This is a genomic window from Micromonospora sp. NPDC047467 (assembly GCF_040643095.1).
Lineage (GTDB): Bacteria > Actinomycetota > Actinomycetes > Mycobacteriales > Micromonosporaceae > Micromonospora.
The window spans coordinates 1-57527 of sequence record NZ_JBEYTO010000016.1 but is presented as its reverse complement, the minus strand read 5'-3'; the positions used below and the strand labels follow the sequence as shown (position 1 = coordinate 57527).

The following is a 57527-nucleotide window of genomic DNA, read 5'->3' as shown; positions in this document are numbered from 1 at the left end:
AAGGTGGCCAAGGCCGAGGCCTACCAGTACGAGGCCTACCGGGTGGTCGCGTCCACGGTCAAGCCGTCGGTGCCGGCCGACCGGGCCACGTCCGCCCGGCACAGCGAGGACGCCGGAGTCAACGGCGTCAGCGACCGCACCCAGGAACTCACCCGGTTGCCCCGATGAGCGCGGCGAGGGGTCGTAGCGACCGTTCGATCTCCTCAGCGCAGCGTCGGAAGTCGGTGGCGGTGCCGCCGATCGGGTCCCGCAGGTCGTCGGCATCCGGGGCGGCGGGTTGCAGCCGTCCCCGGGCGTTGGCGGCGGCGACAATCGCGGCCCGCAGCGGGTCGCCGGCTGGCTCGGCGGGGGTCTCGGCCGCCGCCGCCAACCGGCCGAACTGCCGCAGGGTGAACGTGCGGTGCAGCGCGCCGGGCGCCAGCGCGGTGCAGACGGAGCGTTGCCGGCGGGTCGCGGTCAGCACGAGCGTCGCGTCGGCCAGGTGCTCTGGGCGCAGCGTCCGACTGGCGAACACCGTCGGGTCGGCGCCGTTCTCGGCGGCGATCTCCAGGGCGTACGGATGCATGGCCATGCCGTCCATCGCGTCGGTGCCAGCGCTGGACACCAGCACCGAGCGGTCGGCCAGCAGCCGCCGCGCCAGGTACTCCGCCATCGGTGAACGGCACAGGTTGGCGTGGCAGACGAACAGCACGTGGTCGACCATCGGTGGCCCTCTCGTCGGTGCGGACGCGGGCCGCCGCACCGCGGGGGCGGTGCGTCGACGCCGGTGGCCGCGCGGGGAGGGGTTGTTGGCATCGTACGCGGGCCGGGTGCCCGCCCGGCGCGGTGCCGCGCCGAGCGACGCCGTTGCGCGGCCGACGGCGGTGGCACGGTGAGGGTCGGCATCCTGTCCTACCACTTCCCGCCCGAGCCGGCCTTCATCCCGGGCAGCCTCGCCGAGGAGTTGGCCGCGCGGGGTCACGAGGTCCGGGTGCTCACCGGCTTCCCGGACTACCCCGGCGGCCACGTCTATCCGGGCTGGCGGCAGCGCTGGCACCACGAGACGCACAGTCAACGGTTGTCCGTCCGGCGGGTGCCCCGATACTCCGCCGGCGCCGGCTCCACCGGCGCGCGGATGGCCAGCTATCTCTCCTTCGCCGGCAGCGCCTCGCTGGCCGCGCGCCGGTTCCTGGGCGACGTGGACGTGCTCTACGTCTTCCAGTTACCGGCCACCACGTTCGCCACCGCCGCCGTGCTGCGGCTGCTGCCGAAGGTGCCGGCGGTGCTGCACGTGCAGGACGTCTGGGCGCGCGACGGCGCCGACGAGGCGAACGACCGCCGCTGGTCGGCGCGGATGGGCACCGCGATGACCCGGATCTACCGGACCGCCGCGCGGGTCGCGGTGACCGCGCCCTCGATGCGGGATCTGGTCGTCGCCGCTGGCGCCGACCCGGCCCGGGTCCGACTGGTGCTGAACTGGACCGACGAGCGGATCTTCCACCCGGCGACGCCCGGAGCGGCGGCCCGCCAACTGGTCCGCCGCGACGACCGCTGCGTGGTCATGCATGCCGGAACCATCGGCGCCCGTCAGGGGCTGGAGACGGCGGTACGGGCCGCTGCGGCGCTGGACCGCACGATGGACCTGGTCCTGGTCGGTTCGGGCGCGGACGAGCGGCGGGTGCGGGGGCTCGCCGCCGAGTTGAGCGCGGAGAACGTCCGCTTCCTGGAGCGACGGTCCCCGGTCGACATGCCCGAGTTGTACGCCGCCGCCGACTACCAGTTGGTCATGCTGCGCGACCTGCCGGAGCTTCGCGGCATGGTGCCCGCCAAGCTGCAGGCCGCGCTCTCCTGCGCCGTGCCGGTGGTGGCCTCGGCCGGTGGTGACACCGCCGAGCTGGTCGAACGTGCGCGAGCGGGGCTGTCCTGCCCGCCGGAGGACTGGGCCGCGCTGGCCGACCGGTTCTGGTTGGCCGCCACCATCCCGCCGCCGACGCGCGTCGACATGGGTCGCCGGGGCCGGGAGGCGTACCTGCGGGAGATGTCCCTGCCGGCCGGGGTGGATCGGATCGAGCGGTTGCTGCACGAGGCGGCCGGCCGGGTTCCGCAGCCCGCCGAGGAGCCGCGAGGAAACCTCGCGTAATAGGCCATAAATGCCATAACGGTACGAGATTCCCCTCAGCATGTTAAGAACGTCAGGGAATCAGGCCTACTGTCCGATTCCGCGAAACGGAGTGTGCTTGTGACGGAGAGCGAACGGCCGGGTCGACGGCGAAGCCGATCCCGGCGGCGCCGACGGGCGCGCCTGCGCCGGGCTCTGCTCGGTGCGCTGGTGGTCGGCTCGCTGCTGCTGGCGAGCGGCGGATGGGTCGGCTTCCGTGGCTGGCAGGCGCGTACCCACCTGCTCAACGCCGCCGGCCTGGCGCGGGAGTTGAGCGCGCAGGTGGTGGGCGGGGACACCGACCGCGCCCTGCGCACCCTGGCCGCCCTGCAGGAGCAGGCCGGCGCCGCTCGCGCCGCCACGGCCGACCCGAGCTGGCACGTCGGACGTCGTACCCCGTTCGCCGGCGACGACCTCGACGCGGTCCGGCGGATCGCGGTCGCCATCGACGAGCTGGCCCGGCAGGCGTTCCCCACCCTGCTGCGCGCCGACCTGACCAGCCTGGTGCCCTCCGGAAACCGGTTGGACCTGGCGAAGCTCACCGCGGTCTCCGCCGAGCTGTCCCGGGCGGACGCCGCCGTGCAGACCACACGCCGTGACCTGGCCGCCGTGCCCGCCGACCGCCTGGTCAGCCAGATCCGGCAGGCGTTGACCGACCTGCGTGGCGAGATCGACCGCCTGGCCAGCCTCACCGCCGCCGCCGACCAGGGCGCCCGCCTGCTGCCGCCGCTGCTCGGCGCCAACGGCCCGCGGCGATACCTGCTGGTCTCGCAGAACCTGGCCGAGCTGCGCGCCACCGGCGGCATGTTCGGCGCGTACGCGATGATCGAGGCCGACAAGGGTTCGGTCCGGATGGGTCGGCAGGGCAGCAGTTCCTCGCTCGAGAGGTTCGTGCCGCCGCTGAAGTTGTCCGCCGAAATCCGGGCCCTCTGGACCGATCTGCCCGGCATGTACCCCGCCGACGTCAACCTGACCCCGCACTTCCCGACCGCTGCGGCCCTGTACCGGGAGATGTTCCGGCGCAGGACCGGCACCACGGTCGACGGCGTGCTCGCCGTGGACCCGGTGGTGCTGTCGTACCTGCTCAAGGCGACCGGCCCGGTCACGGTGCCCGGCGGAGTGTCACTGGCCAGCGAAAAGGTCGTGCAGACCCTGCTCAACGAGAGCTACCAGCGGCTGGACGTGAAGCAGCAGGACGAGTTCTTCGCCGCGTCCGCCGCTGCGGTGTTCGACGCCTTCTTTACGAAGAATGTCAACCCACGGGTGTTGTTGTCCGCATTCGACCGTGCTATCACCGAACGCCGGATATTGTTCTGGAGTGCCCGACCGGAAGAACAACGGACGTTCGGCGACAGCCGGATGGCCGGGACGCTCCCGGAACAGGACACCGTGCCGACGGTCGGCGTCTTCCTCAACGACGGCAGCGGCGCGAAGCTCGGCTACTACCTGCGGCCGACGGCGAACCTGACAGTCGGCGAATGCCGGCCCGACGGCCGCCGCGAGCTCCGGCTGCGGGTCACCCTGCGCTCCACGGCGCCGAAGTCAGGACTCAGCAAGTCCGTCCTCGGCCTCGGCATGGCTGGTGATCCGTACACCGCTCGCACGTTGGTGTCGGTCTTCAGCCCGGCAGGGGGCGCAGTGCTCGACGCCCGGCTCGACGGGTCGGACACCGCGCTCGGAAGCGGCACCGAACGACGCCGCCAGGTCGCCACGGCCAACCTCGAGGTCGGCCCAGGCGCCGAGCGGACGTTGGAGATGACGGTCCTGACCGCCAAAACCAGCGTCGGGCAGGCCGAGCTGTGGCTGACGCCGACAGCCAGCCCATGGACCACCCAAGTTCATTCCGCACCACGATGTGACCAGTAGGAGGGAACCAATCATGCGGCTATCCCGCATCATCATGGCGCTCACGGTCGGTCTGGCCGTGGTGGCCGTGCCGACCGCAGCGGGGGCGGCAGCGCCGCAGCCGACGCCGTCCGCGACCACGGACCCACCCCAGCCGCCGCCGTACACGCCGCAGCTCACCTCGCTGACGGTCAACCGGCCGACGATCTACCTCGGCGAGACGGTCGTGCTCACCGGCACCGGCTTCCGCGGGAACGAGACCGTCACGATCTCGGTTACCGTCACGCCGCTGGCGGCCCCGGCCCGCGGCCAGGCACCGGCCCGCCGCAGCGACGGCAGCACCGTGGCCATGGCCCCGGTCGCCTACCAGGCGAGCGCCCCGCTGACCTTCACGGCGCGCACCAACGGCGAGGGTCGCTTCACCAAGAGCTACCGGCCGTCGGTGACGGGTCTGCTGACCTTCACCGCCAGCGGCCGGGACCGGTCCGCCAGCGCCGAGCTGCAGGTGCTGGACAAGAAGCAGCCGCTGCCCGTCACCGGTGACAGCATCGGTACTCCCATGAAGCTCGGCGGCGGCCTCGTCGGCGCCGGCGCGATCATGCTGCTGCTGACCCTGGCCTGGCGTCGCCGCCAGCGCCTCGGTGGAGTCGCGCACTGATCCGCACCCCCAACCGGGCAGTGCCCGGATCGCACCTCAGGCTGGCGCCCGTCGGAGTGTTCCGACGGGCGCCAGCCTCGTCCGTACCCGTCGACCCAGTCGTGTGGCGTCGTCACGGTGCAGTTTGAAGACGACGTCGACGGATCCGACCCCGCACGGCGACCCTCTGACCATCACCCGGCAGCGGCTCCGTACGCGAGATCGTCACCGGCGTCGACCGGCTGTTGCGGTTCGTCGTGCGCGTGCGCGTGGGCGTTGACAGGGCCAGGGCGTGGGCGTGTCCGGGCTCTGCCCTCGTGGGCGGGGCGTGGGCGTGTCCGGGCTCCGCCCTCGTGGGCGGGACGTGGCAGGGGCCCACCGTGTCCGGCTCTGGGCCGGTCAGGCGTGACCGTGTCCTGGCACGGGCCGACCCGTGCGGTGGCTTGGGGTGTTCGGGCGGCTCGGGTTGGGTTGGGGTGTGGGCCGCCCGGGTGGGATGTGTGGACGGCGCGGGCTTGGGGTGTTTGGGCGGGTATCTGGAGATCGCGGGCGTAAATGTCCCCCGTCCGCGCACCGCGCCCAGCGCTCAGCGCCCAGCGGTGGCAAGGCGGGTTGATCGACTCGGCATCGCCGATATCGGGGTATCCCGGTGCCGTTGATACACCGATATCGCCGATGTGGAGTGGATCATCTCCGAGCGGCCGGTCTGGCCGGGCCGAGCCATGCCTGCCTGGGTGATATGTCGCTCGTGGGTGGTTTCTGGGTGTGACCGGCGGCATCCTGGGGCCGGAATGGTGGCGGCCCCGGACGGGTTACATACCCTGACGATCGCAGTACCACCGGCCGTTGGCCGGCCCCGTACCGGGGTTTGGAATGCCAGGCCGCGCCCGGTCGTTGTATTCCCCACGACCGACCGCATGGGTTTCGCCCGTGCCAGCGGATGGGCCGCCTCCGGGAATGACCCCCGGCCCCCGGTCGTTGTATCCCCCACGACCGACCGCACCGGTTCGACGGGCCACCCCGGAATGACCCCCGGCCTGCCGGTCGTTACACCCTCCACGACCGGCCGCACCGGTTCGATGTGTGGATGGGCCGCCCCCCGGAATGAGCCTGGCCTGTCGGTCGTTATATCTGGACCCGGCGCCACGAGCCCCCCGCTCGTAGGCAGCCGACGTTAAGACTTTCCCCCGTTTGTGCAGCGCCGGACGAGGTGCTCACACCCGCGCCACCGTCCCCCTGGTGGGTGGGTGTTCTTACCCCCGAAGGAGCTAACCCTCATGAACACGATCATTCGTAAGAGTGTGTTGTCTGTTGCTGGTCTCGCGTTCGCCGGTGGCGTCTTCGCCGGTCCGATCGCCGCCCACGCCGCCGCGCCGGCTGTGGATGCCAAGCCTGTCGCCGTGGCCGTGCAGTCGGTCAAGCCGCAGGGCGAGCAGTCGCATATCTCCCTCAACGACGAGCAGACCGCGAACGTGAAGGCGATCATCGCCGCGACGAAGAAGGCTGGTCTGCCGGAGCGGGCTGCGGTGATCTCGATCGCGACGAGTCTGCAGGAGTCGAAGCTGGAGAACCTGGGTCACCTGGGTGACCGTAACGACCACGACTCGCTGGGCCTGTTCCAGCAGCGCCCGTCCAGTGGTTGGGGTTCGCCGGAGCAGATCACCGACCCCGACTACTCCACCACCGCGTTCCTGAAGGGTTTGAAGCAGGTTGATGGTTGGCAGGACATGCCGCTGACCGTCGCCGCGCAGACCGTGCAGGTCTCGGCCTACCCGGACGCCTACGCCCAGTGGGAGCAGCAGGCCGCCGACCTCGTCGGCCAGTACTGGAACAGCTGACCCCGCCCGTATGACACCGACCGCTGGCCGGCACCCCGAACACGGGGGGCCGGCCAGCGGCATGTCCAGACCCAGGCGCGCCAGCGCCATGACGGGTTCGACGCTGGCCCGGGCAGCCGGTGGCTCCGGGCAGCCGCCGGGACTGGGGTAACGGCAGGCGCGGGGTAACGGCAGGCCCGGGCTAATGGCGGGACCGGGGCAACGCCGGGACCGGGGCAACGGCGCGACCGGGCTGGCGGCGGGAGCGGGCTAATGGCGGGACCGGGGCAGCGGCGGGACCGGGGCAGCGGCGGGACCGGGCTGGCGGCGGGACCGGGGCTGGCGGCGTACCCCTGAGGTTTTCAGGTTTTGGTGTGGTTGCGGCTGCGGAAGATGTCGATCAGCGCGGCGACGAGCGCCAGCGCGATGATTCCGGTGGCGAGCAGGAGGGACATCTCGAAGGCGGTGGCCCAGTTGCCGTGGTTGTCGGCCAGCGAGGAGAAGAACATCGATCCGACGGCGGCGATGCCGGCAGCCGCGCCGATGCGTTGACCGGTCTGGAGCATGCCGGCGCCGCTGCCGGCCTGGGGTACGGGCACCTGGGCGAGGGTGAGGGTCTGGTTGGGGGCGATGACCAGGCCGCTGCCGATGCCGGCGATGAGGAGCGGCCCGGCGGTGACCCACGGTGCGGGGGCGTGCGGCCAGAAGCGTAGCGCCAGCACTGTCGCGGCCAGCCCGAGCACCACGCCGAGCAGGCCGATGGCGACCAGGGGCCGGCCGAAGCGGTTGACGATGCGTCCGCCCAGCGCGGACGCGGCGGCCGACCCGAGGGCGAACGGGGTGATGGCCAGGCCGGCGATGAGCGCGCTGTAGCCGAGGCCGTTCTGCAGGAACAGCGTGAAGATGAAGAAGATCGCGGTGAAGCCACCGAAGTAGACCAGCGCGATGATCGATCCCAGTGTGTACGACTGGAAGGTGAACAGCCGCAGGTCGAAAAGGGGTTCGCGGTGTCGCTCGTACCACCGCTCCCAGAGTCCGAAGGCGACCAGCACCGCCAGGCCGGCGGGGATGAGTGCCCACTTCCAGGGGGTCCGCCACTGCTGCTCCTGCACGAGGGGCAGCAGGACCAGGACCACTCCGACGCCGAGCAGCAGCACCCCGATCGGGTCGAGCCGCCGCCGGCCAGCCCGTCCCGCGGCGCGTTCGGGCAGCAGGCGCCAGCCGAGGATCATCGCGACGATGCCGACGGGTACGTTGACGAAGAAGACCCACCGCCATCCGTGTGCCTCGCCGCCGATGGCGATGAGCAGCCCGCCGAGCAGCGGCCCGATGGCGGTGGAGATGCCGATGGTCGCGCCGAGCAGCCCGAACGGGCGGGCCCTCTCCGGCCCCCGGAACAGTTCCTGGATCAACCCGGTCACCTGCGGGTTGACCACACCGGCGGCGGCGCCCTGGAGTAGCCGGGCGGCGACCAGCCAGGTGGGGGAGGTGGCCAGGCCGGCGAGGGCGCTGGTCGCGGTGAACAGCGCGATGCCCAACACGAACGCGTTGCGCCGGCCCCGGGCGTCACCGAATCGGCCGGCGGGCACGAGGACCAGGCCAAAGGTCAGCGCGTACCCGGACAGGACCCACTGCAGGTCGCTCGGGGAGGCGTGCAGCGCGCGATCGATGGACGGTACCGCGACGTTGACGATGCTCACGTCGAGCAGCGTCATGAACGCGGCGACGAGTCCGACGCCGACGGCCTGCCAGCGCCTGCGGTTCTCCGCCGCGTCGACCGGCTGGGGCGGTTGTGCCGTGCTCATCGTGCCCCCCGCTGACGGTCGATCACGCATTCCTGACCGCTAGCCGGGCCAGCGGGGGGCGAATCGTCGCGGGTGGAGCGACGGGTCACGCCATCTGGCGGGCGCAGAACCGGGGGCCGAAGTCGAGGCCGGCCATCGGCGAGTCCTCGCGGTGCAGCAGGCCCTTCTCGGTGAGCATGTGCAGCGGTTCGTGCACCTGTTCCTCGGTGAGCCCGGACCCTTCGGCGATCAGATCCGGGTAGGGCACCTGGCCGCGTGCTTCGAGGGTGGTGACGGCCTGGTATACCCGTTGCTCGATCTCCGACAGCGGCACCTGCTGCATGATCGCCTCCTTCTCGACCCGTCCGCCTCAGCGCGGACGGTTGCGCCGCGTCGATTACCCCCTGGGTAGCCGAAGATGCCCACCCGATCGGGCGGTCGGCGGCCCGCCGTGCCCGGGTCGGGGGGGCCGGATGGTGCCCTAGGCTGCATCCGTGATCGTCTGGGATCTCGTCGTCGTCGGCGCCGGCCCCGCCGGGCTCTCCGCGGCACACGCCGCCGCCCGTGCCGGCGTCCGCACCCTGGTTGTCGAGCGGGCCGAGCACCCGCGCTACAAGACCTGCGGCGGTGGCCTGATCGGCACCTCGCTGGCGGCCGTGCGGGACCGGATCGAGGTGCCCGCGAACGACCGGGTGGACCGGGTGACGTTCACCCGCGACGGCCGTCGGGAGTTCACCCGTGGCAACGGCAGTCCGGTGCTGACCATGGTGCGCCGCGAGGAGTTCGACGACCGGCTGCGCGCGGCGGCGGTCGCCGCCGGCGCGCAGATGCGGGAGCGGGTCGCGGTCCGCGCGATCGAGCAGGACCCTGAGGGGGTACGCCTGCGGCTGGCCGACGGTACGACCCTCACCGCCCGTGCGGTGATCGGCGCGGACGGCTCCTCAGGGGTGACCGCCCGGCACGTGGGCGTGCGGTACCGGCAGGTGGATCTGGGGCTGGAGTTGGAGGTGCCCGTGCCGCCCGCCGAGCAGGAGCGCTGGCGGGGGCGGCTCCTGTTGGACTGGGGCGCGATGCCCGGCTCCTACGCCTGGGTGTTCCCGAAGGGCGACCGGTTGACCGTCGGCGTGATCGCGGGCCGGGGCGCGGGGGAGGGGACCCGCGCGTACCTGCGGCAGTTCGTGGACCGGTTGGGGCTGACCGGGTTGCCGGCGGAGCACGACTCGGGTCACCTGACCCGGTGCCGCGAGGAGGATTCGCCGTTGCGGAACGGCCGGGTGCTCGTGGTGGGGGACGCGGCCGGGCTGTTGGAGCCGTGGAGCCGCGAGGGCATCAGCTTCGCGCTGCGCTCCGGTGAGTTGGCCGGCGCGGCCGTCGCCGACGGGGAGCTGGCCGGCTACGAGCGGGCGGTCGCCGAGCGACTGGTGCCGTCGATGCGGGCGGGGTTCCGGCTGCTTGACCTGTTCACCCGTCGCCCGGCGGTGTTCCACGCCCTGTTGGCGACCCCGCCGGGGTGGCGGATGTTCGTCCGGTTCTGCCAGGGCCGGGCGAGCTTCGACGAGATGCTGGAACGCCGGCCGATCCGGGCGGCGCTCGCGGTGCTGGAGCGGCTGCCCGAACCTCGCCGGCCGTCGCTCGCCGACGCCCACAGCTGATCCGCCGTATCCCAACGAGCGCTCGCCACCTGGGCCGCGGCGCCCACCAGGAAATCGACGACCGCAAGCAGGCCGGTCTCTGCGACTCCCTGACCGGGGCGACGCGCCTGATCGACCAGCCTTCATCAATCACCCAGGATCCTAGGACGCATTACGCGGGGTGTGCGGCCGCACCCGAACGGCACGCGCAAACCACAGCAACGTGACAGGTGGCACCGGACCGCTCGGCGGCCGGACAATGACGGGGAGCAGGGGAGGCGCCGATGGCCGAGCAGCCGTTCACCGACGACGAGTACGCGTTCCTGCGCCACATCCGGTTCGGATAGTTGCCGCCCGCCGTCCGTCCGGACGAGCGGGTCGCGCTGACCGAAACCGATCCCGGGCGTGACTGCCCGGAGAAGGCCGAGGACCCGGTGCGCTGGAACGTGCAGGGCTGAGAAACACGCGACGGGCCGCGGGTGTCGCCACCCACGGCCCGCCTGTCGTACCGCGGTCAGAAGACCGGCACGCCTTCGCGTACCAGCCACCAGTTGGGCTGGAAGAAGTCGTCCGGGTTGATCGTCCCGTGCTCCTGCGCCCAGTCGATGAGCAACTGGCGGATCTCCTGCTGCGCGTTGTAGACCTGGCTCTTCACGATGCCCGGGAAGTTGCCGCCGCCACTGCGCCGGTAGTTATTCACCGCCACCACGAACTGCGCGTTGTCCGCGACCGGGGTGTCCGTTCCCGGCAGGATCAGCCGGGTGATCCGCTGACCCACCGGCTTGGAGATGTCGATGTCGTAGTCCAGGCCGGAGAAGACGTCGTAGTTGTAGTCCGGTACCGCCGGGTCGCTGATCTGCTCCGGGTCCACCGGGGCGCCCGGGGCGAGGGTGCGGAAGTACTTCGCCGAGTACTCCAGGTACGCGCGCACCTCGGCGCCGCTGAGCACGACCGCTTCGAGGGTGTTGTCGTACACGTACAGCCCGGCCACGTCGCGGATCTTGACGTCGCCAGCGGGGAAAACCGCGGTACGACTGAACGGCGCCGCGATCGACAGCACCGGCAGATCGGCGTACGCGGTGCCGGCCAGCGCCGCCCCCACCACCTCGGTCTGCACGTGGTTGATGAAGTCCAGGATCGGCGTGTCCTTGTACCGCGACTCGGCCGCCGACAACTCCACCGTGGACTGGGCGACCACCTGGTTGACGTACGCCACGGTCTTCTGGTGTTGGGCCCGCACCGCGGCGAGGACCTTCGGGTCCTCGACCACCGTGTTGGAGTTGAGCATGCTGGCGGCCTTCTTGGTGATCGTCCACCGGCCACGCTCACGGGCGAGGGTGAAGTCCATCCGGGTGAGCCGCTGGCCCCACTTCGACGGCTCGGAGAGCAGCACCTGCGCGCCGGTCCGCTCGTTGGTGACGAACCGCTCCACCACCTCGTTGTGGGCGTGACCGAAGAGGATCGCGTCGATCCCCGGCACCTGCTGGGCGATCAGCGCCACCGGGTTCTCGTTCGGCAGCTCCGGGCCGTAGCTGGAGGTGCCGCTGTCGCCGCCGTGCGCGGAGATCAGCACGAGGTCCGCGCCGCGTGCACGCATGACCGGTACCCACTTCGCCGCGGTGGCGATCATGTCGTCGAAGCGCAGCCTGCCCTCGACGTTGCCTCGGTCCCAGATGGCCACGCCGGGGTTGGTGAGGCCGAGAATGCCCACCCGCAGGGTCGGCGCGGCGAAGCCGAGGGAGACCTTCTTGATGACGTACGGCAGGAAGGCCGGCTTGCCGGTCTTCGCGTTGACCGCGTTGGCGGCGAGCGCCGGGAAGCCGAGCTGGCGGATCCACAGGTCCAGCAGCGGCAGGCCGTAGTTGAACTCGTGGTTGCCCAGCGTCACGGCGTCGTAGTCGATGATGTTCATCGCCCGCGCCATCGGATGCTTCACACCGGTCTCGGTGATCGGCTCCTGCTTGGCGTAGTACGTCGCCAGGGGAGTGCCCTGGATGGTGTCGCCGGCGTCGAGCACCAGCGTCGCCTTGCCGCGGCGCTCCCGACGGATCTGGTTGATGAGGGTCGCCAGCTTCGCCACGCCGATGTCGTTCTGCCTGCTGTCGTCGTACTCGGCGTCGCGGTAGTAGTCCCAGTTGTAGACGTTGCCGTGAGTGTCCGACGTGCCCAGCAGGGTGAGGTCCCAGGTGCGGGGCCGGGCCGGGCCGGCCGCCTGCGCGGGGGCGGCGGCGATCAGCGGCGCGCTCGCCGCCGCGGCCGCGGCGGCGAGCACCCGGCGACGCGACGGGCCGGAGGGAGAGGTCATGTCGTGCCCTTCCATGGGGGTCGATGCGCCTCGTGAGCGCCTCGCGCACCATAACCAGCGCCGCTCGCTGCCGCCATGCTCGCCCCGCCGACCCTACGGTTTCCGCAGGCCACCGCAGGGTAGGGCAGTCAGGGACCGAGTCGCGCCGCAGAAGGAGATGTCGGTGAGCACGGACCAGCACACCCAACAGGACCCGACCAACCAGTACGGCCAGCAGTCCGGCCAGCCCGGCCAGCAGCAGACGCCGCCCGGCTCGACTGGCGAGATGACGCCCAAGCCCGACCACGGCGAGGAGTCGTACCGGGGCAGCGGAAAGCTTGACGGCAAGCGGGCGCTGATCACCGGCGGTGACTCGGGGATCGGCCGGGCCGTCGCCATCGCCTTCGCACGCGAGGGCGCGGACGTCCTCATCTCGTACCTGGGCGAGGAGGAGGACGCCGACGCCCGGGAGACCATCCGACTCGTCGAGGACGCCGGGCGGCGGGGCATCGCGGTACGCGGCGACATCACCGACGAGGCACACTGCCAGGACCTGATCGACCGGACCGTACGTGACCTGGGCGGCATCGACATCCTGGTCAACAACGCGGCCTACCAGATGTCGCAGGACAAGGGCATCCTCGGCATCAGCACCGAACAGTTCGACCGGGTGCTCAAAACCAACCTGTACGCGATGTTCTGGCTCTGCAAGGCCGCCGTCCCACACCTGCCCGAGGGGTCGGCGATCATCAACACGGCGTCGATCCAGGCGTTCGACCCGTCGCCGCAGTTGCTGGACTACGCCACCACCAAGGCGGGGATCGCGAACTTCACCAAGGCCCTCGCCGCCGACCTGGCCGAGCAGGGCATCCGGGTCAACGCGGTGGCGCCCGGTCCGATCTGGACGCCCCTGATCCCGGCCACCATGCCGAAGGAGAAGGTCGAGCAGTTCGGCACCGACACCCCGCAGGGCCGGCCTGGTCAGCCGGCGGAACTCGCCCCGGCGTACGTCTTCTTCGCATCCCAGGAGTCCAGCTACGTCACCGGCGAGATCCTTGGGGTCACCGGCGGTCGACCGACCAAGTGATCCGCCGCCGGGTGGGCGTTCCCCGGGTCGTCCGCCCGGCGGCGCGGTGCCCTTTGGTCCGGCGTTGCGGCGTGCGGGTGGCGTAGCGCGTTCCGTTGGTTGGTTAGTCCGCTTCCGCGTCAGTCTCGGTCTCGGGCCTCAGCCGGAGTCGACGTCAGCGTGGCCAGGCGGCGAAGCGCCGCCGGACCTGGGCGACGTCGGCTGCGCCCAGCCCGTAGCGGCCGAAGCGCTGCTCGGACAGTCGGTCCAGGTAACGGCCAGCGGCCCGCACGTCCGCCGGATCCAGGGCCGGGTCGACCTGCCGGGCCAGCACCAGCAACTCCGTCACGTCGTAGTGCTCCAGGGCGGCTGCCACGTCGATGAAGTCACGGACCTCCCGCCTGTTGACCAACGCCGCGATCTTGTTGGCGACCAGGTCGCGGACGTCCATCACCGGGCCGAGGTCCATCACCACCGGGCTCTGCTGCCGGTCGAGCCGGGCCAGGCTGAGCCGGATCTGCCGCCCGTCACGGCTCACCACGAAATCCTTCATGTCCTGGTCGTACCCGTCGAACAGTTCGTCCAGCTCACTGTCCGGGTCGGCGTCGGTGACGGTGAACCCGGCGCGCTCGAGCGCCACGCGTACTCCGTTGGAGGCGGCCGCGGCGGCACCCTCCACGTCGGCGAAGAGGTCCACGTCTTCCGTCGGGCGGGCGACCAACCCGTGCGCGGCCCAGGCCACCCCGCCACCCAACACGAACCGGTGCGGCCCGGCGGCGGTCAGCGCGACTCGGGCCACCTCCCGGTAGAACTCGTGCAGGTGTGGCGCGATCACGCCGCGCGCAGGCCGCGGTGCCGGCTCTCCCACGCCAGGCGTACGCCTCGCGGCAGGTTGAGCAGCCGCCACACCCGGCGCAATGTCCGCCCGTTGATCAGGACGCGCAGGTCCTCAGCGCGGGTGGTCTCCCGGAGCACGTTTTCGTACATCCAGAGCAGTTGGTCCGGGTCGCCCAGGTCGAAGGTGCGCTCGGCGTTCCACATCAACCGCACCGGCAGCTCCACCACGCCCCGGGTGGGACCGGCAAGCTCGGAGAGCGTCCGCGCCACCACGGCAGGGCGACCCGGACGGGCCAGGAAGGCCACGCCGGTCGCGGTGGGGGAAACGGCCTGCATGGTGTCAGGGTAACGCCCGCCCGAGCCGGTGTCGCTCACCGCGCACCTACCGCCTCGGATCGGCTCCTCGTCGTGCCCGAGTTGCCGGGGCGGCATGTGGCTGATACCGCCCGGGCGGTGCGTGGTTGTCGCTGAGGTTGGCGGGCTGTGGCGGGTTTGTCGTGAATGGGGCCGGCTTCGCCGTGTCCGTCTCTGGACCGGTCACGCGTGTTGTGCGGCCCTGGGTCGTTCGTCGGACGATTGCTGCCGACCCGTGTCGGACGATGCTGCCGACCGTGTCGGGACGATGCCGCCGACCGTGCGCTGGGCACAGGCCGACCCGCGCGCTGGGTCGGGTGTTCGGGCGGCCCGGGTTGGGGTGTGTTTGGGCGGCGTGGTCTGGGGCGTTTGGGTGATTTTCTGCAGATCGCGGGCGTAAATGTCCCCCGTCCGCGCACCGCGCCCAGCGCCCAGCGGCGGCAAGGCGGGTTGATCGACTCGACATCGCCGATATCGGGGTATCCCGGTGCCGTTGATACACCGATATCGGCGATGTCGAGTCGATCATCCCCGAGCGGCCGGTCTGGTCGGTCGAGCCATGCCAGCCTGGGTGAAATGTCGCTCGTGGGTGGTTGCTGGGTGTGACCGGTGGCATCCTGAGGCTGGAATCGTGGCGGCCCCGGACGGGTTACATACCCTGACGATCGCAGTACCACCGGCCGCCGGCCCGCCCCGCACCGGCCCCGCACCCGGGTTGGAATGCCAGGCCCGGCCCGGTCGTTACAACCCCCACGACCGACCGCACCGGCTCGACGGGCCGCCGGAATGACTCCGGCCCTCGGGTCGTTACAACCCCCACGATCGAGGTTCGACGTGTGGATGGGCCGCCCCCGGAATGACCCCGGCCCCCCGGGTCGTTACATCTGGACCCGGCGCCACGAGGCCCCGCCCGTAGGCCGCCGAACCCCAAGACTTTCCCCGTTTGTGCAGCGCCGGACGAGGTGCTCACACCCGCGCCACCGTCCCCCCTTGGTGGTCGGGTGTCCTTACCCCCGAAGGAGCTAACCCATGAACACGATTATTCGTAAGAGTGTGCTGTCTGTTGCTGGTCTCGCGTTCGCCGGTGGCGTCTTCGCCGGCCCGATCGCCCACGCCGCCACCCCGGTGGATGCCAAGCCGGCAGCGGTCGCCGTGCAGGCTGACAAGCCCGACACCGCCAAGCTGATCCCGCACGGCGTGCAGGGCGCCCAGTCGCACATCTCCCTCAACGACGAGCAGACCGCGAACGTGAAGGCGATCATCGCCGCGACGAAGAAGGCTGGCCTGCCGGAGCGGGCCGCGGTGATCTCGATCGCGACGAGTCTGCAGGAGTCGAAGCTGGAGAACCTGGGTCACCTCGGTGACCGTAACGACCACGACTCGCAGGGCCTGTTCCAGCAGCGCCCGTCCAGTGGTTGGGGTACGCCGGAGCAGATCACCGACCCCGACTACTCCACCACCGCCTTCCTCAAGGGTCTGAAGCAGGTTGACGGTTGGCAGGACATGCCGCTGACCGACGCCGCGCAGACCGTGCAGGTCTCGGCGTACCCGGACGCCTACGCCCAGTGGGAGCAGCAGGCCGCCGATCTGGTCGGCCAGTACTGGAACAGCTGACCCCCGCACCACGAGAGAACCGCTGGCCGGCACCCCCACCACGGGGCGCCGGCCAGCGGCATATCCAGACCCAGACGCGCGCCATGACGGGGTTCGACGCACTGGTGTGGGTCGGGTTGGCGCGTGACGCGTTGTTGGTTGGTGCGGTAGGTGGATGGCCTGCCGCACCTGACGTTGGTCGCAGATCTTGGACAGTTTCCGTTAACCGGGCCCGCGCCCCGCTAACGGAAACTGTCCAAGATCTCGTGGCGACGCGGGGCTTGGGCGATGAGGGGCCGCAATGCGGTGCGGTCGGCGGGGTGGGGGAACAAGGTGGGGCGCTTGGTGGTTGTGGACGAGTGTCGGTGTGACTCAGTGTCCCCGGGCCTCACCTAATATCGCCGTCGCGGAATACCGTCAGGCTGGAGCCGCGTCGCGCCACTCGCCGAGAGGCGACCTGCACACCGACACCAGCGCCGCCCCCGACCCACCCGGTCGAGGGCGGCGCTGTCTGTGCCCAGCTGCTGAAACCCTGGTTCGCGAAGATGGCTCGTCTGACTTATGTTCATGAGGTCGCTCGCGTGGGAGGGGGTGTCGGAGATGGGTCTGCGGACGTTCATCGAGGGTTGGCCGGTTTATCGGCAGCTCACCGGCACCGATCCGCTCGGCCGGGGTGCCGCGGCGCAGTCCGCCCGTTCGGCGGGGCTGACCGCCCGCACCGAGACCGCCGACAGTGTCGCGCGGTCCGTGTGCCCGTACTGCGCGGTGGGTTGTGGTCAGCGGGTGTTCGTCAAGGACGGGCAGGTCACGCAGATCGAGGGCGATCCGGACAGCCCGATCTCGCGGGGTCGGCTCTGTCCGAAGGGCTCGGCGAGTAAGAGCCTGGTGACCAGTCCACTGCGGCAGACGAAGGTCCGCTACCGCCGGCCGTACTCGACGCAGTGGGAAGACCTGGAGCTCGACACCGCGCTCGACATGATCGCCGACCGGGTGCTCGCCGCACGCGAGCAGACCTGGGAGGACGTCGACACGCAGGGCCGGCCGCTCAACCGGACGCTGGGGATCTCCAGCCTGGGTGGGGCGACGCTGGACAACGAGGAGAACTACCTCATCAAGAAGTTGTTCACCGCGATGGGGGCACTCCAGATCGAGAACCAGGCCCGTATTTGACACTCCGCCACCGTCCCCGGTCTGGGGGCCAGCTTCGGTCGTGGCGGTGCGACGGATTTCCAGCAGGACATCGCCAACGCTGACGTCATCGTCATTCAGGGTTCGAACATGGCCGAGGCGCATCCGGTGGGTTTCCAGTGGGTGATGGAGGCCAAGCGTCGTGGTGCGAAGGTGTTCCATGTCGACCCGCGGTTAACTCGGACGAGTGCGGTGGCTGATGCGTACCTGCCGATCCGGGCGGGCACGGACATCGCGCTGCTCGGCGGGGTGGTGCGCTACATCCTGGACAACGAGTTGGACTTCCGGGAGTACGTGCTGTCGTACACGAACGCGGCCACGATCGTCAGTGACCAGTTCAGCGACACCGAGGACGGCGACGGGTTTTTCTCCGGCTTCGACCCGGAGACCGGAAGCTACGTGCAGGACAGCTGGCAGTACGCGGGGAGCGAGGATTCCTCGGGCAGCGGCCACACGGCCAAGGAGCGCGACACCGCGGCCGGGTTGGAGCACGAGTCGCACGGCGCGCCGGTGGGCGGGCAGACCCAGCGCGACGAGACGTTGCAGCACCCGCGCTGCGTCTACCAGATCCTCAAGCGGCACTTCGCCCGCTACACCCCGGAGATGGTGGAGCGGGTCTGCGGCATCCCCCAGGACCAGTTCCTGGAGCTGGCCCAGGCGTGGACGCGGAACTCCGGCCGGGACCGCACCGGCATGCTGATCTACTCGGTCGGCTGGACGCAGCACAGCGTGGGCGTGCAGTACATCCGGACCGGCGCGATCATCCAGCTCCTGCTGGGCAACATGGGCCGCCCCGGCGGTGGGGTCATGGCGCTGCGCGGGCACGCCAGCATCCAGGGCTCCACCGACATCCCGACGCTGTTCAACCTGCTGCCGGGCTATCTCCCGATGCCGCACCACGCCGACCACCCCACCTTCGACGAATGGGTGGACAGCATCCGCCACCCCGGCCAGAAGGGCTTCTGGGGCAACGCCGGGTCGTTCGCCGCCAGCCTGCTCAAGGCGTACTGGGGCGACGCGGCGACACCGGAGAACGACTTCTGCTACGGCTACCTGCCTCGCCTGACCGGCGATCACGGCACGTACCAGCAGGTGTTGAGCATGATCGACGGGAAGATCAAGGGGTACTTCCTGCTCGGCCAGAACCCGGCGGTCGGCTCGGCGCACGGGCGGGCACAGCGGCTCGGGATGGCCAACCTGGACTGGTTGGTGGTCCGGGACCTGTTCATGATCGAGAGCGCGACGTTCTGGCAGAACGGCCCCGAGGTGGCCACCGGGGAAATCGTTCCGGAGGAGTGCCGCACAGAGGTGTTCCTCCTGCCCGCCGCCTCACACGTGGAGAAGGAGGGCACGTTCACCCAGACCCAACGCTTGTTGCAGTGGCGGGAGAAGGCTGTCGAACCGCCGGGCGACGCCCGCTCCGAGCTGTGGTTCTTCTACCACCTCGGCCGCAAGCTACGGGAGAAGCTGGCCGACTCGCGGTTGCCACGCGACCGGGCGTTGCTCGACCTCACCTGGGACTATCCCACGCACGGTCCGCACGACGAGCCGAGCGCCGAGGCGGTCCTGCGCGAGATCAACGGGTACGACGTGGCGACCGGCCGCCCGCTGTCCACGTTCGCCGATGCCCGCGACGATGGCTCCACCGCGATCGGCTGCTGGATTTACACGGGTGTCTACGCCGACGGCGTCAACCAGGCGGCCCGCCGCAAGTCCCGCCACGAGCAGGACTGGGTGGCTGCCGAGTGGGGCTGGGCGTGGCCGGCGAACCGGCGGATCCTCTACAACCGCGCCTCCGCCGACCCGGACGGAAATCCGTGGAGCGAACGTAAGAAGTACGTCTGGTGGGACCCGGATAAGGGCGAGTGGACCGGCTACGACGTGCCGGACTTCGAGAAGACCAAACCGCCGTCGTACCGGCCGCCGCCCGGTGCCTCCGGGCCGGAGGGCATCGCCGGTGACGATCCGTTCGTCATGCAGGGTGACGGCAAGGGCTGGTTGTACGCGCCCAGCGGCGTCCTGGACGGGCCGCTGCCGACGCACTACGAGCCGGTCGAGTCGCCGGTGCGCAACCCGCTGTACCGCCAGCAGGCGAACCCGACCCGCAAGTCGTACGCGCACCCGGTGAACTCGGTGAACCCGAGCCCGCCGGAGGAACACAGCCGCGTCTTCCCGTACGTCTTCACGGTCAGCCGGCTCACCGAGCACCACACGGCCGGCGGGATGAGCCGTACCGTGTCGCCGCTGGCCGAGTTGCAGCCGGAGATGTTCGTGGAGGTGTCGCCGGAGTTGGCGGTCGAGCGTGGCCTCACCCATCTCGACTGGGCGCATCTGGTGACTGCCCGCGCGGCCATCGAGGCGAAGGTGCTGGTGACCGATCGGCTCACCCCGCTGCGCGTGGACGGCCGGGTGATTCACCAGGTCTGGTTGCCGTACCACTTCGGTTTCGAAGGTCTGGTCACCGGTGACTCGGCCAACGACCTGTTCGGCATCAGCCTCGACCCGAACGTGCTGATCCAGGAGAGCAAGGTCGGCACCTGCGACGTGCGGCCCGGCCGTCGCCCGCGAGGACAACACCTGCTGGACCTGGTCGCCGACTACCAGCGCCGGGCCGGGATCACCGCGGGCGGGCACGCGCCGGCCGTCACCACGGACAGCGATGGGGAGGGACACGGTGCTTCCTGACCCGAACAGCCTGTACGGGCCGCTTGACCCGGCGCCTGACGCCGGCTATGTGGACGCGCCGCCGCGGATGGGGTTCTTCACCGACACCAGCGTCTGCATCGGCTGCAAGGCGTGCGAGGTGGCCTGCAAGGAGTGGAACCTGGTCCCGGAGAGCGGCCTGGACCTGCTGGGCATGTCGTACGACAACACGGGTGCCCTGACCGCGAACTCGTGGCGCCACGTCGCGTTCATCGAGCAGCCCCGCCCGGCTGGGCAGCACCCGCCGTCGGCGGACGTGCTCGGCGAGCCGGTGAGCGCCGGCCCGCAGCGGTCGGTCGACGCGGGCGCGGGACCGCAGTTCCTGGGGATGCCGGGGGCGCAGCCGCCGGGTCGGGGTACCGGTGCGGAGGGGCGCAGTGATTTCCGGTGGTTGATGATGTCGGATGTGTGTAAGCACTGCACTCATGCGGCGTGTCTGGATGTGTGTCCGACGGGTTCGTTGTTTCGGACCGAGTTCGGGACGGTGGTGGTGCAGGAGGACATCTGTAATGGGTGTGGTTACTGCATTTCGGCGTGTCCGTATGGGGTGATTGATCAGCGTAAGGGTGATGGTCGGGCGTGGAAGTGCACGCTCTGTTATGACCGGTTGGGTGCGGGGATGACGCCGGCGTGTGCGCAGGCGTGTCCGACGGAGTCGATTCAGTACGGGCCCCTCGATGAGTTGCGGGAGCGGGCTGCGACGAGGGTCGCCACGCTGCATGAGCGGGGGGTGCCTGAGGCGCGGTTGTATGGGCATGACCCGAACGACGGTGTCGGTGGGGATGGGGCGTTCTTCCTGCTGTTGGATGAGCCGGAGGTGTATGGGTTGCCGCCGGATCCGGTGGTGACCACGCGGGACCTGCCGGCGATGTGGAAACGCGCCGGCCTCGCCGCACTGGCCATGGCGGCGGCAACCGTCGTCGCTTTCGTCGGGAGAAACTCGTGAGTCCACACCGCCCCCCGGTGGGCGACCTGTTCCGCCGCTTCCGCGACCGCCTCGCCGCCGAGAACGCCGACCGTCTCGCGGCCGAGAGCACCGACCGCGCGGACACGCCCACGGACCCGGCTCCATCGCCACCCGGGGCCGCCCGACCCACCGCCCGAGGTTCCGGCCGGCAGGGCGGTCGGCGCGGTGGCCGGCGCGGTGGCGGCGAGGAACTGCGGGTGCCGGAGGCCGAGTTCACCTCGTACTACGGCCGGCCGATCCTGAAGGCGCCGGTCTGGAAGTGGGACATCGCCGCGTACCTGTTCACCGGAGGTCTGGCCGCCGGTTCGTCGCTGCTCGCCGCCGGAGGGCAGGTCACAGGCCGGCCGACGCTGCGCCGTGCCGGTCGGGTCACCGCCCTGACCGCCGTGACCGCCAGCGCCGTGTTCCTGATCAGGGATCTGGGTCGGCCGGCGCGGTTCCACCACATGCTGCGGGTGGCCAAGCCGACCTCGCCCATGTCGGTGGGCACCTGGATCCTCACCGCGTACGGGCCGGCCGCCGGGGTCGCCGCGATCGCCGAGGGCGCCGGTCTGCTGCCTCGGCGTGGGCTGCTCGGGCTGGCCCGCCGGGCGTTGCCACCGGTCGGGCACGCGGCTGGGCTGCTCGCCGCCGCCACGGCACCGGCGCTGGCCACGTACACCGGGGTGTTGCTCGCCGACACGGCGGTGCCGTCGTGGCATGAGGCGTACCCCGAGTTGCCGATCGTCTTCGCGGGCAGCGCCCTGGCCAGCGGCGCCGGCGTGGGTCTGCTCGCCGCGCCGCCCGCCGAGGCCGGGCCGGCCCGGCGGATGGCGGTGGCCGGCGCGGCCCTGGAGTTGTACGGCGCACATCGGGTGGAGACCCGGCTCGGGCTGCTCAGTGAGCCCTATCGGCGGGGTCGGCCCGGTCGGCTGCTGCGCGCCGGCCGGTGGCTGACCGCCGCCGGGGTCACCGGGGCGCTGCTCGGCCGACGCAGCAGGACGGTCGGCGCGCTCTCTGGGGCCGCGTTGCTGGGCGCGTCGGTCGCCACCCGGTTCGGCATCTTCTACGGCGGTGTCGCGTCGGCCCGCGACCCGCGCTACACGGTCGTGCCGCAACGCGAGCGGGTGAACGCCCGGCGGGCCGGGGCGGATCTGCCGGCTGACTGAGCGCCCACGTCGGCGTTGTGATCGAATGGCCGACGGAGGCGTTCAGGCGGCTGGTGCCCCTCCCGGTCTTCAAAACCGGTGTGGTCCGGGACCCGGGCCAGGCGGGTTCGATTCCCGTCCGTCTCCGCCAACATGGGCAGGAGATGACGCGATGCGCGACGGTGCGGTGGATCCGCGACGCCGGGTGCCTCGCACCGACACGTTGCTGGCCGATCCGCAGTTGGCCGCGGCCACCTCGACCCTTGGCCGGGATCGGGTCAAGGCGCTCGTCGTCCGGACGCAGGAGCGGGCCCGCCGAGGCGAGATCAGGCCCGACGAGGTTCGGGACGCGGCGGTCGCGGCGTTGCCGGCGCCGAGCCCCCGCGCGGTGCTGAACGCGACCGGCGTGGTGCTGCACACCAACCTGGGTCGGGCGGCACTGTCGACCACCGCTGTCGCCGCCGTCGTGGCCGCCGCCGGTCACACCGACGTGGAGTTGGACCTGAGCACCGGGCGACGTGCTCGCCGCGGCCGGGACGCGCTCGCCGCGCTCGCCGCCGCCGTGCCCGACGCGGGCGCCGTACACGTGGTCAACAACGGCGCCGCCGCGCTGGTGTTGGCCGCCACCGCGTTGGCCGCCGGCCGGGAGATCGTCGTCAGCAGGGGCGAGCTGGTCGAGATCGGGGACGGCTTCCGCCTGCCCGACCTGCTGGAGAGCACCGGCGCCCGGCTGCGGGAGGTGGGCACCACCAACCGCACCACCCTCGCCGACTACGCCGCCGTGCTCGGCCCGCAGACCGGCTTCGTGCTCAAGGTGCACCCGTCGAACTTCCAGGTCACCGGCTTCACCTCGGCCACGCCGGTGCGGCAACTGGCCACGCTGGGCGTGCCGGTGGTCGCCGACATCGGCTCCGGTCTGCTCACCCCGGATCCGTTGCTGCCCGACGAACCGGACGCGGCCACCACCCTGCGCGCCGGCGCGGCGCTTGTCACCGCGAGTGGTGACAAGTTGCTCGGTGGGCCGCAGGCAGGGCTGCTGCTCGGCGACGTCGAGCTGATCGACCGGCTGCGCCGCCATCCGCTGGCCCGGGCGCTGCGCGTGGACAAGCTCACCCTGGCCGCGCTCGCCGCCACCCTGCACCAGCCGGACACCCCCACCCGGGCGGCGCTGCACGCCGACCCGGGTGCCCTGCGCCGCCGGGTGGAGCGGCTCCGTGACCGGCTCGGCGCGGACGGCCGCAAGGCGGAGGTGGTGCCGGCCGTCGCGGTGGTCGGCGGCGGGGGCGCCCCCGGCGTGGAGTTGGACTCGTGGGCGTTGAGCCTGCCCGAGCGGTACGCGGCGCCGCTGCGCACCGGAGACCAGCCGATCCTCGGCCGGGTGGTGCGGGGTCGACTCCTGCTCGACCTGCGCTGTGTGCCCGCCGACGCCGACGAGGCCGTCCGAGCGGCCGTGCTCCGGGTGCCCGGGGACGACTGACGTGTTCGTCGTCGCCACCGCCGGGCACGTGGACCACGGCAAGTCGACCCTGGTCCGGGCGTTGACGGGGATGGAACCGGACCGGTGGGCCGAGGAACGCCGCCGGGGAATGACCATCGACCTCGGCTTCGCCTGGACGACGCTGCCGTCGGGCGGCACCATCGCCTTCGTCGACGTGCCCGGTCACGAGCGGTTCGTGCCGAACATGCTCGCCGGGATCGGCCCGGTGCCCGCCGCGCTGATCGTGGTCGCCGCCGACGAGGGGTGGATGCCGCAGTCCGCCGAGCACCTGGCCGCGCTCGACGCGCTCGGCGTCGGGTACGGCCTGCTGGCGGTGACCCGCGCCGACCTGGCCGATCCGGGGCCGGCGACGGCCCAGGCCCGTGCCGAGATCGCCGCGAGCAGCCTCGGCGCGGTGGAGGCGGTGGCGGTCAGCGGTCTGACCGGCGCCGGCCTGCCGGAGCTGCGCACCGCCCTGGACCGGCTCGCCGCCGGGCTGCCGGCGCCCGCCGTGGACGATCCGGTCCGGCTCTGGGTGGACCGCAGCTTCACCGTGCGCGGCAGCGGCACCGTGGTCACCGGCACCCTCGGCGCCGGTCGCCTCCGGGTGGGCGACGAGTTGGAGTTGGCCGACACGCAGGAGACGGTCCGGGTCCGTGGCCTGCACTCGCTGGGTGAGGCCCGACCGGAGGCCGCGGCCGTCGCCCGGGTGGCGGTCAACCTGCGGGGTACGTCCCGCGACCGGATCGGCCGAGGCGACGCGCTGCTCACCCCGGGCCGGTTCCACCGCACCGACGTCGTCGACGTCCGGCTCACCGGCGACCCGGCCGCCGACCTGCCGGCCACCCTCACCCTGCACGTCGGGTCGGCGGCGGTGCCGGTGCGGGTTCGGCCGCTCGGCGTGGACACCGTCCGGCTCCGGCTGGCCCGGCCGTTGCCGCTGCTGGTCGGCGACCGGGCGCTGCTGCGCGATCCGGGTCGACATCACGTCTCCGGTGGCGTACGCGTGCTCGACGTCGCGCCACCACCGCTGGCCCGAAGAGGTGCCGCCGCGGCCCGCGCGCAGGTCCTCGCCGACCTGGACGGTCGACCCGACCTGGCCGGGGAACTGCGCCGCCGTCGACTGATCCGTGCCGGCACGCTCATCCGGATGGGTGTGCCGGCACACGTCGCGCCCGTGGCCGGTGACTGGCTGGCCGACCCCGCGCACTGGCGGCGGCTCGGCGACCAGGTGACCGAGGAGGTCGCCCGTTACGCCCGGGAACACCCGCTGGAGCCCGGGATGCCTGTGGACGTGCTGCGTCAGCGCCTGGCACTGCCCGACCGGGTGCTGGTCGAGGCCCTGATTCGGCCGCCGCTGCGCGTCCACGCGGGTCGGGTTGGTGCGGCGGGTGTGGCCGATCTGCCCGAGCCGGTGGCCCGGGCCGTGCAGCGGGTCCGCGACGAGTACGGCGACCGGCCGTTCCGTGCCCCCGAGGCGGACCACCTCGTCGACCTGGGCCTGGGTCCCCGGGAGATCGGAGCCGCCGTGCGCGCCGGGGCTCTCCTGCGACTGGCCGACAACGTGGTGCTGCTGCCCGACGCGCTCGACGACGCGGTCCGGGTGTTGGCCGGGCTGCCCCAGCCGTTCACCCTGTCGGCGGCCCGGCAGGCGCTTGACACCACCCGCCGGGTGGCGGTGCCACTGCTGGAGTTGCTGGACCGCCGGGGCGCCACCCGCCGACTGCCCGACGACGCCCGGATCGTCGTGACCTGAGCGCTCGTGCGCGCGGTGGTGTCGGGCCAATGGCCTCCCAGGTCAGCGGCGGTCACCTACGGTGACGCCATGGACCCTTCGGCGGTCTGGCGGGACCGGCAGCACCGGTGGCGGATCGAGGCGTACCGCGCGCCGGACCTGCGGTTCGCCATCTACGCGACAAACGGCCCCACCGAGTCGGTTCCGCTGTGGCTGTTCGGCATGTCGGCGCTGGCCCGGTGGCTGATGACGCACGCCATCTCGCTGGACGACCTGGAGGTCGACTGAGCGCCGGAAACCGGACCGGGGCCGGGTCCGCTGCGGTTGAGTGACCTGAGGCGGCGGACGGGGGTGCGCGATGGGCGGCCAGCTCGGGCAGGTGGCGCTGGTGGCCGTGCTGGTGCTGATCAACGCGGCGCTCTCCGGCAGCGAGATGGCCCTGGTGACGCTGCGCGAGGGGCAGCTGCGGCGGCTGGGGCGGCGAACCCGTGCCGGCGACCGGTTGGTGCGGCTCGCCCGCGACCCGAACCGCTACCTGGCCACCATCCAGCTCGGCATCACCCTGGCCGGGTTTCTCGCCTCGGCGGCAGCCGCCGTGTCGCTGGCCCAGCCGCTCGTCGCCCCGCTGGGCTTCCTCGGCGCGGCGGCCCGTCCCGCCGCGGTCCTGCTGGTGACGGTGGCGCTGACCTTCGTCACGTTGGTGTTCGGTGAGTTGGCGCCGAAGCGGCTGGCCATGCAGCGGGCGGAGCGCTGGGCGCTGCTCAGCGCCGGGCCGCTGGACCTGCTCGCCCGGGTGTCCCGGCCGGCGGTCTGGCTGCTCAGTTGGGCCACCGACCTGGTGGTCCGGCTCGCCGGCGGCGACCCACGGGCCAGCCGGGAGGAGATGAGCGAGGAGGAACTGCGCGAGATGCTGGTCAGTCAGCGCGGCCTGTCGGCGCAGCAGCGGGAGATCCTCAGCGGCGCGTTCGACATCGCCGGCCGGACACTGCGCGAGATCCTGGTGGCGCGGCGGGAGGTGACCACGTTGCCGGGCGACCTGGCCGTCGACGAGGGTGTGCGTCGGCTCGCCGCCGCGGGCCGGTCCCGTGCGCCGGTGACCGGCCCTGGTGGGCTGGACGACGTGAGCGGCGTGGTCCACATCCGCGACCTGGTGCGGGCTGGCACGGGCACGGTGGGGGAGTGGTGCCGGTCGCCGCTGCTGCTGCCGGTCACCCTGCCGGTCGCCGACGCGCTGCGGCAGTTGCGCCAGGAACACCAGCAACTGGCCCTGGTCGTCGACGAGCACGGCGGCATCGACGGCATCGTCACCCTGGAGGACCTGCTGGCCGAGGTGGTCGGCGAGTTGTACGACGAGACCGACCGCGACGTGCGCGGCGCGACCCGGGAGCCGGACGGGTCGCTGCTGGTGCCCGGTGACTTCCCGCTGCACGACCTGCCCGACCTGGGGGTGCGGCTGAGCTTTCCACTGTCCCGGGAGTACACCACGGTGGCCGGGCTGGTGTTGGCGCGGCTGGGTCACCTGCCGAGTGAGCCGGGTGAGACGCTGCGGCTGCCCGGGTTGACCATCGAGGTGGTGGAGGTCGCCGACCGGGCGGTGCGGCGGGTACGGCTGCGGGGGTTCGCCACCGACCGGTGACCGTCGCCCGAACGGGGGTTGATCCGCCCAAAACATCCCGAAGTGACGTCGCGCCGCCTAGCGTGCGGTATGTGAAGGACCGAGGGTTTCGCAAGTTCGTCGCCGTGCTCGCCGGCCTCGCGGTGATCTACTTCGGCACCGCCGGCCGCAGCCCCGAGGAGGGCCGTGGCATCTCCGGCGGCTTGGTCGTCCTGGCGCTGCTCGCCGCGCTGCTGGTGTGGCACCTGACCCGCCCGGGTGACAAGACGGTCAAGTGAGCGCCTCACCGGGCGGCGACCCGGGTGACCTCACCGGCGGACTCCTCGCCGAGCGCCACCCGGACCAGCGCCGAGGCCAGGCGACCGAAGTCCGGGCCGTCGACCAGCCCGGCCAGCCGATCCGGTGAGCCCGGCAGACCCAGCCGCTTCGCGCCGGCCAGCGCACGCCGGTCGGCGTACGGGCGCAGGTCGGACCAGACCGTCTGGGCCTCGCGCAGGTAGATGTCCGCGCCGGTGGGCCCGATGCCGGGAAACTCGGTGAGCCGGCGACGCAGCCCGGCCGGATCGCCCTGAGCCTCCCGGTGCAGCCTGCGCAGGTCGCCGTGCCAGCGGTCCAGGCACAGTCGGGCGCCGGTGCCCAGCATGGTGGCGGTCCGCTCGTCGTAGCGGCGGTAGTGACCCCGGCCCAGCGCGTCGACCCGCTGCTGCCAACTGGCCGCCTCCATCGCCTGCGGGGTGCGGTAGCCGGCCGCGAACAGCTCCCGCGCGGCGTCGACGGCCACGCACGCCCGGATCCGGGTGCTCAGCAGGGTGGCCAGCACCAGCAGTTGGTACAGCGGCCCGGGTCGGTCGGAGAGCCGGATCCCGGCCTCCTCCGCGTACGTGTTGCCACGCCGGTCCAGCAGGACCCGCACCACCGCTCGATCGTCGCCCACGCCCGGTGCGTACCCGCCGGGAGGGCGAGTAGCCCTCCCGGCGGCCGGCGGGGCCGGAATGGCGCCGGGTCGGGCGGGTATGCGTGCGGTGGAGGCGGTCGATACCGCCCGCCCTACCTGGAGGGAGACACCCGTGGTCAACCCGCAGCAGGAGGAGTTCCGGCGCAACGCCAAGGGAGCAACCAGTCAGGACAGCAAGGGGCCCCAGCCGACCGGGCACCCGCTCAACCGTGGTTCGTCGCGCGGGGACGCCGGTCGGCCGGTGCCCAAGGGCCAGGTGTCGCCGTACGGCCCGGCGGGTGAGCCGGTCGCCGAGGACGACAGCGACACCCGGGCCTAACGGTCGCGACCTGACGGCCGCCGCAACCTGTTCCAGGTGGCGGCGGCCGTCAGCCCGTACGCCAGGTGCGGAATGATGTCGGAGATCCAGTCGGAGCGCCCCCACGTCCGCGGGTTGCTGATGCCCAGCGCGGTGATCGACCCGTCGGTCATCGCCATGACGCCGGCGCCGAGCACGCCGCTGGCCATCGGCAGCGGCTGCCGCCGTCCGCCCGCGTAGAGCGCGAACGCCATGCCGGCGGCGATGCCCAGCCCATAGCCGATCAGCGGCCCGAGCCCCGAGCGGCGGGTCGCCGCCCGGGGCCCCGACCCCAGGTCCACGTGCGCGATGTCGGCCAGCCGACCGACGGTCTGCTCCGCTGTGGTGCTCGCCGGCCGTGCCCGCAGGGCGATGTCCAGATAGCCGACCACGTTCAGCGCGGTGCTGCCGACCGCGCCCGCGATGGCGCCGTCGGCCAGGTCGACCCTCCTCACTTCGGGTCGCCCGGTTCGCGCTCACCCTTGGGGCCGTAGGTGCGCTCGCCGCGCACGACGCCCCGCTGGCCGCGATCCTCCTGGAGGATCTTGTTGGCGACCTGGTTGGCCTTGCCGTCGGGCACCCGCCGTCCGGAGTCGTCGATCGCGTTGCGCAACCGCGCCCGCTGCTTGTCGTACGCGTTGCTTCCCGGCCGTGGTCCTGGCATCTGCTGCCTCCTTCGTCGCCGTTGGCATACCGCGGCCGTCTACCCGTCTCGCGGCGGGCCAACCCCGGGTATCAGCGCGGGGCGCGGAGCACGGCGACGGGGCAGTGCGCGTGGTGCAGCACCGACTGGCTCACCGACCCCAGCAGCAACCCGGTCACCTCGCCGCGGCCCTGCCCGCCGACGACGACCAGTTGGGCCGAGCGGGACGCCTCGGCGAGCACGGCGCCGGCACGGCCGTGTGTGGCCCGCCAGGTCAGCCGCAGCCCGGGGTGGTCCTCGACCAGCCCGGACAGCCACCCGGTGAGCATCCGCTCCTGCTCGGTGTGCAGGCCGGTCTCGTCGTACACCAGGGGTTGCATGTCGCCGGGGCCGCTGCTGCCCGGATGCCGGTAGGCGTGCACCGCGTGCAGCGGCACGCCGCGCGTCACGGCGGTCTCGGCGGCGAACTCCGCGGCGAGCCGGGACGCCGCCGAGCCGTCCATCCCCACCAGCACCGGCTCGTCGGGGCGGTGCGGGTCGCCGCGGGCCACCAGCACCGGGCAGTCGGCGTACGCGGCGACCTGCACCGCAACCGAGCCGACGATCAGCGCGGAGAAACCGCCCAGCCCCCGGTCGCCGAGCACGATGAGCGCCGCGGTGGGGGATTCGCCCACCAGCACCGCGGCGGCCTCGCCGTCGATGATCTCGCCGGAGATCGACAGGCCGGGCACGGCAGCCTCGGCCTCGGCCACCGCGGCGGCGACCAGTTCCTCGGCCTGGTGGCGCAGCCCGCCGCCGGGCGGCGCGTCCGGCGCGGGGGAGACCGGCACGTGCAGCAGCGGCCAGATGAACCCGTGTACGACCCGCAGTGGCCGGTGCCGACGGGCGGCCTCCATGGCGGCGAGACGCACCGCGCGCAGGGACGGCTCCGAGCCGTCCACGCCGACCACCACCGCCGCGCTGTTCGCCGAGTTCACCGCGCACCTCCCGCCGGGCCAGTATCGCGGGCGGGGCGAGTCGGCGGAGCGATACCGCCCAGCGGGTCCGGGTCGGTACGCTGGGCGGTGATCGCCGGAGGGAGCGTCGTCGATGGGTGAACCGGCCGAGCCGAGCACCGCCCGCATGATCGACTTTTGGTTGGGCGGGGAGCATCATTTCCCGGTCGACGTGGCCGCCGCCAACGCCTTCGAGCAGGCGTACGGGCCATGTGCGCCGGTCTTTCGCGAGCTGCGGGCCTTTCTCGGGCGGGCGGTCCGGGCGATCGCCGAGCAGGGCGTGGACGGTTTCCTGGTCTTCGGCGCGGGGGTGCCCACGATGGGCAACGTGCACGAGGTCGCCGAGGACGCCACCGTGCTCTACACCGACGTGGATCCGGTCACCATCCGGCTGGGGCAGCGCATCCTCGCCGGCAGCGACCGGGCCGGCTACGGGTACGGCGACGCCACCGACATCGGCACCATCGACCCGGCCCAGCTGCACCGCTTCGTGCCGGGCTGGGGGCGGCGGCCGGTCGGGGTTGTCTTCCTGGGTCTCGCCGCGTTCCTCGACGACGACACCCTGACCCGCACCCTCGACGAGTTGTACGCGGCGGCGGCGCCGGGCAGTCTGCTGGCGGTGGATTTCGACACCGAGGAGCTGGCCGGGCATCCTCAGGCGCTGGCGATGATGGGGCCGGCGTTCCGGATGCGCCCGCCGGCGGCGTTCCCGGCACTGCTGGGGCGGTGGACGCCGACGTCGGACGGGATCGTCCCGGTCAACCGGTGGCGGCCGGACGGCCCGCCGGCCGAGGTGCCGGACGCGTTCCACGGGGTGCTGGCCACGCGCGACGCCGACTGACCCGCGCCGACCGGTGGTCCGGCGGCGTCCGTATGATGCTTGCCCTACAGCAAGTTTCTGGAGGAGCAAGCATGGTGGACGCGCCGGACGTGGTGTCGCGGGCGCTGCGTGAGGCGCCGCCGGACCAGTTGGCGGAAGCCGCGGACCGGGCGATCCGCGCAGCGCTGGGCGCCGTGCGCACCGACGTGTTCGTCGCCGACTACCGGATCAGCGGGCTCTGGCCGGTGCTGGATCCGGACCTGCCGGCGGCCGGCTTCCTGGCGTGCCACACCGTGGCGCAGCGCTGCTTCAGCAGTCAGCAACCGGTGCGCGACAACGCCGACGGCGGCGCGTGCCGGCTCTACCTGCCGCTGACGGTGTGGGGGGAGCGGCTCGGCGTGCTGCTCATCGAGCTGCCGGCCGTGCCCGGCCCTGCCGTCACGGGTCGCGCCACCGACATCGCCGGCGACCTGGCGGTGGCGCTGCGGGCCGCGGACCGGGAGACCGACCGTTACCGGCGGGTCCGCCGACGCGAGCGGCTCAGCATGGCTGCCGAGATGCAGTGGGACCTGCTGCCGGGTCGCAGTGTGGCGCACCGCGCGTTTCACCTGGCCGGTCAGCTGGAGCCGGCGTACACGGTGGGTGGCGACCACTTCGACTGGTCGTTGGACGGTGACCGGCTCACCCTGACGGTGCTCAACGGCGAGGGCAACGGGTTGGCGGCGTCGCTGCTGACCTCGGTCACGGTGAACGCGATGCGCAACGCGCGGCGCTCCGGCGGTGGTCTCGTGGAGCAGGCGGAACTGGCGTCGGACACGGTCTTCTACCAGCACCGGGGTCGCCGGCACGTGGCCACCTTGCTGCTGGAGTTGGACATCCGGACGGGGCTGACGCGGGCGGTCGACGCCGGCTCGCCGCGCATGCTGCGGATGCGCGGCGCGACGGTCGAGCCGATGGAGCTGGAGCAGCAGTTGCCGCTGGGCATGTTCGCCGAGACCCGCTACGAGCTGCAGGAGTTCCAGCTCGCGCCGGGTGAGCGGGTCTTCGTCGTCAGTGACGGGGTGTGGGCCGCGGAGCCGGCGGGCCGGGAGCCGTACGGTCAGCGGGTGATGGCGCGTTCCCTGCGTGCCACGCGGTTGCAGCCAGCGACGGAGGCGGTTGGTACGGTGATGCGCGAACTGCACGCCTATCACGCGGATTCCGATTTGCGCGACGACGCCGTCGTGGTCTGCCTGGATTGGCATGGTCCGCGCGAGCGGGACGGCGCATGAGGATCGCCGCCGCGTCGGGCGGGCACCAGCGCGACGACGGCAGGGGACATCGGGTGGAGCGACCTGAGGATCTCGCCTCGGCGATCGACGCGGCCGCCGAGACGTTGATCGCCGTACTGGACTCGGCGGCGTCGCGGCATCCGGTGCCGCCGACCCAGCTGCGGGTGCTGACGCTGATCAGCAGCCGGCCGGAGACCAATGTCAACGGGTTGGCCGAGCTGCTGGATGTGGTGCCCTCGTCGGCCAGCCGGCTCTGTGACCGGCTGGAGGCGACAGGTCTGCTGCGCCGGGTCGCCGATCCGCGGGACCGGCGGGAGGTGCGGCTGGTGCCGACGGCCGCCGCGCAGACCCTGCTGCTGGAGTTGGCTGAGCGGCGACAGCACGCGGTGCAGGTCGTGTTGGATCGGATGCCGCCTCGGATGCAGCACGACCTGTTGCAGGCGCTGCGTGCCTTCGCCCGGGCGGCGACCCAGACGGTGCCGGAGCAGCAGACCGAGTCGGCCGTGCAGACGGCCTGAGGCACCACACCCCTCCACTAGTATCCTAGGACGCCCTACGCGTGGTGACCCACGCCACAATGCAGCAACGCCGCACCGACCCACGCGTAACGGCACCCCTGGCCCGGACGCGAGCCCGATATAGTGGCAGCGCACTTACCCGGCCCGTGATCATCGATCGCGGGCCGCGTCAGGGAAGAGGTCCCGTCCCGGGGCCGCAGGGGAGCCGGTGGTTGCCGGCCCGACAGCGCGTACGACCTCCGCCGCGCCCGACGACGGCCGGGTGCCGGAGCGTGCCGTGAAGGAGGTTCGGTGTCGCGTCGGCCGGCTCGGGAAGAGCACCCACGGGACATCGACGACCAGACTCCTGGCGACCAGGTGCTCACCCTGCCCAACCTGATCAGCTTCGGGCGACTGCTGGGCGTGCCGATCTTCCTCTACCTGTTCCTGGTGGCCCGCGCGGACGTGGCGGCCGTGGTCGTGCTGGCCATCGGCGGCACCACCGACTGGGTGGACGGCTGGATCGCCCGCCGGCTGCGCCAGGTGAGCCGGCTGGGGGAGCTGCTCGACCCGCTGGCCGACCGGCTCTACATTCTCGCCACCCTGATCGCCTTCACCGTCCGGGAGGTGGTGCCGTGGCAGTTCACCGCGGCGCTGCTGGCCCGGGAGCTGCTGCTGCTCGGCTCGCTGGCGGTGCTGCGCCGCTACGGGTACGGCCCGCCTCCGGTGCACTACGTCGGCAAGACCGCCACCTTCCTGCTGCTGGCGGCGTTCCCGGTGCTGCTGTTGGCGACCGCGGCGACCGGCGTGGCCACGGCCGCCGCCGCCATCGGCTGGGGCCTGGCCTGGTGGGGTCTGGTGCTCTACTGGGTGGCCGGCGCGATGTACGTGGTGCAGGCGGCGCGCCTGGTGCGCGCGGCGCGTGACCCGGGAGCGGCGGCGTGAGCGCGACGCCGCCCGAGCGGCCCCGCCCGGATCGGGTGTACGCGCCGGACTTCCTCACCGAGCTGTTCCGCAACCCGCTGGACCCGGGGTACGCCGACGCGGCAGCGGCGCGCCGGCGGAGGGGTTCGTCGGAGCCGTCCCAGGGCTGGCGGGCCTGGTCGGGGCGTTCGATCAGCCTGTTCGTGGTGCTGGTGCTGGGTTTCCTGTTCGCGGTCGCGTACCGGCAGACGATGGCCGACGAGCCGGGGCGCGCGCAGGCGCGCTCCGGGTTGGTGACGCAGATCAAGGATCGGGAGAGTCAGACCGACCGGTTGTCCACGCGTGCGGACCAGCTGCGCGAGGAGGTCAACCGGCAGCGGGACGCGGCGTTGAGCGGGTCGGCGGCGGCGCGGCTGCGGGACCTGGAGGCGGGCACCGGGTTCGGTCGGGTGCGCGGCGACGGCGTGGTGGTGCGGTTGGCGGACGCGCCGGGTAAGGCGGACGCGGTGACCGGTGCGGGCGCGGGGCCGCCGCGGGTGCTCTACAGCGACCTGCAGGGTGTGGCGAACGCGTTGTGGAGTGCCGGTGCGGAGGCGGTCGCCATCAACGGGCAGCGGTTGACCTCGACGTCGACGATCCGTTCGGCGGGTGAGGCGATCCTGGTGGATTTCCGGCCGGTGACCGGGCCGTACGAGGTGTCGGCGATCGGGCCGGGGTCGATGCGGCGCGCGTTCGACGACAGCCGTAGCGCGGCGTTGATGCGGCGGGTGGCGCAGGAGACCGGTCTGTCGTTCGGTGTGCGGGGTGCCGATGACCTCACCCTGCCGGCGGCTCCGGAGCCGCAGCTACGCTACGCCAAGCCGTCGGTCAGTCCGAGCCCGTCCGTGTCGGGTGGCCGGTCCGGCAGTCCCGGCAGTCCCGGGTCGTCGGGTTCCCCGGCGACCGCTAGCCCTTCCGGAGGTGGCCGATGATCGCGGTGCTGGCGTTGCTCGCCGGTGTGGTGCTCGGGGTGTGGCTTGATCCCACGGTGCCGGCGGCGTTGCAGCCGTACCTGCCGATCGCGGTGGTTGCCGCGTTGGACGCGGTGTTCGGGGGGGTGCGGGCGAAGTTGGACCGCATCTTCGACGACAAGCAGTTCGTGGTGTCGTTCATCTCGAATGTGCTGGTGGCGGGTCTGATCGTGTATCTGGGTGACCAGTTGGGGGTGGGCGGGCAGTTGTCCACTGGTGTGGTCGTCGTGTTGGGTGTGCGGATCTTCGGGAACGTGGCGGCGATCCGTCGGCACCTGTTCCGGGCGTAGGTTTGACGCGATGAGCGACGAGCAGACGGAGACGGGGACGGGTTGGCCGCAGCCGGCGGGTCCGGCGCGTCCGGGTGGGCCGGCGGGTGAGCCGGATCCTCGGCCGGATGCGCCGGACCCGGACGAGCTGAGCCCGTTGGCGCCGCACGGCCCGGTGGAGCCGGAGTCGCCGGCTGTGGAGCCCGGGGCGGCGCCGGTCGATGACGAGGGCGCGACGGTGGATCTGAGCGCGGTGTCGCGGTCGGAGCAGCCGGTCGAGCGGACGGACGGGCTGGAGGAGCTGCCGGTGCGGCGGGCCGGGCCGGTGGTGGCGGGCCGGTGGCGGTTGAGTACGGCCGGGGTGATGATCGCGGCGTTGTTGGCGTTGCTGGGCTTCACGCTGGTGGTGCAGTTGAAGACGACGTCGACGGATCCGACGTTGGGGGCGACGCGTCAGGAGGACCTGGTGCGGATCCTGTCGGATCTGGATGCGCGGGAGAACCGTCTTCAGCAGGACATCCGGGCGTTGGAGGACAGCCAGCGGCAGTTGGCCTCGGGTGAGCAGGGTCGTCAGGCGGCGTTGGACGAGGCGACCCGTCGGGCTGATGAGCTGGGTGTGCTGGCGGGCACGTTGCCGGCGGTGGGCCCGGGGTTGACGGTGCAGTTCTACGGTGGAGCCAAGCCGATCTCGGCGAACCGGGTGTTGGACGCGGTGCAGGAGTTGCGGGGTGCCGGCGCGGAGGCGATGCAGATCTCCGGTGGTGACCGGGCGACGGTGCGGGTCATCGCGTCGACGTACTTCCTGGATGGGGAGAACGGGTCGTTGGTGGTGGAGGGGCGGCGGTTGTCGGCGCCGTTCACGATCACGGTGATCGGTGATCCGGCGACGATGCGTACGGCGTTGAACATTCCTGGCGGGGTGGTCGCGTCGGTCCGGGGTGACGGCGGTAACGTGACGTTTGGGGAGCGTGAGGTTGCCGAGGTTTCGGCGCTGCACCTGCCGATCAAGTTGGAACACGCCCGTCCGGTCTCCTGACCGGCGCGGCCGCGCCGGGCCCGGGTGGTCCGGGGCACCGATGGATGAGGACGCGTCTGGTGATTCCCGAGGATCTGCGATACACCGCCGAGCATGAGTGGGTGGCGGGTGACGGCACGGGTTCGGCCCGGATCGGCATCACGCACTTCGCGCAGGACGCGCTGGGTGACATCGTGTACGTGCAGTTGCCCGAGGTCGGTGCGGTGGTAGCGGCCGGTGATTCGTTGGGTGAGATCGAGTCGACCAAGAGCGTGTCGGAGATCTACGCGCCGGTGGCGGGTACGGTGGCGGCGCGCAACGAGGCGCTGGGTGACACTCCTGAGCTGATCAACACTGATCCGTATGGTGCGGGTTGGTTGGTGGAGATCACGCCGAATGATCCGACCGCGGTGGACGGGTTGCTGACGGCGGGTGCGTACCAGAAGATCACCGAAGGCTGAGTGTGCTTGATCCGGCGGGCGTGTTGTCTGCGCGCGTCCGGTTGCCCTGCATTTCGGCGCTGGCTAGGCTCGCCCAGTCGACCGAGAAGAAACCATTAGTTGAGCGTTGCGGAATTGCCTTCCCGGGCACGGGGAGCCAGCCGCCGGGTGTTCGAGTGCCCGGCGGCCAGACCCGCCATTACCCGACGCCGACCGAACAGATCCGTGAGGTGGTCCCATGACGCGGCCAGACGACGAGTTCCCCCCGCTCGACGTCACTTCGACGCTCAATCTCGGTTCGCTCGACGAAGTGCTGGAGGGGCCGGACACCGATGTGGTGCCGAGCCGGATGTCCGGTTCGCTGCCGCCCGGTATGGCGCTGCTGGTGGTTCGTCGCGGTCCGAATGCGGGTGCCCGGTTCCTGTTGGACCACGATGTGACGACCAGTGGCCGGCACCCGGACAGTGACATCTTCCTCGACGACGTGACGGTGTCGCGTCGGCATGCGGAGTTCCATCGGGACGGTGGCACGTTCACGGTGCGGGATGTGGGCAGCCTCAACGGCACGTACGTGAATCGTGAGCGGGTCGAGGCGGCCACGTTGAGCAATGGTGACGAGGTTCAGATCGGTAAGTTCCGGGTGGTGTTCATCGCCGGTCCGCGCCCGGAGGAGGAGGCCGGCCGGGGGTGAACGAGCCTGCGGCCTCCACGCCACCCGGGGCGGCCCGGTCCCAGCCGCTGATGAGCATCGGTGAGGTGCTGGGGCAGTTGCGGGTGGATTTCCCGGATACCACGATTTCGAAGCTGCGGTTCCTTGAGGCCGAGGGGCTGGTTGAGCCGCAGCGGACGGCGGCGGGTTACCGGAAGTACAGCTGGGATGATGTGGCGCGGTTGCGGTTCGTGCTGGCCGCGCAGCGGGACCGGTATCTGCCGTTGCGGGTGATCCGTGAGCAGTTGGCGGAGTGGGATTCGTCCGGTGAGCAGCCGGGGCGTTCGCGGCCGTCGTTGGTCGCGGTGGGTCCTGATGGTGCGGTGCCGGGTCGGGAGTCGGTGGAGCCGGCCGAGTCGTCGCAGGTGCGGCTCGGCCGGCTTGATCTGGTGGCCCGTAGTGGGATCGACGAGTCGACGTTGACGGAGTTGGAGCGGCTCGGTGTGCTCGTGTCGGATCCGCCGGGGTGGTATGACGCGGATGCGTTGATCATCGCGTCGGCGGTGGCGGGGTTGGCGGCGTACGGGTTGGAGCCGCGGCACCTGCGGGGTTACCGGAGCGCGGCGGACCGTGAGGTCGGGTTGTTCGCGCAGTTGGTGGCGCCGTTGGCGCGGCAGAGTGATCCGGCGGCGCGGGCGCGGGCGGCGGAGACGGCGCGGGAGTTGGTGGCGTTGTCCGAGCAGCTGCACGCGGCGTTGGTGCGGGTGGGTCTGCGGTCGACGTTGGGTCGGTGAGGGTGCCCGGTGGGCGGCGGCGGAGCGGAAAGATCTCTGTCGGGAAGCGTGCCGTAGGCTTGCCGGGGTAACCCCTTTCTGGCGCGGGCGTGGTGCTGTAGCGCATGGGACGGCCGTGTCGCGGTCCGTGTACCGTGCAGGGAAAGGCGCGGTGCGGCGTAGGTGACAACGACACGGAGGCGGCGGTGCGCGAGCTGAGCGTGGTCGGAGTTCGGGTGGAGCTGCCCAGCAACCAGCCGATCGTCCTGCTCAGGGAGGTCGAGGGCGACCGCTATCTGCCGATCTGGATCGGCGCGGTCGAGGCCACGGCTATCGCTTATGAGCAGCAGGGGGTCAAGCCGGCCCGTCCGTTGACGCATGATCTTCTGCGGGACGTGTTGGCGGCGTTACAGGCGCCGTTGCAGGCGGTGGAGATCACCGAGCTCAAGGAGAACGTGTTCTACGCGGATCTGTTGATCGGCGATGGGGTGCGGGTGTCGGCGCGGCCGAGCGATTCGATCGCGTTGGCGTTGCGGGTTGGTGCGCCGATTCGTTGTGCGGAGCAGGTCCTCAGCGAGGCGGGGATCGTTATCCCTGACGAGCAGGAGGACGAGGTGGAGAAGTTCCGCGAGTTCCTGGAGCAGGTGCGTCCGGAGGATTTCGCGGGCTGACGGGCTCGGTTCCGGGTGGCTGTCACTGTGGGTGATGCCCCGGGCGGTTGGTGATCTTTCTCGGTGGCTGCGCGGCGTGTCGTGCCGGTTCCTCCGCGGTAACCCCTGAGCGTGGCGATAGGGTTGCCGTGTCGAGGGGTGCGCGTCCCGGAAACGACGCGTCGCCGCACTGACGGGGAGGTTGTCCGGATGCACGAACCGCAGGATTCCGATCCGGGTACACAGTTGAGCGCGCCGGGCGCGTCGTCGCCCGGCGCGGCAACTGAGAGTGACGGTTCGGTGGGCTACCGAGGTGTGACGGCATGTCACGCGGTGGGCATCAGTTATCGGCAGTTGGATTACTGGGCGCGTACGACGCTGGTGGTGCCGAGCGTGCGGGACGCGTCGGGTTCGGGGACGCAGCGGTTGTACTCGTTCCGCGACCTGGTGGTGTTGAAGGTCGTGAAGCGGTTGTTGGACGCGGGTGTGTCCCTACAGAACATCCGTAAGGCGATTGAGGCGTTGCGGTCGCGTGGCGTGGAGGATCTGGCCGGGATCACGCTGATCTCTGATGGGACGACGGTGTACGAGTGCCGGTCTCCGGAGGAGGTGGTTGACCTGTTGCAGGGTGGCCAGGGCGTGTTCGGCATCGCGATCGGTGGGGCTTTCAAGGAGATCCAGGGGTCGTTGTCGCATTTGCCGGCGGAGCCGGCGGTGAGCGGTCCGGTGGAGCCGGCGGTGGCGTCGGATGTGGATCCGGTGGGCGACGAGTTGGCGGCGCGGCGGGCGCGGCGTCGCGCGGGCTGAGTTCACGGGGTTTCGCGTGACCGGCTGGTGGCGGTAGGTCAGGCCGGGAGGCCCGGGTGGTGGTTCCCTGGGCGGTTGATTCCACAGTGGATGCCGTGGGTGGTTGCGCGGTTGCCGCTTGTGGAGCGTGAGCCCACCTTTGGTGACTCTGTGTGTGCGCTCTGGTGAGAATTGGATAGGGGGGGCCTGACCGCTGGTCGGCGGCACGCTATGGTCCGAACGGCCAATTGGCGCGACGTCGTGACTAGCGGGGCCGCTCCGATGGGCCGATGCCCCTCCGCGCTGCCCGGCGCGATTTCTCACCCTGGAAGGAACGACCGTGACGGTTACCCAGGAGACCGCTCCCGTCTCGCACTACGACCGCATCGGCGGTGCGAACGCGGTGAAGGCGGCCGTGGAGCTGTTCTACGACAAGGTGCTCGCCGATCCCGACCTGGCTGACTACTTCGCCACTGTGGACATGGTGGGTCAGCGCCGGCACCTCGCCCTGATGTTGGCGGTGGTGTTGGGCGGCCCGAACGAGTACGCCGGCCGCGGGTTGGCCGAGGCCCACCAGCCGATGGGCATCACGCTGGAGCACTACGCCAAGGTGGGTGGGCACCTGAGCGCGGCGCTGACCGAGTTGGGTGTGCCGGCGGACATCCTGACCGATGTGCAGGCGGTGCTGGCGCAGGTGCAGGACCAGGTGGTGGCCACCGGGACGCGTCCGGGCGCCTGAGCGTGGACGCGTCCCGACTCAAGCAGAGTTGGTCGCTGGTCGCCGCGCACGGCGACCAGGTGCCGCTCTATTTCTATTCGACGTTGTTCCTGGCCCATCCCGAGACGCGGCAGATGTTCCCCACGAACATGGCCGGTCAGCGGGACCGCCTGGTGACCGCGCTGGGGCACATTGTGTCGCATGTGGACCAGGTGGACCGGGTGGTGGGTTACCTGCAGGATCTCGGTGCGGACCACCGCAAGTTCGCGGTACGCGCGGAGCACTACCCGGCGGTCGGTGAGGCGCTGCTGGCGACGTTGCAGCATTTCCTGGCGGAGCAGTGGACCGATGAGCTGGCCCAGGACTGGGCGGCGGCGTACGGGCTGATCGCGCAGGTGATGACGGAGGCGGCGCAGGCCGCGGAGGCGGTGAACCCGCCGTGGTGGGTGGCGGAGATCGTGGCCCATGAGCGGCGTGCGTTCGACGTGGCGGTGTTGACGGTGCGCCCGCAGTACCTGTTGCCGTTCGTCCCGGGTCAGTCGATCGGGGTGTCGCATCCGTCGGTGCGGTCGTGGCGGTACTACTCGCCGGCGAACGCGCCGCGGGCGGACGGCACGTTGGAGTTGCACGTGCGGGCCGCGCCGGGTGGCGCGGTGTCGTCGCGGTTGGTGTACGGCTCGGCGGTGGGTGACGTCGTGCATCTGGCCGCGCCGGTGGGGGAGCGGCTGGCGTTGTGGTCGGCTGGTTCCAGTGATCTGTTGCTGCTGGCGGCGGGCACCGGCTGGGCGCCGGTGAAGGCGTTGGTGGAGCAGGTCGCCGCGGAGGGTTCCCGCCGCCGGGTGGACCTGTATGTGGGTGCCCGTTCGCGCAGCGAGTTCTACGACAGCGACGCGATCGACAAGTTGGCGTCGTCGTGTCCGTGGTTGACGGTGACGTACGTGGAGGGTGCGGACGTGACCCGGCCCGGGGAGTTCGTGCACGCGGTGGATCGGGCGCTGGGTGATGGTGACTGGCGTTCGCGGCACGTGTACGTGTGCGGGTCGGACGAGATGGTGTCGCATTCGGTGCAGGCGTTGGCCCGGGCGGGCTATCAGGCGGGTCAGGTGCACCACGAGGGCCTGGGTGCGCAGTGGTACGGCGCGTCCTGGCGTACGTCGGTGCAGCAGCAGTCAAACGAAAGGGGTGAGCAGTGAGCGCGACCCCGATCAGCCGGTACGACGGTGTGCAGGTTTCCGGTGGTGTGCAGGTGCGGATGACGGCCGACCGGGTCCGGCGGTGGGAGTTCGGAGCGGCGCCGTTCACGCGGCGTGGCTACGACAGCGCCGACGTGGACCGGTTCCGGGTGCAGGTCGCCGACGAGTTCGATCTGATGGCGACGCAGATCGCGAATCTGCGGGCGGAGAATGAGCGCCTCACCGACCGGGTGGAGTTGCACCGGCACGGGGTGATCCCGAGCGCGGATGCGGCGGCGAAGACGCCGGCGGCCAAGGAGGTGAATCTGCTCTCGGCGGCGCAGCGCGAGGCGGAGCAGATCATCGCGCAGGCGCATGACTACGCGCGGCGGGTCGCCGAGTACGCCCGGGTGCAGTACGAGAGTTACATGCGGGCTGCGGCGGAGGAGGCGAAGCAGGAGGCCGAGCGGGCGGTGACGGAGTACCGCGCGTCGGCCGGGTCGAGCTTCGACGACACGGTGGCGACCCGGGAGGCGCTGCGGATCTTCGGGGAGATGATGGTGTCGCACATGCAGGCGGCGGCACGGCATCTCGACGACGGCAGTGAGCAGTTGGCGCGCACGATGGACCGGATCGCGAGCCAGACGCCGGGGGCGCCGTTCGTGGGCGGTGCGTCGGGGCAGGCGGCGCTGCCGCGTCACCACCAGCGGTGATTGCTTCCCGGGTGGGGTCCGCCACGAGCGGCCCCCACCCGGGGCGGCCCGCTCAGGTGCGGGCGGCGTGGACGGCGTCGGTGATCGGCGTCGAGCCGCCGACGAGTTCCAGGGTCGCGCCGGCGGTGTGGGGCGTGTCGAGGAGCGCGGCGAGGACGTGGGCGACGTCGGCGCGGCTGATCGCGCCACGGCCGGCGTGCCGGGTGAGGGTGACGCGTCCGGTGGGCGCGTCGTCGGTGAGCCGGCCGGGGCGGAGCACCGTCCAGGCCAGGTCACGGGTACGTAGGTCGTCCTCGGCGGCTCGCTTGGCCCGCAGGTACGCCGCCCACACGTCGTCGGTGCCGTCGGCGGGTGGGTCGTCCACGCCCATCGAGGAGACCAGCAGGTAGCGGTGGATGCCGGCGCGGGTGGCGGCGTCGGCGAGCAGCGCGGCGGCGGCCCGGTCGACGGTGTCCTTGCGGGCGACGCCGCTGCCGGGACCGGCGCCGGCGGCGAAGATCACCGCGTCGGCGGCGTCGAGGTGCCCGGCGAGTTCGGTGACGTCGGCGTGTTCGAGGTCGCAGACGACCGGGGTGGCGCTGGCGGCGCGCAGCGCGGGCGCCTGGTCGGGGTTGCGGATGAGGCCGACGGCGGTGTCGCCGCGCTCGGCGAGGTGATGCTCCAGCAGACGGGCGATCTTGCCGTGGCCTCCGGCGATGACGACGCGCATCCGCTCAACCTACCGGCACCAGGCGGCCCGGGCCCGTCGCGCGCCGCGACCGGCGCGAAGGAGGCAGGAGCGCCCGGGCCGGGGGTTCGCCGTCGGCGGGTGCGCTGAGGCAGCATGAAGGGGTGACGGAGAGCCTGGAGGTGTTGGCGTCGCTGCTGGCCGGCGGGCGGGTGGTGGTGCTCAGCGGCGCGGGCCTGTCCACCGAGTCCGGCATCCCGGATTATCGGGGGCCCAGCGGGGTGGCCCGCCGGCACACCCCGATGACGTTCCAGGCGTTCACCGGTGATCCCCTCGCGCGGCGGCGGTACTGGGCGCGTAGTCACCTGGGGTGGCGGTTGATCGCGCGGGCCGCGCCGAACGCCGGACATCGGGCGGTGGCGCGGCTGCAACGCGCCGGCCTGGTCGACGCGGTGATCACCCAGAACGTCGACGGGTTGCACGGCGCGGCCGGCAGCGGATCGGTGGTCGAGTTGCACGGCCGCCTCGACGAGGTGACCTGCCTGGACTGCGGCAACCTGACCTCCCGGGAGGAGGTGGACCGGCGGCTGCGCGAGGCCAACCCGGACTTCGTGGCCCGGGTCGCCGCGGTCAACCCGGACGGTGACGTGGATCTCCCCGACGAGCAGGTGGTGGGGTTCCGGCCGGTGGACTGCGGGATCTGCGGGACGGGGATGCTGAAACCGGACGTGGTGTTCTTCGGCGAGACGGTGCCCCCGCAGCGGGTGGCGCGGTGTTTCGCCCTGGTGGAGCAGGCCAGGGCGTTGGTGGTGCTCGGGTCGTCGTTGACGGTGATGTCGGGCCGCCGGTTCGTGATTCGCGCGGCGAAAGGCGGCATTCCGGTGGCGATCGTCAACCAGGGGCCGACCCGGGGTGACGGGTACGCCACCGTGTGCGTCGACGCGCCGTTGGGTGAGGTGCTGCCCGCGCTGGCCGACCGGGTGGCCGGCGGGCTGCGGGTGTGACGGCGCGGGGGTAGGACATCTGCCGGTAACACCGACGCTGGTAGCGTTGACCATGCCGGTAACACCCACGTGGGAGAGACCGCCCGACAGCATCCGGGGCGGCGCCGAAGGGGCAAATCCTCCCCGGAACCTCTCAGGCAAAAGGACCTCGTGGGCAGGCACTGTGGAGCGCTCTTTTGGGGTGCGACAGAGGGGGAGGCCGACACGTCGACCTCGCCCGGGAGTGCCCCTGATGACCGTAGAGCAGTTCGCCACCCGTCACATCGGTCCCGGACCGGACGATGAGCGCCGCATGTTGGAGGTCGTCGGGCACGGCTCGATCGACGAGCTGATGGACGCCGCGATCCCCGAGGTGATCCGCTGGCACGGCACCCTCGACCTGCCGGAGGCCGCCACCGAGGCCGAGGCGATCGCCGAGCTGCGGGCCCTGGCGGCGCGCAATACCGTCGCCGTGTCGATGATCGGCCTCGGCTACCACGGCACGCACACCCCGGCGGTGATCCGCCGCAACGTCCTCGAGGACCCGGCCTGGTACACGGCGTACACGCCGTACCAGCCGGAGATCAGCCAGGGCCGCCTGGAGGCGCTGCTGAACTTCCAGACGATGGTCACCGACCTGACCGGCCTGGCCACCGCGAACGCCTCCATGCTCGACGAGGGCACCGCCGCGGCGGAGGCGATGACCCTGGCCCGCCGGGCCTCCAAGAGCAAGAGCCGGGTGTACGTCGTCGACGCCGACACGCTGCCGCAGACCATCGCGGTGATCAGCAGCCGGGCGGAGCCGCTGGGCATCGAGGTGCGGGTCGTCGACGTCGACCGTGACGAGCTGCCGGCGGAGTTCTTCGGCCTGCACCTGCAGTACCCGGGCGCGTCCGGGGCGATCCGCGACCACGCGGCCCTCGTCGAGGCGGCACACGCCGTCGGCGCGTTGGTGACGGTCGCGGCGGACCTGCTGGCGTTGACGCTGCTGCGCGCGCCGGGGCAGATCGGCGTGGACATCGCCGCCGGCACCACCCAGCGGTTCGGCGTACCGATGGGCTTCGGTGGGCCGCACGCCGGTTACCTGGCGGTGCGCTCGGGCCTGGAGCGGATGCTGCCGGGCCGGCTGGTCGGGGTGTCGCGTGACGCCGACGGCAACCCGGCGTACCGGTTGGCGTTGCAGACCCGTGAGCAGCACATCCGGCGGGAGAAGGCGACAAGCAACATCTGCACGGCGCAGGTGCTGCTCGCGGTGATGGCCGGCATGTACGCCGTCTACCACGGCCCGGACGGGCTGCGGGACATCGCGACGCGTACCCACGCCATGGCGGCGCGGCTCGCGGCCGGGCTGCGCGCCGGTGGCGTGGACGTCGCGGACGTCGCGTTCTTCGACACGATCACCGCGACCGTGCCCGGCCGGGCGCAGCGGGTGGTCGCGGACGCCGCGCAGCGGGGCGTCAACCTGCGGCTGGTCGACGCCGACCGGGTGGGGATGTCCTGCGACGAGACGACCACCGTGGCGCACCTTCAGGCGGTGTGGGCGGCGTTCGGTGTGCCCGCGTTCGACGGCGACACCGACGCGGCCCTGCCGGCCGAGCTTCGCCGCACGACCGACTTCCTGACCCACCCGGTGTTCCGCAGCCACCACTCGGAGACGGCGATGCTGCGCTACCTGCGGCGGCTGTCGGACTTCGACTACGCCCTGGACCGGGGCATGATCCCCCTCGGGTCGTGCACGATGAAGCTGAACGCGACCACCGAGATGGAGCCGATCAGCTGGGCGGAGTTCGCGCACATCCACCCGTTCGCGCCGGACGCGCAGACCGTCGGGTACCGGGAGATGATCGGCCAGTTGGAGTCGTGGCTGGCCGAGGTGACCGGCTACGACGCGGTGAGCGTGCAACCCAACGCCGGGTCGCAGGGTGAGCTGGCCGGGCTGCTGGCGATCCGTTCCTACCACGCGTCGCGGGGCGAGTCGCACCGCGACGTGTGCCTCATCCCGTCGTCGGCGCACGGCACGAACGCGGCGTCGGCGGTGATGGCCGGCATGCGGGTCGTCGTGGTGGCCTGCGACGACGACGGCAACATCGACCTGGTCGACCTCGACACGAAAATCGACAAGCACCGCGACGCGCTCGCCGGGATCATGGTGACGTACCCGTCGACGCACGGGGTGTACGAGACGGGCATCGCGTCGCTGTGCGCGAAGGTCCACGACGCCGGCGGGCAGGTGTACGTCGACGGGGCGAACCTCAACGCGCTGGTCGGGTTCGCCAAGCCGGGCAGGTTCGGCGCGGACGTGTCGCACCTCAACCTGCACAAGACGTTCTGCATCCCGCACGGCGGCGGCGGCCCCGGTGTGGGTCCGGTGGCGGTGCGCTCCCACCTGGCGCCGTTCCTGCCCGGCGACCCGCTGGGCGCGCACGCCGACGCGACGCTGGCGATCTCGGCGGCGAAGTACGGGTCGGCGGGGATCCTGCCGATCCCGTGGGCGTACCTGCGGATGATGGGCGCGGCCGGCCTGACCCGGGCGACCGGCGTGGCGGTGCTGGCCGCGAACTACGTGGCGGCGCGGCTGCGCGGGCACTTCCCGGTGCTGTACGCCGGCAACAAGGGCCTGGTGGCGCACGAGTGCATCCTCGACCTGCGGCCGTTGACGAAGGAGACCGGGGTGAGCGTGGACGACGTGGCGAAGCGCCTCATCGACTACGGCTTCCACGCGCCGACGATGTCGTTCCCCGTCGCGGGGACGCTGATGGTGGAGCCGACCGAGAGCGAGGACCTGGCCGAGCTGGACCGGTTCTGCGACGCGATGATCGCGATCCGGGCGGAGATCGACCAGGTGGGGTCGGGGCAGTGGCCGGCGGAGGACAACCCCCTGGCGAACGCGCCGCACACCGCGGCGATGGTCAGCGGTGACGAGTGGCCGCACCCGTACCCGCGGTCGGTGGGCGCGTACCCGACCGGGGTGGACCGGGCCGGGAAGTACTGGCCGCCGGTGCGGCGTGTCGACGGCGCGTACGGCGACCGGAACCTGGTCTGCTCGTGCCCGTCACCGGAGGCGTTCGAGGACTGACAACGGCGGGCCGGGGCGGGCGGTGCGTGGCCGCCCCGGCAACCGCGCCGACCTGGGCTCGGACGTCCCGTACCGGGGGACTAGCCTGGGTCGACGGCGGCGATTCGGTAACGCTGGGTGGTCGGTCAGGCCGCGAGGGCGTGTCGGGCGGGGCCGCGGTGCGGGGCGATGCTGCTGCCGTCGGGGAGCAGCTCGCCGGTGTCCTCGAAGACGATGACACCGTTGCAGAGCAGGCTCCAGCCCTGCTCAGGGAAGCAGGCGAGGACCCGGGCGGCTTCCCGGTCGGTGGCTTCAGCGGAGGGGCAGGTCGGTTGGTGCTGGCACATCGGGTTCTCCGGACTGTGGGGGCACTGTGTCATGGTTCACATGACCAGTGACGCACAGTACCAAGCGAATGTGTCCAACGCCGAGCAGGTGTCGGTCTTGGACACGGGAAATCCACTGAACGGATGAGGAAGGTCGGGCCATACGGCGTGGAAACGCTCCCAGAGGTGCTGGTCGATGTACCCGCGGCGCCCGCCGGCTGCCGGGGCGCGCTCGTCGAACGCGCCCGTCTGCACTGGCGCCTCGGCGACGGAGGCGACCCCGCCGCCCTCGCCGAGGAATTCCTCGCCGCGCACGGCCTGCCCCTGCACGACCTGACCCGACCCGCCCCCGACCACCACGACACCGACACCCGGCTCTGCGGCGCCGCGCTCTACCTGTCCGCGGCCGCCGGCGCGCTCCTGGCCGGCGCCCCACCCGCCGCCCCGGAGCCCGCACCGGCCCTGCCCGACCTCGCCGTCGTCGTCTACGACCACCGCCCGACCCGCACCCCCACCGGGGGGCCGCCGACGCCGTGGTGGCTCGGCGAGTGGACCGAGAGCTGGACCCCCGACCAACACGCCGACGCCGTCGACGCGGTCCGCAGCGCCATCGGCCGCGGCGACGTCTACCAGACCAACCTCGTCGGACACGCCGCCGCCCGCTACACCGGCGACCCGCTACCCGCCCTGAGCCGCCTCGGCGCGCTCCCCGGCGCCCGCTACGGCGGCGTGCTCACCGGCGACGGCTGGGCCATCGGCTGCGCCTCACCGGAAACCCTCATCGAGGTCCACAACGGCACGCTGACCACCCGACCCATCAAGGGCACCCGCCCAGCAACCCCCGCCGGCCGGGCCGAGCTGCTCGCCAGCGCCAAGGAACGCGCCGAACACATCATGATCGTCGACCTGGAACGCAACGACCTCGCCCGCATCGCCCGCACCGGCACCGTCGCCGTTGACGACCTCTTCGCCGTACGCCGCTGGTGCGACCTGTGGCAGGCCGAGTCGACCGTCCACGCCGCCGCCGCCGACGGCCTCGGCCTGGCCGACCTGCTGCGCGCCACCTGCCCCGGCGGCTCCGTCACCGGCGCGCCCAAACGCGCCGCCCTCACCCAGATCACCCGCCTCGAACCCGTCGGCCGGGGCGCCAGCATGGGCGCCCTCGGCTGGGTCGCCCCCGGCCGCGTCGACCTCGGCCTCACCATCCGCACCGCCGCCGCCGACGGCGAGAAACTGCACACCTGGGCCGGCGGCGGCATCACCTGGGACAGCGACGCACACGCCGAAGTCGCCGAAGCCGCCGCGAAAACCGCCCCGATCCGCGCCACCCTGGCCGGGCGCTGAACCCACCCCCACCGGCGATACGCTGACCCGCATGACCATGCGGCCCATCCGGATCATCGGCGACCCCGTCCTGCGCACCCCGGCCGAACCCGTCACCACGTTCGACGCCGACCTGCGCGCCCTGGTCACCGACCTGATGGACACCCTGCTCGGCGCACCCGGCCGCGCCGGCGTCGCCGCCCCGCAGATCGGCGTCAGCGCCCAGGTGTTCGTCTACGACGCCGACGGGCACCGCGGCCACCTCATCAACCCCACCCTGGAGCTGTCCGACGAACTCCAGGACGACGAGGAGGGCTGCCTGTCCATCCCCGGGCTGTACTTCCCGACCACACGCGCGCTGCACGCCACCGCCCACGGCGTCGACCAGCACGGCGAACCCCTGAGCATCACCGGCAGCGGCTTCCTCGCCCGCGCCCTGCAACACGAGACCGACCACCTGCGCGGCACCCTCTACGTCGACACCCTGCGCGGCGACGTGCGCCGCCGCGCCCTGCGCGAGATCCGCGCCGGCCGCTTCGACTCACCCAGCCGCCGCCGCTGACCCCTACCGGGCCGTCAGCGGGCCACCCACTGGTCGTGACCCAACTTCGCCACCAACGCCACCACGACCACCAGCAGGACCACCCGCACGAACCCCGACCCACGACGCAACGCCATCCGCGCGCCCAGCACCGCCCCGGCGATGTTGCACACCGCCATCGCCGCGCCCAGCAACCACCACACGTGCCCGGTCACCCCGAACACCACCAGCGCACCCAGGTTCGTACCCGCGTTGACCACCTTCGCCATCGCCGAACCGTGCACGAAGTCCGCACCCACCAGCGCCGTGAACGCCAACACCAGGAACGTGCCCGTACCCGGGCCGATCAACCCGTCGTACAGGGCGATGCCCACCCCGGCCACGCCGATCACCACCGCCACCCGCACCGGGGTACGCCGCGCCGGCTGCGCCACCACCCCCAGCCGCGGACGCAGCAGCACGAACAGCGCCACCGACACCAGCACCACCAACACCACCGGCCGGTACGCCGACGCCGGCACCGCCCCGGCCAACGCCGCGCCCACCCCCGCGCTGAGCACCGCCAACCCCGCCGCCGGACCCGCCACCCGCCAGTCGACCTTCGTGCGCCGCGCGTACGTCGCCGCCGCCGTCGCCGTACCGAAGATCGCCGCCAACTTGTTGGTGCCCAACGCCGTCGCCACCGGCAAACCCGGCGCCGCCACCAGCAACGCCGGCAGCAGCAGCAACCCGCCACCGCCCACCACGGCATCGACCCACCCGGCCATCGCGGCGGCGGCTAGCAGCGTACTCAGCGTCACGGCGTCCACGGCCGGCAATTCTGCCCACCCCACCGCGCCTGACCGGCACTCAAGTGGCCAGTCTCACCTGGTCACCGACCCCGCCGACGCCGCAGCCACACCCCCAACGCGCCGACCGCCACGAAGACCAGCACGGAACACAGCAGCAGTTTCACCACCGGGCAACCATGCCACGGGGACGTAGGGTGCAGGGGTGCGCCTGGCCACCTTCAACCTGCTGCACGGACGATCCCTCACCGACGGGCTCGTCGACCCCGACCGGCTCACCGCCGCCGTCCGCGCCCTCGACGCCGACGTCCTCGCCCTACAGGAAGTCGACCGCGACCAGAGCCGCAGCGGGCACCTCGACCTCACCGCCATCGCCGCCCGCGCCCTCGACGCACCCCACCACCGCTTCGCCGCCGCCGTCGTCGGCACCCCCGGCGAACAGTTCCGCCCGCTGCGCCACGACGACGACGGGCACGGCGAACCCTGCTACGGCATCGGCCTCATCAGCCGCCACCCCGTCCGCAGCTGGCACGTCACCCGACTCAAACCCGCGCCGGTGCGATCCCCGGTCTACGTCCCCGGCCCCGGCGGCGGCCTCATCCTGCTGCACGACGAACCCCGCGTCGTCCTCGCCGCGATCCTGGACACCCCCCACGGCCCGCTCACCGTCGCCGCGACCCACCTGTCGTTCGTCCCCGGCTGGAACGCCCACCAACTCCGCCGGACCATCCGCGCGCTGCGCACCCTGCCCGGCCCCCGCGTCCTGCTCGGCGACCTCAACCTGCCCGCCGGCCCGGCCCGCCTCATCACCGGCTGGCGCCCCCTGGGCCGCCGCCCCACCTACCCCGCAGGGCAGCCCCGCGTGCAACTCGACCACGTCCTCGCCGACCGGCAGGCCCTCGACCAGCTCCCGCCGGTACGGGCCGTGACCGCGCCGCTGTCCACCATCTCCGACCACCGCCCGCTGCTGGTCGACCTCGGCTGAAAACGGACGCTTCGGCCCGGGAAGTCGCAAGATTCCCTCAAGATCATTGCATCGACGTACTCCGACAACCATGCTGAGCGAATCGTGCCCACGATCAACTAGTCGGAGGCCACATGGGACGCCAGCGATCCACGATCATCGCCATATCCACGGTCATCGCATTAACACTGACCATCAGCCCCACCCCCGCCAGCGCCGCGGAAGCGAACCAGGTCGCCAACCTCACCGTCCGCCAGGCCGACGGGTACGCCACCCTCGCCTGGCAGCCGGTCGAGGGAGCGACTGACTACCAGATCGAACGCACCGCCGTCGACGCCAACGGCAACGCCACCGGCGCGCCGACCATCGTCGGCATCTGGCGACCCAACCGCCAGATCAACCAGCAGGCACCCACCTTCGCCGACGCCGGTTTCAACCCCGGGGACACGTTCCAGTGGCGAGTGCGCGCCCGCGCCGGCACCACCGAGCAGCCCTACTCCGCGCCGGTCGTCGCCACGACCACCGCGCCCTGGGGCAACCCCGACACCCCCGGCCAGCAGCTGCGCACCCAGTGGGAGACCACCCGCGGCGCGCAGTACACCAGCGACGTCAACGAGTACGCCTACACCGAGGCCATCGACGCCCTCAGTGACCGCGTCCGCGTCGTCGAGCTCGGCCGCACCCTGCAGAACCGGCCCGTCAACATGATGGTCATCGGCTACCCCGCCCCGGCGGCCACCCCGGAGGCCGTCGCCGCCACCGCACCCGTTGCCATCAACTGCAACGTGCACGGCAACGAGCCCGGCGACCGCGAAGCCTGCCTCATCATGGCCCGGCAACTCGCCTTCAGCACCGACCCCCGGATCATCGACCTGCTCAGCCGCACCAACGTGCTGATCGTCCCCACCATCAACGGTGACGGCCGGGCCAACAACACCCGCGGCAACTCCGCAGGCCAGGACCTCAACCGCGACTACTCACTGATCCGTCAGCCCGAGACCGCCGCGTACATCAAGATGGTCCGCGACTACCGGCCCGTCGCCGGCTACGACGGCCACGAGTACGGCAACGCCCGCGCCGGCGACCTGCCGATGCTGCCGCCCCGCCACCAGAACGTGCCCCAGTCCATCTTCGACCAGTCCCAGGACATGATCGAAGGCCACATGTACACCAAGGGCGCCGAAGACGGCTGGTGGGCCTGCCCCTACGGCTGCGAAGGCGGCAGCACCGTCGGCAACAGCGAGGAAACCATCCTGCGCAACACCCTCGGCCTCAAGAACGTCGCCAACTCCCTGCTGGAGCTGCGCAGCTCCGGCGGGCAGACCCGACCCGACGAGGGCAACACCGCCAACAACCGGCGCCGCAAGACCTACTCCGCGCTGTGGACGTTCCACCAGTTCCTCGACTACCAGCGCGCCAACAAGGCAGAGATCCTCGCCTCCCGCGCCGAGGGCATCGAGGGCCAGGCCGCCAACAACGGCCGTCTCGTCTTCCGCGGATCCCGACCGATCCCCGCCTACCCGGCCCCGCACCCCGGTGACAGCCCGCCGGGGCTCGACGCCCCCCGCGCCGACCTCATCCTCGACAACGCGCCGTGCGCCTACAAGCTCACCGAAGCGCAGTACAACGGCGCACGCACCGACGGCCCGGGCGGCGTCGGCGCCACCGTCGCGCAGCGCATCGCGTCACACGGCTGGAAGGTCGTCAAGACCGCCGACGGCTACTACGTGCCCCTCAACCAGCCCGAACGCGGCCTCATCCCGCTGCTGCTGGACACCAAGGGCGTCGAGAAGCTCGTCGACGGCGAGCGCATCTACCCGAACCTCACCGGCCGCCGTAACGGACCACTGACCGTCTCCGGCTTCACCTGCGCCGCCGACGCCACCATCAACGGCCCGGTCACCATCAAGGCCGGCGCGGCACTCGTCGCGACCGGAACCACCATCAGCGGCCCGGTCACCGCCACCGGCGCAGCCGGCGTCATGCTCGCCGACAGCACCATCAACGGCCCGGTCCAGCTCACGAAGACCACCAACGCGATCTCCATCATCGACGTCGCCATCTCCGGCCCGGTCAACCTGACCGGCAACACCACCGGCGCCGACGTGCCCCTGCTGGCCGGCAACATCATCCGCGGCCCGCTCAACTGCACGGCGAACAGCTCCGCCCCGATCAACCTCGGCGTAGCCAACACCGTGCACGGCCCGCGCAACGCCCAGTGCGCGGCACTGTGACCGTCAGCTAGGTGAACCACCGTGCCGGCGGCGCGGGCGTCAGCCCACGCCGCCGGCACACCCATCGACCCGAGACCCATGGAGAACGCCGTGTCGCAACCCGCCACCTCGAACGGCATCCGACCGCGGCGACTCCGCCTGCTCGTGCCCACCCTGCTGCTCGCCCTCACCGCGTGCAGCGGCGCCCCCGCCGACCCTCGCCCGGTCGCGGTAGCCGAGATCACCGGCCCGCTCTGCGCCGCCCTGCCCGCCGCCGACGACCCCGGCAACCCCACCTTCCTCGCCGGTCAACCCGTCAACGAGGCGCTGCGCTGGATGCCCACCCTCACCACCTTCGAGGCAGCCCTGCGCACCAGCGGCGTCCTCACCGAACTCCCACCGGACGGCCTCACCGTCCTCGCGCCGTCCGACGACGCCTTCGCCGCGAAGTTCTCCGAGGACAACTGGGACGACCTCATGGTCCGACACACCGACCAACTGCGCCCCCTGCTGAAGGCACACCTCATCGCGGGAACCCACTCGATCGACGACCTGCTCAAGGCCGGCACCGCCACCACCCTCGACGGCACCACCATCACCGTCACCGGCGCCGCCCCCACGGTGCGCCTCGCCGACCGCGCCGACACCGTCTGCGCCGACTACCGGGCCACCAACACCCGCATCCACATCATCAACGCGGTCCTCGGCACCCTGCCCACCACCGCCAACGACTCGGACCACAAGGCCCACTGATCACCGCGCCACAGCATCCTGCCGGCCCGCCGGCAGGAGCGCCGCCAACGCGCGGTTCGTCCGGTTGGCCCGCACCGCGTCGCGCTGCTGCCCGGCCGTCACCTCGATGTACGTCTGCGACGACGCCAACGACGCGTGCCCCAACAACCGCATGATCTCCGCGGCGCTCGCCCCGTCCTCGGCCAACCGCGTCGCGAACGTGTGCCGCAACGCGTGCAACCGCGCGCCACGCGGCACCCGGTCACCGATGCCCGCCCGCCGGTAACACGACTCCACCAGATACTGCAGCCCACCACGGCGCAGCGGCTCACCCTGCCGGTCCACCAGCAACGCCGAGTCGGGGCGCACCGACCGCGAACCGAAGCGCCGCCGCCGACTGTCCAGATAGTCCGCCAGCACCCGGTCCAGATCCGCCTCGATCGGCACCACCCGAGGCCGCCCGCCCTTGCCGACGACCTCGATGCGCCGCTCACCCGGCCGACCGGCGAGCGAACCGACCCGCAGCGCCAGCAGCTCCGACAGACGCAGCCCGGCGCACAGCGCCACCGCAAGCACCGCCACGTCCCGCTCCGGCCACGGGTCACGCTGCCGGCCCTCGTCGCGGGCCACCGAGGCCAGCAGCACCTCGGGAGTGTCCGCGCCGCGCAACGGCTTCGGCTGGGGGAGTAGCGCCCGTGGGCGGCCCACCGCCGGCATCGGGTTGCCCGCCACGACCCCGTCGGCCACGAGGAACGTGAAGAAGCTGTTCCAGGTGGACCACGCCCGGTGCACCGACGCGGGCGCCCGGGGCGCGGCGAAGCGGGCGAAGGCCGCCCGCATCACCCGGGGAGAGAGGTCGGTGATCAACAGCGCGTCGAGGGGGAGGGGAGTGGTGGCATCCTCGGCGACCAGGGCGGCCACCGCGTGCAGATCCCGCCGGTAGGCCGCCAGGGTGTGGGGGGAGGGCTTGCGGGTGGCCCGGGCGGTCAGGAACTCCTCGATCAAAACAGCGAGCGATTCGTCCTTTTTGTCATGCATAAGGGATATTATGCATGATTTTCGCGTTGCCTGGAAGGGGGAGGAGAGTGGAGCGGGCATGACCGAGCGGAGGCGTTACGTGCTCACCGGAGCACCGGGGGCCGGCAAGACCACCCTGATCGACGCACTACGCCAACGGGGACACCTGGTGTTCCTGATCGGGCCGCTGGGCTTCGTCACGCGTACGGCCGCGCGCCGGATCAGCTACGCCGAGTCGCTCGCCTTCGCAAAGGTCCACGAACGGGTGTACGAGGCGTACGGGCACCGACTGGTCGACGTACCCGTCGGTCCGGTCCACGAGCGGGTCGCCCTGATCGAGAAGCACCTGACCCCGATCGAGGGGACGCCCAGATTTCCCAACTTTACATAATGTACATTATCGAATCTCTGCCCAGGTCGGTCCGGATTGACAGCTGGCGCATCGGCGACAGTGTTCACACCGCGCCGCCGCCGCACGTCCTCGCGGAACTCAGAGGAGTAGGAAGTGTTCTCTTGGGCGCCGCGGAGGTACAGAAACAGCACGGCGAGGAGCGCGGCGATGGCGTCAGGGTGCCGCGGTCTTCCCTGCTCGCTGATCAGTTGCTTCCAGCGGTTCCACCGCTCGGCGTTCGTCTCTGTCCTCCGGCTGGCCGAGACCGTCGAGCCTCCAGCCGCTGTCCGCACTCATCACGTCATCCTTCCGACTCGTCGTGTCCCGCCGTAGGTGTGACGGGTGCGGGCGCGAAAACTCATCACCAAGCCGTACCCACGAGGGGAGCGCAACCGGCGGTCGGCCGGAAGCGCTCCCCTCGCACAAGTGGTCAGGAGGCCGCTAGGGCACCATCCAGCTCAACACCGGGGTCGCCTGTAGGCCGACCAGCAACGCCATCGCGGAGATCAGAACCACGCTCCAGCCGAACATGCGGCGGAACAGGTCGCCCTCCCGGCCACTCAGTCCCACCGCGCTCGCCGCGATCGTCAGGTTCTGCAACGAGATCATCTTCCCGACCACGCCGCCGGACGCGTTGGCCGCGGCGAGCAGCACCGGGTCCAGGCCGGCGCGCTGCGCGGCGGTGACCTGGAGTGCGCCGAACAGCGAGTTGGACGACGTGTCCGAGCCGGTGAGCGCCACACCCAACCAGCCAAGCACCGGCGAGAGCAGCGCGAACAGCCCGCCGGCACCGGCCATCCAGGTGCCCAGCGTCGCGGTCTGCCCGCTGCCGTTCATCACGAACGCCAGCGCCAGCAGCCCGCAGACGGTGAGGATCGCCCAGCGCAGCGACGCCAACGTCTGCCCGTACGCGACGAGTGCGGCGCGCGGTGTGACGCGCAGGATCGCCATCGTGACCAGGCCAGCCAGCACCAGCAGCGTGCCGGTCGAGGAGAGCCAGTTGAAGCGGAAGACCGGCAGCGACGACGGCGTGCCGGCCACGGTCAGCAGATGCAGTCCCGGCCAGTCGAAGGTCACGGTGACCGCGTTGAGCGCGTCCGCGATCGTGGGCACCTGGGACAGGCCGAAGATCGCCACGATCACCAGGTACGGGGCGTACGCCCGCCAGACCTCCACCGGGGCGTCCGGCTGGTTCGGCGCCACCGCCGGGCGGCTGGCGAGGGCCACCCCACGGTCCGGCTGGCTCACCGACCCAACCGGCCCGCCCGATTCGGCCGTCGGCCGGGGCCCTGCCGGTCCTTCCTGCGGCGGGGCGTCGGACGCGCCACCGGTCACCTGGTCCTCGTGGCGCCGGGGCGGCCACGCCCGCGCGGTCACGGCCACGACCACGGCGCTGACCAGCCCCGCGACGATGTCGGCGAGGGCAACCGAGAGGTAGTTCGACGTGAGGAACTGCGCCAGCGCGAACGACCCGCCGCAGGCGACTGCCACGTGCCAGGTTCCGCGCAGCCCTCGGCGACCGCCGACCATGCCCACCAGCAGCAGCGGAATGAACACCGCGATCACCGGTACCTGACGCCCGGCCATCGCGCCCAGGTCGCCCGCCGGCAGGTCGGTGACCCGGGCCAGCGTGGTGATCGGCAGGCCGAGCGGCCCGAATGCGGCCGGCACGGTGTTGGCCACCAGCGCCACCGTGGCCGCCTTCATCGGACCGAAGCCCAGCGCCAACAACATCACCGTGGTGATCGCGACCGGAGTGCCCTGCCCGGCCAGCCCTTCGAGCAGTGAGCCGAAGCAGAACGCGATCACCAGGGCCTGCACCTGCCGGTCGTCGCTGACCCGGGCAAACGAGCGCCGAAGCACGTCGAAGTGCCCACTCGTCACGGTCATCCGGTAGATCCAGATGGCGGTGCCGAACGTCCACACGAGCGGGAACAGCGCGAACGTGGCACCTTGACTCGCGGTGAGCAGCGCCTGACCGGTCGGCATCGCGTAGACCACGATGGACACCAGTAGTGCGACGGAAAGCGCGCCGAGCGCAGCCAGCCACGCCCGTACCCGTACGACGCCGAGCAGCAGGAACAGCGTGATGATCGGCAGCCCGGCGACGAGGGCACTCAACGCCAGTGAGTCGGCGAGAGGATCCAGAGTCGGACGGTACACGCACACCTCCAGCAGCACGTCGACCAGAGGCCGTCGGATCGAAGGGGCTCACTTTAATGCGGCCGACGGCGGCGAACTTACTTCGAAAATGCGCGGTACGAGGACATGCTGGACCGGGGGCTTGTGTCTCAAGCCGCTTGAGGTCGCATAGTGGGCGTCGTGGACAGGAATGAGCTGTACCCGATCGGGGATGTCGCCCGGCGGACCGGCCTGAGCGTCAGCGCCGTCCGGTACTACGCGGACGCCGGTGTCGTCCTGCCGGCCGCCAGCACCCCGGCCGGCCACCGCCCAGGACGCCCACGGGCTCCCGCGCCCGCCGAGAGACCCGCTCCCGCGGGTCTCTCGTGCTTTGTCGCAATCTTGCGGCGGACGGGCGTGGACGTCGTCGCGTAGTCATCAGCACCGAAGGCCGTAGACCTTCGTGGCCGGCGAGGGTGACATTGCGGCTGTCGGCCGCCGTGCGGGGCGTATGCGGGTGGAGGCAGCCGAACCCGCCGGTGGCGTAGTGCGTGATGCCACCGACCGCCACTGCGAAGCAACTCCCACCAACCTTTCGAACTCATCCCGTTAGGAGCCACAATCCTCGCAATTCACCACACTTGCTCCAGTCGCACAGGCAGCCCTGCTCCCCAGAGAGGCCAAACCCGTTCAATGCGAAGCCCTGGACTCGAAGTCCGCGTTTGGGCCCGAGATAATGAGAAGGCTTGCACCTGGCCCGAGATAATGAGAGCCATGACTCTTCATGGATTCTCACTAACTTGGGCCACTGCAGATCAGGAGCCATCCGTTTGGCTCAGGTCAACTGAGAAATGACAAGTGTTCATGGTCGATGCGGGCTAGTGCCTCGTCTTTGAACGTTGATCGTGTAATCCGTTGGTTCTGAGGATGTGTCGGGCAGGCTGTCTCCCATCGTTTCTGGTCTGGGAGGTG

General features: G+C 71.6%; 55 protein-coding genes, 1 tRNA gene, 1 pseudogene and 1 riboswitch (1 of these 58 running past the window's edge). Of the genes and pseudogenes, 42 read left to right on the top strand and 15 right to left on the bottom strand.

Annotated elements, in window-relative coordinates:
• Nucleotides 1–168, top strand: the end of a protein-coding gene (locus ABZ780_RS30185) for a polysaccharide biosynthesis tyrosine autokinase (protein WP_357488211.1). 1293 nt of this gene lie to the left of the window's left edge; only the last 168 of its 1461 coding nucleotides appear in the window; its start codon lies beyond the left edge, outside the window; its stop codon occupies nt 166–168.
• Here ABZ780_RS30185 and ABZ780_RS30180 read toward each other — a convergent pair.
• Entirely contained in the window at nt 149–703 is a 555-nt protein-coding gene (locus tag ABZ780_RS30180) for a low molecular weight phosphatase family protein (RefSeq protein WP_357488210.1), read from the bottom strand. The genes ABZ780_RS30185 and ABZ780_RS30180 overlap by 20 nt on opposite strands.
• Before the next feature lie 168 nt (nt 704–871).
• Between ABZ780_RS30180 and ABZ780_RS30175 the strand changes: the two genes are divergently transcribed.
• The 4 genes from ABZ780_RS30175 (at nt 872) to ABZ780_RS30160 (ending at nt 6457) form a co-directional block, all read left to right on the top strand.
• The gene (locus ABZ780_RS30175) at nt 872–2119 is read left to right on the top strand and encodes a glycosyltransferase family 4 protein (protein WP_357000895.1); all 1248 of its coding nucleotides are present in this window, start codon (nt 872–874) and stop codon (nt 2117–2119) included.
• Nucleotides 2120–2218: 99 nt separating this feature from the next.
• Entirely contained in the window at nt 2219–4003 is a 1785-nt protein-coding gene (locus ABZ780_RS30170) for a DUF4012 domain-containing protein (RefSeq protein ID WP_357000898.1), read from the top strand.
• Between the two features lie 13 nt (nt 4004–4016).
• The gene (locus ABZ780_RS30165; RefSeq protein WP_357488209.1) at nt 4017–4640 is read left to right on the top strand and encodes a hypothetical protein; all 624 of its coding nucleotides are present in this window, start codon (nt 4017–4019) and stop codon (nt 4638–4640) included.
• A 1256-nt stretch (nt 4641–5896) separates the two neighbouring features.
• Nucleotides 5897–6457 carry a hypothetical protein gene (locus ABZ780_RS30160; RefSeq protein WP_357000903.1) on the top strand — a complete coding sequence of 187 codons (561 nt, stop codon included), beginning with the start codon at nt 5897–5899 and terminating at the stop codon, nt 6455–6457.
• A 341-nt stretch (nt 6458–6798) separates the two neighbouring features.
• Here the strand turns inward: ABZ780_RS30160 and ABZ780_RS30155 are convergent, their stop codons facing one another.
• The gene (locus ABZ780_RS30155) at nt 6799–8271 is read right to left on the bottom strand and encodes an MFS transporter (protein ID WP_357488208.1); all 1473 of its coding nucleotides are present in this window, start codon (nt 8269–8271) and stop codon (nt 6799–6801) included.
• 55 nt (nt 8272–8326) lie between these two features.
• Complete coding sequence (locus ABZ780_RS30150; protein ID WP_357488207.1) at nt 8327–8563, bottom strand: hypothetical protein; 237 nt, start codon at nt 8561–8563, stop codon at nt 8327–8329.
• 151 nt (nt 8564–8714) lie between these two features.
• On the opposite strand from ABZ780_RS30150, the gene ABZ780_RS30145 reads away from it, so the two are divergent.
• A complete protein-coding gene (locus ABZ780_RS30145) occupies nt 8715–9872 on the top strand; it encodes a geranylgeranyl reductase family protein (protein WP_357488206.1) in 1158 nt (385 codons plus the stop codon).
• Nucleotides 9873–10365: 493 nt separating this feature from the next.
• Here the strand turns inward: ABZ780_RS30145 and ABZ780_RS30140 are convergent, their stop codons facing one another.
• Complete coding sequence (locus ABZ780_RS30140; protein ID WP_357488205.1) at nt 10366–12156, bottom strand: 5'-nucleotidase C-terminal domain-containing protein; 1791 nt, start codon at nt 12154–12156, stop codon at nt 10366–10368.
• Between the two features lie 163 nt (nt 12157–12319).
• Between ABZ780_RS30140 and ABZ780_RS30135 the strand changes: the two genes are divergently transcribed.
• On the top strand, nt 12320–13222 hold the full coding sequence (locus ABZ780_RS30135; protein ID WP_357488204.1) for an SDR family oxidoreductase: 903 nt from the start codon (nt 12320–12322) through the stop codon (nt 13220–13222).
• A gap of 154 nt (nt 13223–13376) precedes the next feature.
• Here the strand turns inward: ABZ780_RS30135 and ABZ780_RS30130 are convergent, their stop codons facing one another.
• Both ABZ780_RS30130 and ABZ780_RS30125 read right to left on the bottom strand, forming a co-directional pair.
• Nucleotides 13377–14036, bottom strand: coding sequence for a nucleotidyl transferase AbiEii/AbiGii toxin family protein (locus tag ABZ780_RS30130; protein WP_357488203.1), 660 nt, complete (start codon nt 14034–14036; stop codon nt 13377–13379).
• Nucleotides 14033–14374, bottom strand: a complete 342-nt coding sequence (locus tag ABZ780_RS30125) for a hypothetical protein (protein ID WP_357488202.1) — start codon at nt 14372–14374, stop codon at nt 14033–14035. The genes ABZ780_RS30130 and ABZ780_RS30125 overlap by 4 nt, the downstream gene beginning before the upstream one ends.
• 1047 nt (nt 14375–15421) lie before the next feature.
• On the opposite strand from ABZ780_RS30125, the gene ABZ780_RS30120 reads away from it, so the two are divergent.
• From ABZ780_RS30120 to ABZ780_RS30075, 10 genes are all read left to right on the top strand, one after another.
• Entirely contained in the window at nt 15422–16006 is a 585-nt protein-coding gene (locus ABZ780_RS30120) for a hypothetical protein (protein WP_357488201.1), read from the top strand.
• A gap of 579 nt (nt 16007–16585) precedes the next feature.
• Nucleotides 16586–19858: a formate dehydrogenase gene (fdh, locus tag ABZ780_RS30115; protein WP_357488200.1), complete on the top strand. Its 3273-nt coding sequence runs from the start codon at nt 16586–16588 to the stop codon at nt 19856–19858.
• Nucleotides 19848–20822: a 4Fe-4S dicluster domain-containing protein gene (locus ABZ780_RS30110; protein ID WP_357488199.1), complete on the top strand. Its 975-nt coding sequence runs from the start codon at nt 19848–19850 to the stop codon at nt 20820–20822. Before fdh ends, ABZ780_RS30110 begins: the two co-directional genes overlap by 11 nt.
• On the top strand, nt 20819–21991 hold the full coding sequence (gene nrfD / locus ABZ780_RS30105; RefSeq protein ID WP_357488198.1) for an NrfD/PsrC family molybdoenzyme membrane anchor subunit: 1173 nt from the start codon (nt 20819–20821) through the stop codon (nt 21989–21991). Before ABZ780_RS30110 ends, nrfD begins: the two co-directional genes overlap by 4 nt.
• Nucleotides 21992–22025: 34 nt before the next feature.
• Nucleotides 22026–22121, top strand: a tRNA-Sec gene (locus tag ABZ780_RS30100).
• Between the two features lie 21 nt (nt 22122–22142).
• Nucleotides 22143–23447 carry an L-seryl-tRNA(Sec) selenium transferase gene (gene selA / locus ABZ780_RS30095; protein ID WP_357000928.1) on the top strand — a complete coding sequence of 435 codons (1305 nt, stop codon included), beginning with the start codon at nt 22143–22145 and terminating at the stop codon, nt 23445–23447.
• 1 nt (nt 23448) lies between these two features.
• Entirely contained in the window at nt 23449–25203 is a 1755-nt protein-coding gene (gene selB, locus ABZ780_RS30090) for a selenocysteine-specific translation elongation factor (RefSeq protein ID WP_357488197.1), read from the top strand.
• A gap of 69 nt (nt 25204–25272) precedes the next feature.
• Nucleotides 25273–25470, top strand: a complete 198-nt coding sequence (locus ABZ780_RS30085; protein ID WP_030327722.1) for a hypothetical protein — start codon at nt 25273–25275, stop codon at nt 25468–25470.
• A 70-nt stretch (nt 25471–25540) separates the two neighbouring features.
• Nucleotides 25541–26818, top strand: a complete 1278-nt coding sequence (locus ABZ780_RS30080; protein WP_357488196.1) for a hemolysin family protein — start codon at nt 25541–25543, stop codon at nt 26816–26818.
• Between the two features lie 71 nt (nt 26819–26889).
• Nucleotides 26890–27075 (top strand): hypothetical protein, encoded by a 186-nt coding sequence (locus ABZ780_RS30075; RefSeq protein WP_357000937.1) that lies wholly within the window; start codon nt 26890–26892, stop codon nt 27073–27075.
• Between the two features lie 5 nt (nt 27076–27080).
• Here the strand turns inward: ABZ780_RS30075 and ABZ780_RS30070 are convergent, their stop codons facing one another.
• Entirely contained in the window at nt 27081–27731 is a 651-nt protein-coding gene (locus ABZ780_RS30070; protein WP_357000940.1) for a hypothetical protein, read from the bottom strand.
• Nucleotides 27732–27864: 133 nt separating this feature from the next.
• On the opposite strand from ABZ780_RS30070, the gene ABZ780_RS30065 reads away from it, so the two are divergent.
• Nucleotides 27865–28071, top strand: a complete 207-nt coding sequence (locus tag ABZ780_RS30065) for a hypothetical protein (RefSeq protein WP_357000943.1) — start codon at nt 27865–27867, stop codon at nt 28069–28071.
• Here the strand turns inward: ABZ780_RS30065 and ABZ780_RS30060 are convergent.
• From ABZ780_RS30060 to ABZ780_RS30050, 3 genes are all read right to left on the bottom strand, one after another.
• Nucleotides 28068–28544 (bottom strand): hypothetical protein, encoded by a 477-nt coding sequence (locus ABZ780_RS30060; RefSeq protein WP_357000946.1) that lies wholly within the window; start codon nt 28542–28544, stop codon nt 28068–28070. The genes ABZ780_RS30065 and ABZ780_RS30060 overlap by 4 nt on opposite strands.
• Nucleotides 28541–28753 (bottom strand): hypothetical protein, encoded by a 213-nt coding sequence (locus ABZ780_RS30055; RefSeq protein ID WP_053661037.1) that lies wholly within the window; start codon nt 28751–28753, stop codon nt 28541–28543. Before ABZ780_RS30055 ends, ABZ780_RS30060 begins: the two co-directional genes overlap by 4 nt.
• A gap of 71 nt (nt 28754–28824) precedes the next feature.
• Nucleotides 28825–29709: a universal stress protein gene (locus ABZ780_RS30050; protein ID WP_357000949.1), complete on the bottom strand. Its 885-nt coding sequence runs from the start codon at nt 29707–29709 to the stop codon at nt 28825–28827.
• A 112-nt stretch (nt 29710–29821) separates the two neighbouring features.
• On the opposite strand from ABZ780_RS30050, the gene ABZ780_RS30045 reads away from it, so the two are divergent.
• From ABZ780_RS30045 to ABZ780_RS29975, 15 genes are all read left to right on the top strand, one after another.
• A complete protein-coding gene (locus ABZ780_RS30045) occupies nt 29822–30568 on the top strand; it encodes an SAM-dependent methyltransferase (RefSeq protein WP_357000952.1) in 747 nt (248 codons plus the stop codon).
• Nucleotides 30569–30639: 71 nt separating this feature from the next.
• Nucleotides 30640–31818, top strand: coding sequence for a PP2C family protein-serine/threonine phosphatase (locus tag ABZ780_RS30040; RefSeq protein ID WP_357000955.1), 1179 nt, complete (start codon nt 30640–30642; stop codon nt 31816–31818).
• A 53-nt stretch (nt 31819–31871) separates the two neighbouring features.
• Nucleotides 31872–32336, top strand: a complete 465-nt coding sequence (locus ABZ780_RS30035) for a MarR family transcriptional regulator (protein ID WP_357002757.1) — start codon at nt 31872–31874, stop codon at nt 32334–32336.
• 330 nt (nt 32337–32666) lie between these two features.
• On the top strand, nt 32667–33260 hold the full coding sequence (locus ABZ780_RS30030; protein WP_357002759.1) for a CDP-alcohol phosphatidyltransferase family protein: 594 nt from the start codon (nt 32667–32669) through the stop codon (nt 33258–33260).
• Complete coding sequence (locus tag ABZ780_RS30025) at nt 33257–34210, top strand: DUF881 domain-containing protein (RefSeq protein WP_357488195.1); 954 nt, start codon at nt 33257–33259, stop codon at nt 34208–34210. Before ABZ780_RS30030 ends, ABZ780_RS30025 begins: the two co-directional genes overlap by 4 nt.
• The gene (locus tag ABZ780_RS30020) at nt 34207–34539 is read left to right on the top strand and encodes a small basic family protein (RefSeq protein WP_007460356.1); all 333 of its coding nucleotides are present in this window, start codon (nt 34207–34209) and stop codon (nt 34537–34539) included. The genes ABZ780_RS30025 and ABZ780_RS30020 overlap by 4 nt, the downstream gene beginning before the upstream one ends.
• Before the next feature lie 10 nt (nt 34540–34549).
• Nucleotides 34550–35554 carry a DUF881 domain-containing protein gene (locus tag ABZ780_RS30015; RefSeq protein ID WP_357488194.1) on the top strand — a complete coding sequence of 335 codons (1005 nt, stop codon included), beginning with the start codon at nt 34550–34552 and terminating at the stop codon, nt 35552–35554.
• A gap of 59 nt (nt 35555–35613) precedes the next feature.
• On the top strand, nt 35614–35994 hold the full coding sequence (gene gcvH / locus ABZ780_RS30010) for a glycine cleavage system protein GcvH (RefSeq protein ID WP_357000965.1): 381 nt from the start codon (nt 35614–35616) through the stop codon (nt 35992–35994).
• Nucleotides 35995–36211: 217 nt separating this feature from the next.
• Nucleotides 36212–36664 carry an FHA domain-containing protein gene (locus ABZ780_RS30005; protein WP_007071101.1) on the top strand — a complete coding sequence of 151 codons (453 nt, stop codon included), beginning with the start codon at nt 36212–36214 and terminating at the stop codon, nt 36662–36664.
• A 50-nt stretch (nt 36665–36714) separates the two neighbouring features.
• Entirely contained in the window at nt 36715–37416 is a 702-nt protein-coding gene (locus ABZ780_RS30000) for a MerR family transcriptional regulator (protein WP_357488229.1), read from the top strand.
• 185 nt (nt 37417–37601) lie between these two features.
• Complete coding sequence (locus ABZ780_RS29995) at nt 37602–38066, top strand: bifunctional nuclease family protein (protein ID WP_007460347.1); 465 nt, start codon at nt 37602–37604, stop codon at nt 38064–38066.
• Nucleotides 38067–38255: 189 nt separating this feature from the next.
• Nucleotides 38256–38852 carry a MerR family transcriptional regulator gene (locus ABZ780_RS29990; RefSeq protein WP_357488193.1) on the top strand — a complete coding sequence of 199 codons (597 nt, stop codon included), beginning with the start codon at nt 38256–38258 and terminating at the stop codon, nt 38850–38852.
• Between the two features lie 319 nt (nt 38853–39171).
• Nucleotides 39172–39570: a group 1 truncated hemoglobin gene (locus ABZ780_RS29985; RefSeq protein ID WP_357000969.1), complete on the top strand. Its 399-nt coding sequence runs from the start codon at nt 39172–39174 to the stop codon at nt 39568–39570.
• Between the two features lie 2 nt (nt 39571–39572).
• Nucleotides 39573–40742 carry a globin domain-containing protein gene (locus tag ABZ780_RS29980; RefSeq protein WP_357488192.1) on the top strand — a complete coding sequence of 390 codons (1170 nt, stop codon included), beginning with the start codon at nt 39573–39575 and terminating at the stop codon, nt 40740–40742.
• Entirely contained in the window at nt 40739–41434 is a 696-nt protein-coding gene (locus ABZ780_RS29975; protein ID WP_357488191.1) for a cell division protein DivIVA, read from the top strand. Before ABZ780_RS29980 ends, ABZ780_RS29975 begins: the two co-directional genes overlap by 4 nt.
• 52 nt (nt 41435–41486) lie before the next feature.
• On the opposite strand, the gene ABZ780_RS29970 is transcribed toward ABZ780_RS29975, so the two are convergent.
• Nucleotides 41487–42143, bottom strand: coding sequence for an SDR family oxidoreductase (locus ABZ780_RS29970; RefSeq protein WP_357488190.1), 657 nt, complete (start codon nt 42141–42143; stop codon nt 41487–41489).
• A gap of 122 nt (nt 42144–42265) precedes the next feature.
• Between ABZ780_RS29970 and ABZ780_RS29965 the strand changes: the two genes are divergently transcribed.
• Nucleotides 42266–43105, top strand: a complete 840-nt coding sequence (locus tag ABZ780_RS29965) for an NAD-dependent protein deacetylase (protein ID WP_357488189.1) — start codon at nt 42266–42268, stop codon at nt 43103–43105.
• A gap of 60 nt (nt 43106–43165) precedes the next feature.
• Nucleotides 43166–43264: riboswitch (glycine riboswitch) on the top strand.
• Nucleotides 43265–43337: 73 nt separating this feature from the next.
• Nucleotides 43338–46160, top strand: a complete 2823-nt coding sequence (gcvP, locus tag ABZ780_RS29960) for an aminomethyl-transferring glycine dehydrogenase (RefSeq protein WP_357488188.1) — start codon at nt 43338–43340, stop codon at nt 46158–46160.
• A gap of 125 nt (nt 46161–46285) precedes the next feature.
• Here the strand turns inward: gcvP and ABZ780_RS29955 are convergent, their stop codons facing one another.
• Complete coding sequence (locus ABZ780_RS29955) at nt 46286–46486, bottom strand: DUF5999 family protein (protein ID WP_357000983.1); 201 nt, start codon at nt 46484–46486, stop codon at nt 46286–46288.
• Nucleotides 46487–46609: 123 nt separating this feature from the next.
• Here ABZ780_RS29955 and ABZ780_RS29950 point away from each other — a divergent pair, with 123 nt between their 5' ends.
• Together ABZ780_RS29950 and def are read left to right on the top strand one after the other, a co-directional pair.
• Nucleotides 46610–47809 (top strand): chorismate-binding protein, encoded by a 1200-nt coding sequence (locus ABZ780_RS29950; protein ID WP_357488187.1) that lies wholly within the window; start codon nt 46610–46612, stop codon nt 47807–47809.
• Between the two features lie 31 nt (nt 47810–47840).
• Nucleotides 47841–48350 carry a peptide deformylase gene (gene def, locus ABZ780_RS29945; protein ID WP_357488186.1) on the top strand — a complete coding sequence of 170 codons (510 nt, stop codon included), beginning with the start codon at nt 47841–47843 and terminating at the stop codon, nt 48348–48350.
• Between the two features lie 14 nt (nt 48351–48364).
• On the opposite strand, the gene ABZ780_RS29940 is transcribed toward def, so the two are convergent.
• The gene (locus tag ABZ780_RS29940) at nt 48365–49138 is read right to left on the bottom strand and encodes a TSUP family transporter (RefSeq protein ID WP_357000990.1); all 774 of its coding nucleotides are present in this window, start codon (nt 49136–49138) and stop codon (nt 48365–48367) included.
• 184 nt (nt 49139–49322) lie between these two features.
• On the opposite strand from ABZ780_RS29940, the gene ABZ780_RS29935 reads away from it, so the two are divergent.
• The 3 genes from ABZ780_RS29935 to ABZ780_RS29925 all read left to right on the top strand — a co-directional run bounded on the left by ABZ780_RS29935 (nt 49323) and on the right by ABZ780_RS29925 (nt 53047).
• On the top strand, nt 49323–50102 hold the full coding sequence (locus tag ABZ780_RS29935) for an endonuclease/exonuclease/phosphatase family protein (protein ID WP_357000993.1): 780 nt from the start codon (nt 49323–49325) through the stop codon (nt 50100–50102).
• A 113-nt stretch (nt 50103–50215) separates the two neighbouring features.
• Nucleotides 50216–52315, top strand: coding sequence for a M14 family zinc carboxypeptidase (locus tag ABZ780_RS29930; protein ID WP_357488185.1), 2100 nt, complete (start codon nt 50216–50218; stop codon nt 52313–52315).
• 90 nt (nt 52316–52405) lie between these two features.
• Entirely contained in the window at nt 52406–53047 is a 642-nt protein-coding gene (locus tag ABZ780_RS29925; RefSeq protein WP_357000998.1) for a fasciclin domain-containing protein, read from the top strand.
• Here the strand turns inward: ABZ780_RS29925 and ABZ780_RS29920 are convergent, their stop codons facing one another.
• On the bottom strand, nt 53048–54064 hold the full coding sequence (locus ABZ780_RS29920; protein WP_357488184.1) for a tyrosine-type recombinase/integrase: 1017 nt from the start codon (nt 54062–54064) through the stop codon (nt 53048–53050).
• Between the two features lie 58 nt (nt 54065–54122).
• Between ABZ780_RS29920 and ABZ780_RS29915 the strand changes: the two genes are divergently transcribed.
• A complete protein-coding gene (locus tag ABZ780_RS29915; protein ID WP_357488183.1) occupies nt 54123–54434 on the top strand; it encodes an AAA family ATPase in 312 nt (103 codons plus the stop codon).
• 441 nt (nt 54435–54875) lie between these two features.
• Here ABZ780_RS29915 and ABZ780_RS29910 read toward each other — a convergent pair whose 3' ends face one another.
• On the bottom strand, nt 54876–56597 hold the full coding sequence (locus ABZ780_RS29910) for an L-lactate permease (protein WP_357001005.1): 1722 nt from the start codon (nt 56595–56597) through the stop codon (nt 54876–54878).
• 159 nt (nt 56598–56756) lie between these two features.
• On the opposite strand from ABZ780_RS29910, the pseudogene ABZ780_RS29905 reads away from it, so the two are divergent.
• Nucleotides 56757–56885, top strand: a pseudogene (locus tag ABZ780_RS29905) (MerR family DNA-binding transcriptional regulator); the annotation flags it as partial.
• Nucleotides 56886–57527: the final 642 nt, after the last annotated feature.

Coding starts and splice junctions, on each gene's coding strand:
- ABZ780_RS30015 (WP_357488194.1), top strand. CDS start 34,550: ATGAGCGACGAGCAGACGGAGACGGGGACGGGTTGGCCGCAGCCGGCG.
- ABZ780_RS30085 (WP_030327722.1), top strand. CDS start 25,273: ATGGACCCTTCGGCGGTCTGGCGGGACCGGCAGCACCGGTGGCGGATC.
- ABZ780_RS30080 (WP_357488196.1), top strand. CDS start 25,541: ATGGGCGGCCAGCTCGGGCAGGTGGCGCTGGTGGCCGTGCTGGTGCTG.
- ABZ780_RS29930 (WP_357488185.1), top strand. CDS start 50,216: ATGGGACGCCAGCGATCCACGATCATCGCCATATCCACGGTCATCGCA.
- ABZ780_RS29955 (WP_357000983.1), bottom strand. CDS start 46,486: ATGTGCCAGCACCAACCGACCTGCCCCTCCGCTGAAGCCACCGACCGG.
- ABZ780_RS30120 (WP_357488201.1), top strand. CDS start 15,422: ATGAACACGATTATTCGTAAGAGTGTGCTGTCTGTTGCTGGTCTCGCG.
- ABZ780_RS29990 (WP_357488193.1), top strand. CDS start 38,256: ATGCACGAACCGCAGGATTCCGATCCGGGTACACAGTTGAGCGCGCCG.
- ABZ780_RS30000 (WP_357488229.1), top strand. CDS start 36,715: ATGAGCATCGGTGAGGTGCTGGGGCAGTTGCGGGTGGATTTCCCGGAT.
- ABZ780_RS30045 (WP_357000952.1), top strand. CDS start 29,822: ATGGGTGAACCGGCCGAGCCGAGCACCGCCCGCATGATCGACTTTTGG.
- ABZ780_RS29920 (WP_357488184.1), bottom strand. CDS start 54,064: ATGCATGACAAAAAGGACGAATCGCTCGCTGTTTTGATCGAGGAGTTC.
- ABZ780_RS30055 (WP_053661037.1), bottom strand. CDS start 28,753: ATGCCAGGACCACGGCCGGGAAGCAACGCGTACGACAAGCAGCGGGCG.
- def (WP_357488186.1), top strand. CDS start 47,841: ATGACCATGCGGCCCATCCGGATCATCGGCGACCCCGTCCTGCGCACC.
- selA (WP_357000928.1), top strand. CDS start 22,143: ATGCGCGACGGTGCGGTGGATCCGCGACGCCGGGTGCCTCGCACCGAC.
- ABZ780_RS29950 (WP_357488187.1), top strand. CDS start 46,610: ATGAGGAAGGTCGGGCCATACGGCGTGGAAACGCTCCCAGAGGTGCTG.
- ABZ780_RS30020 (WP_007460356.1), top strand. CDS start 34,207: ATGATCGCGGTGCTGGCGTTGCTCGCCGGTGTGGTGCTCGGGGTGTGG.
- ABZ780_RS30180 (WP_357488210.1), bottom strand. CDS start 703: ATGGTCGACCACGTGCTGTTCGTCTGCCACGCCAACCTGTGCCGTTCA.
- ABZ780_RS30160 (WP_357000903.1), top strand. CDS start 5,897: ATGAACACGATCATTCGTAAGAGTGTGTTGTCTGTTGCTGGTCTCGCG.
- gcvP (WP_357488188.1), top strand. CDS start 43,338: ATGACCGTAGAGCAGTTCGCCACCCGTCACATCGGTCCCGGACCGGAC.
- ABZ780_RS30150 (WP_357488207.1), bottom strand. CDS start 8,563: ATGCAGCAGGTGCCGCTGTCGGAGATCGAGCAACGGGTATACCAGGCC.
- ABZ780_RS30125 (WP_357488202.1), bottom strand. CDS start 14,374: ATGCAGGCCGTTTCCCCCACCGCGACCGGCGTGGCCTTCCTGGCCCGT.
- ABZ780_RS29915 (WP_357488183.1), top strand. CDS start 54,123: ATGACCGAGCGGAGGCGTTACGTGCTCACCGGAGCACCGGGGGCCGGC.
- ABZ780_RS30155 (WP_357488208.1), bottom strand. CDS start 8,271: ATGCGTGATCGACCGTCAGCGGGGGGCACGATGAGCACGGCACAACCG.
- ABZ780_RS30005 (WP_007071101.1), top strand. CDS start 36,212: ATGACGCGGCCAGACGACGAGTTCCCCCCGCTCGACGTCACTTCGACG.
- ABZ780_RS30040 (WP_357000955.1), top strand. CDS start 30,640: ATGGTGGACGCGCCGGACGTGGTGTCGCGGGCGCTGCGTGAGGCGCCG.
- ABZ780_RS29970 (WP_357488190.1), bottom strand. CDS start 42,143: ATGCGCGTCGTCATCGCCGGAGGCCACGGCAAGATCGCCCGTCTGCTG.
- ABZ780_RS30140 (WP_357488205.1), bottom strand. CDS start 12,156: ATGACCTCTCCCTCCGGCCCGTCGCGTCGCCGGGTGCTCGCCGCCGCG.
- ABZ780_RS30165 (WP_357488209.1), top strand. CDS start 4,017: ATGCGGCTATCCCGCATCATCATGGCGCTCACGGTCGGTCTGGCCGTG.